Origin of the sequence: Streptomyces sp. NPDC058239, assembly GCF_042882185.1 — a bacterium.
Taxonomy (GTDB): domain Bacteria; phylum Actinomycetota; class Actinomycetes; order Streptomycetales; family Streptomycetaceae; genus Streptomyces.
Genome location: NZ_JBHVWS010000002.1, coordinates 103,412 through 161,082, shown reverse-complemented (window position 1 = coordinate 161,082; position 57,671 = coordinate 103,412). Strand labels below are relative to the sequence as shown.

The 57,671-nt window shown below is 68.7% G+C and carries 46 protein-coding genes and 1 tRNA gene (1 of these 47 cut by a window edge); 20 read left to right on the top strand and 27 right to left on the bottom strand.

The window, feature by feature from the left end; genetic code table 11:
• On the bottom strand, positions 1–406 hold the 5' end (the start) of the coding sequence (gene hemE / locus ACFVYE_RS03265; protein ID WP_383960800.1) for a uroporphyrinogen decarboxylase. 668 nt of this gene lie to the left of the window's left edge; 406 of the gene's 1,074 nt are visible here — the first part of the coding sequence; it begins with the start codon at positions 404–406; the stop codon falls past the left edge of the window.
• A 91-nt stretch (positions 407–497) separates the two neighbouring features.
• Here hemE and ACFVYE_RS03260 point away from each other — a divergent pair, with 91 nt between their 5' ends.
• The 10 genes from ACFVYE_RS03260 (at position 498) to ACFVYE_RS03215 (ending at position 15,147) form a co-directional block, all read left to right on the top strand.
• Positions 498–1,157: a DUF3000 domain-containing protein gene (locus ACFVYE_RS03260; protein ID WP_383960803.1), complete on the top strand. Its 660-nt coding sequence runs from the start codon at positions 498–500 to the stop codon at positions 1,155–1,157.
• A gap of 250 nt (positions 1,158–1,407) precedes the next feature.
• A complete protein-coding gene (locus ACFVYE_RS03255; protein ID WP_093899280.1) occupies positions 1,408–2,070 on the top strand; it encodes a response regulator transcription factor in 663 nt (220 codons plus the stop codon).
• A gap of 117 nt (positions 2,071–2,187) precedes the next feature.
• On the top strand, positions 2,188–3,462 hold the full coding sequence (locus ACFVYE_RS03250; protein WP_383960806.1) for an HRDC domain-containing protein: 1,275 nt from the start codon (positions 2,188–2,190) through the stop codon (positions 3,460–3,462).
• A 326-nt stretch (positions 3,463–3,788) separates the two neighbouring features.
• Entirely contained in the window at positions 3,789–5,018 is a 1,230-nt protein-coding gene (locus tag ACFVYE_RS03245) for a thiolase family protein (protein WP_383960809.1), read from the top strand.
• Positions 5,015–7,153 (top strand): 3-hydroxyacyl-CoA dehydrogenase NAD-binding domain-containing protein, encoded by a 2,139-nt coding sequence (locus tag ACFVYE_RS03240; RefSeq protein WP_383960812.1) that lies wholly within the window; start codon positions 5,015–5,017, stop codon positions 7,151–7,153. Before ACFVYE_RS03245 ends, ACFVYE_RS03240 begins: the two co-directional genes overlap by 4 nt.
• A 389-nt stretch (positions 7,154–7,542) precedes the next feature.
• Positions 7,543–9,282, top strand: a complete 1,740-nt coding sequence (locus ACFVYE_RS03235; RefSeq protein WP_389603821.1) for a stealth family protein — start codon at positions 7,543–7,545, stop codon at positions 9,280–9,282.
• A gap of 9 nt (positions 9,283–9,291) precedes the next feature.
• Positions 9,292–10,419: a DegT/DnrJ/EryC1/StrS family aminotransferase gene (locus ACFVYE_RS03230; protein ID WP_389603819.1), complete on the top strand. Its 1,128-nt coding sequence runs from the start codon at positions 9,292–9,294 to the stop codon at positions 10,417–10,419.
• Positions 10,416–11,438, top strand: coding sequence for a Gfo/Idh/MocA family oxidoreductase (locus tag ACFVYE_RS03225; RefSeq protein ID WP_383960819.1), 1,023 nt, complete (start codon positions 10,416–10,418; stop codon positions 11,436–11,438). Before ACFVYE_RS03230 ends, ACFVYE_RS03225 begins: the two co-directional genes overlap by 4 nt.
• A 170-nt stretch (positions 11,439–11,608) precedes the next feature.
• Positions 11,609–13,168, top strand: a complete 1,560-nt coding sequence (locus ACFVYE_RS03220) for a stealth family protein (protein WP_383960822.1) — start codon at positions 11,609–11,611, stop codon at positions 13,166–13,168.
• Positions 13,165–15,147, top strand: coding sequence for a glycosyltransferase (locus ACFVYE_RS03215; RefSeq protein WP_389603817.1), 1,983 nt, complete (start codon positions 13,165–13,167; stop codon positions 15,145–15,147). Before ACFVYE_RS03220 ends, ACFVYE_RS03215 begins: the two co-directional genes overlap by 4 nt.
• A 66-nt stretch (positions 15,148–15,213) precedes the next feature.
• Here the strand turns inward: ACFVYE_RS03215 and ACFVYE_RS03210 are convergent, their stop codons facing one another.
• Complete coding sequence (locus ACFVYE_RS03210; protein ID WP_389603815.1) at positions 15,214–16,380, bottom strand: hypothetical protein; 1,167 nt, start codon at positions 16,378–16,380, stop codon at positions 15,214–15,216.
• A gap of 305 nt (positions 16,381–16,685) precedes the next feature.
• Here ACFVYE_RS03210 and ACFVYE_RS03205 point away from each other — a divergent pair, with 305 nt between their 5' ends.
• Together ACFVYE_RS03205 and ACFVYE_RS03200 are read left to right on the top strand one after the other, a co-directional pair.
• On the top strand, positions 16,686–17,774 hold the full coding sequence (locus tag ACFVYE_RS03205; RefSeq protein WP_383960829.1) for an LCP family protein: 1,089 nt from the start codon (positions 16,686–16,688) through the stop codon (positions 17,772–17,774).
• 39 nt (positions 17,775–17,813) lie between these two features.
• Positions 17,814–18,224, top strand: coding sequence for an NTP pyrophosphohydrolase (locus tag ACFVYE_RS03200; protein WP_389603813.1), 411 nt, complete (start codon positions 17,814–17,816; stop codon positions 18,222–18,224).
• Between the two features lies 1 nt (position 18,225).
• Here ACFVYE_RS03200 and ACFVYE_RS03195 read toward each other — a convergent pair whose 3' ends face one another.
• The 5 genes from ACFVYE_RS03195 to selD all read right to left on the bottom strand — a co-directional run bounded on the left by ACFVYE_RS03195 (position 18,226) and on the right by selD (position 26,190).
• A complete protein-coding gene (locus ACFVYE_RS03195) occupies positions 18,226–19,737 on the bottom strand; it encodes an amino acid permease (RefSeq protein ID WP_383960835.1) in 1,512 nt (503 codons plus the stop codon).
• A 171-nt stretch (positions 19,738–19,908) separates the two neighbouring features.
• Positions 19,909–21,837 (bottom strand): 1-deoxy-D-xylulose-5-phosphate synthase, encoded by a 1,929-nt coding sequence (gene dxs / locus ACFVYE_RS03190; protein WP_383960837.1) that lies wholly within the window; start codon positions 21,835–21,837, stop codon positions 19,909–19,911.
• A 184-nt stretch (positions 21,838–22,021) separates the two neighbouring features.
• A complete protein-coding gene (gene selB, locus ACFVYE_RS03185) occupies positions 22,022–23,890 on the bottom strand; it encodes a selenocysteine-specific translation elongation factor (protein WP_389603811.1) in 1,869 nt (622 codons plus the stop codon).
• Positions 23,823–25,169, bottom strand: coding sequence for an L-seryl-tRNA(Sec) selenium transferase (selA, locus tag ACFVYE_RS03180; RefSeq protein WP_389603809.1), 1,347 nt, complete (start codon positions 25,167–25,169; stop codon positions 23,823–23,825). The genes selB and selA overlap by 68 nt, the downstream gene beginning before the upstream one ends.
• Positions 25,170–25,173: 4 nt before the next feature.
• A complete protein-coding gene (selD, locus tag ACFVYE_RS03175; RefSeq protein WP_383960844.1) occupies positions 25,174–26,190 on the bottom strand; it encodes a selenide, water dikinase SelD in 1,017 nt (338 codons plus the stop codon).
• A 98-nt stretch (positions 26,191–26,288) separates the two neighbouring features.
• On the opposite strand from selD, the gene ACFVYE_RS03170 reads away from it, so the two are divergent.
• Positions 26,289–26,381, top strand: a tRNA-Sec gene (locus tag ACFVYE_RS03170).
• A 60-nt stretch (positions 26,382–26,441) separates the two neighbouring features.
• Here the strand turns inward: ACFVYE_RS03170 and ACFVYE_RS03165 are convergent.
• The 6 genes from ACFVYE_RS03165 to ACFVYE_RS03140 form a co-directional block, all read right to left on the bottom strand.
• Entirely contained in the window at positions 26,442–26,726 is a 285-nt protein-coding gene (locus ACFVYE_RS03165) for a hypothetical protein (RefSeq protein ID WP_383978344.1), read from the bottom strand.
• Positions 26,723–27,157 (bottom strand): hypothetical protein, encoded by a 435-nt coding sequence (locus tag ACFVYE_RS03160; protein WP_383978347.1) that lies wholly within the window; start codon positions 27,155–27,157, stop codon positions 26,723–26,725. Before ACFVYE_RS03160 ends, ACFVYE_RS03165 begins: the two co-directional genes overlap by 4 nt.
• Entirely contained in the window at positions 27,154–27,732 is a 579-nt protein-coding gene (locus ACFVYE_RS03155; RefSeq protein WP_383978350.1) for a hypothetical protein, read from the bottom strand. The genes ACFVYE_RS03160 and ACFVYE_RS03155 overlap by 4 nt, the downstream gene beginning before the upstream one ends.
• A gap of 128 nt (positions 27,733–27,860) precedes the next feature.
• Complete coding sequence (locus ACFVYE_RS03150; protein WP_383978352.1) at positions 27,861–28,199, bottom strand: hypothetical protein; 339 nt, start codon at positions 28,197–28,199, stop codon at positions 27,861–27,863.
• A gap of 75 nt (positions 28,200–28,274) precedes the next feature.
• A complete protein-coding gene (locus ACFVYE_RS03145; RefSeq protein WP_383978355.1) occupies positions 28,275–28,820 on the bottom strand; it encodes a hypothetical protein in 546 nt (181 codons plus the stop codon).
• Positions 28,820–29,338, bottom strand: coding sequence for a MauE/DoxX family redox-associated membrane protein (locus ACFVYE_RS03140; RefSeq protein ID WP_389603805.1), 519 nt, complete (start codon positions 29,336–29,338; stop codon positions 28,820–28,822). Before ACFVYE_RS03140 ends, ACFVYE_RS03145 begins: the two co-directional genes overlap by 1 nt.
• A gap of 352 nt (positions 29,339–29,690) precedes the next feature.
• Between ACFVYE_RS03140 and ACFVYE_RS03135 the strand changes: the two genes are divergently transcribed.
• Together ACFVYE_RS03135 and ACFVYE_RS03130 are read left to right on the top strand one after the other, a co-directional pair.
• Positions 29,691–30,581 carry a cysteine desulfurase family protein gene (locus tag ACFVYE_RS03135; protein ID WP_389603803.1) on the top strand — a complete coding sequence of 297 codons (891 nt, stop codon included), beginning with the start codon at positions 29,691–29,693 and terminating at the stop codon, positions 30,579–30,581.
• The gene (locus ACFVYE_RS03130) at positions 30,470–30,880 is read left to right on the top strand and encodes a hypothetical protein (protein ID WP_389604131.1); all 411 of its coding nucleotides are present in this window, start codon (positions 30,470–30,472) and stop codon (positions 30,878–30,880) included. Before ACFVYE_RS03135 ends, ACFVYE_RS03130 begins: the two co-directional genes overlap by 112 nt.
• A gap of 102 nt (positions 30,881–30,982) precedes the next feature.
• Here the strand turns inward: ACFVYE_RS03130 and ACFVYE_RS03125 are convergent, their stop codons facing one another.
• The 7 genes from ACFVYE_RS03125 to ngcE form a co-directional block, all read right to left on the bottom strand.
• Positions 30,983–32,296, bottom strand: a complete 1,314-nt coding sequence (locus tag ACFVYE_RS03125) for a sugar ABC transporter permease (RefSeq protein ID WP_389603802.1) — start codon at positions 32,294–32,296, stop codon at positions 30,983–30,985.
• Positions 32,293–33,087 (bottom strand): ATP-binding cassette domain-containing protein, encoded by a 795-nt coding sequence (locus ACFVYE_RS03120; RefSeq protein WP_382906427.1) that lies wholly within the window; start codon positions 33,085–33,087, stop codon positions 32,293–32,295. Before ACFVYE_RS03120 ends, ACFVYE_RS03125 begins: the two co-directional genes overlap by 4 nt.
• A 282-nt stretch (positions 33,088–33,369) precedes the next feature.
• Positions 33,370–34,467 carry a substrate-binding domain-containing protein gene (locus ACFVYE_RS03115; RefSeq protein WP_383972393.1) on the bottom strand — a complete coding sequence of 366 codons (1,098 nt, stop codon included), beginning with the start codon at positions 34,465–34,467 and terminating at the stop codon, positions 33,370–33,372.
• Between the two features lie 123 nt (positions 34,468–34,590).
• Entirely contained in the window at positions 34,591–35,790 is a 1,200-nt protein-coding gene (locus ACFVYE_RS03110; protein WP_383972394.1) for an ROK family protein, read from the bottom strand.
• A 199-nt stretch (positions 35,791–35,989) separates the two neighbouring features.
• Positions 35,990–36,907 carry a carbohydrate ABC transporter permease gene (locus tag ACFVYE_RS03105; RefSeq protein ID WP_383972396.1) on the bottom strand — a complete coding sequence of 306 codons (918 nt, stop codon included), beginning with the start codon at positions 36,905–36,907 and terminating at the stop codon, positions 35,990–35,992.
• Between the two features lie 91 nt (positions 36,908–36,998).
• On the bottom strand, positions 36,999–37,922 hold the full coding sequence (locus ACFVYE_RS03100; protein ID WP_383972398.1) for a carbohydrate ABC transporter permease: 924 nt from the start codon (positions 37,920–37,922) through the stop codon (positions 36,999–37,001).
• A 50-nt stretch (positions 37,923–37,972) separates the two neighbouring features.
• Entirely contained in the window at positions 37,973–39,421 is a 1,449-nt protein-coding gene (gene ngcE, locus ACFVYE_RS03095; protein WP_383972400.1) for an N-acetylglucosamine/diacetylchitobiose ABC transporter substrate-binding protein, read from the bottom strand.
• A 501-nt stretch (positions 39,422–39,922) separates the two neighbouring features.
• On the opposite strand from ngcE, the gene ACFVYE_RS03090 reads away from it, so the two are divergent.
• Entirely contained in the window at positions 39,923–43,768 is a 3,846-nt protein-coding gene (locus tag ACFVYE_RS03090; protein ID WP_389603798.1) for a GH92 family glycosyl hydrolase, read from the top strand.
• 167 nt (positions 43,769–43,935) lie between these two features.
• On the opposite strand, the gene ACFVYE_RS03085 is transcribed toward ACFVYE_RS03090, so the two are convergent.
• The 4 genes from ACFVYE_RS03085 to ACFVYE_RS03070 form a co-directional block, all read right to left on the bottom strand.
• Positions 43,936–44,598, bottom strand: a complete 663-nt coding sequence (locus tag ACFVYE_RS03085; RefSeq protein ID WP_383972404.1) for a histidine phosphatase family protein — start codon at positions 44,596–44,598, stop codon at positions 43,936–43,938.
• Between the two features lie 194 nt (positions 44,599–44,792).
• A complete protein-coding gene (locus ACFVYE_RS03080; protein WP_383972406.1) occupies positions 44,793–45,692 on the bottom strand; it encodes an aminoglycoside phosphotransferase family protein in 900 nt (299 codons plus the stop codon).
• A 356-nt stretch (positions 45,693–46,048) separates the two neighbouring features.
• The gene (locus ACFVYE_RS03075; RefSeq protein ID WP_383972408.1) at positions 46,049–47,068 is read right to left on the bottom strand and encodes an FAD-dependent monooxygenase; all 1,020 of its coding nucleotides are present in this window, start codon (positions 47,066–47,068) and stop codon (positions 46,049–46,051) included.
• Between the two features lie 103 nt (positions 47,069–47,171).
• Complete coding sequence (locus ACFVYE_RS03070) at positions 47,172–48,746, bottom strand: MFS transporter (protein WP_389603795.1); 1,575 nt, start codon at positions 48,744–48,746, stop codon at positions 47,172–47,174.
• 143 nt (positions 48,747–48,889) lie between these two features.
• Between ACFVYE_RS03070 and ACFVYE_RS03065 the strand changes: the two genes are divergently transcribed.
• Positions 48,890–49,201, top strand: a complete 312-nt coding sequence (locus ACFVYE_RS03065) for an ArsR/SmtB family transcription factor (protein WP_383972411.1) — start codon at positions 48,890–48,892, stop codon at positions 49,199–49,201.
• Positions 49,202–49,289: 88 nt separating this feature from the next.
• On the opposite strand, the gene acnA is transcribed toward ACFVYE_RS03065, so the two are convergent.
• Both acnA and ACFVYE_RS03055 read right to left on the bottom strand, forming a co-directional pair.
• Positions 49,290–52,010, bottom strand: coding sequence for an aconitate hydratase AcnA (acnA, locus tag ACFVYE_RS03060; RefSeq protein WP_383972413.1), 2,721 nt, complete (start codon positions 52,008–52,010; stop codon positions 49,290–49,292).
• A gap of 541 nt (positions 52,011–52,551) precedes the next feature.
• A complete protein-coding gene (locus ACFVYE_RS03055; protein ID WP_389603793.1) occupies positions 52,552–54,378 on the bottom strand; it encodes a WD40 repeat domain-containing serine/threonine protein kinase in 1,827 nt (608 codons plus the stop codon).
• Positions 54,379–55,056: 678 nt separating this feature from the next.
• Between ACFVYE_RS03055 and ACFVYE_RS03050 the strand changes: the two genes are divergently transcribed.
• The gene (locus ACFVYE_RS03050; protein ID WP_383972419.1) at positions 55,057–55,224 is read left to right on the top strand and encodes a hypothetical protein; all 168 of its coding nucleotides are present in this window, start codon (positions 55,057–55,059) and stop codon (positions 55,222–55,224) included.
• Here the strand turns inward: ACFVYE_RS03050 and ACFVYE_RS03045 are convergent.
• Complete coding sequence (locus ACFVYE_RS03045) at positions 55,208–55,747, bottom strand: GNAT family N-acetyltransferase (RefSeq protein WP_389603791.1); 540 nt, start codon at positions 55,745–55,747, stop codon at positions 55,208–55,210. The two genes, ACFVYE_RS03050 and ACFVYE_RS03045, sit on opposite strands and share 17 nt — an antisense overlap.
• A 358-nt stretch (positions 55,748–56,105) precedes the next feature.
• On the opposite strand from ACFVYE_RS03045, the gene ACFVYE_RS03040 reads away from it, so the two are divergent.
• Together ACFVYE_RS03040 and ACFVYE_RS03035 are read left to right on the top strand one after the other, a co-directional pair.
• Positions 56,106–56,684: a carboxymuconolactone decarboxylase family protein gene (locus ACFVYE_RS03040; RefSeq protein ID WP_389604129.1), complete on the top strand. Its 579-nt coding sequence runs from the start codon at positions 56,106–56,108 to the stop codon at positions 56,682–56,684.
• Positions 56,684–57,550 (top strand): RNA polymerase sigma-70 factor, encoded by an 867-nt coding sequence (locus ACFVYE_RS03035; RefSeq protein WP_383972425.1) that lies wholly within the window; start codon positions 56,684–56,686, stop codon positions 57,548–57,550. Before ACFVYE_RS03040 ends, ACFVYE_RS03035 begins: the two co-directional genes overlap by 1 nt.
• The last annotated feature ends 121 nt before the right edge of the window (positions 57,551–57,671 follow it).

Below are 57,671 nucleotides of genomic sequence, written 5' to 3'. Positions count from 1 at the left end.
TGACGTAACTGACGTCCTCGGGCGTGAGGTCGCGCAGCCGGGCCAGATCGGCGCGGGTGCGGATCGGATCGGCGATGACCGGGCCGACCCCGGGCTTGATGTCGAGGTCGATCCCGATGGCCTTGAGCGGTACGACGATGTCGCTGAAGTAGACCGCGGCGTCGACCTTGTGGCGACGGACGGGCTGCATCGTGATCTCCGCGACCAGCTCCGGCATCGTGCAGGAGTCGAGCATCGGGATGCCCTCGCGCACCTTCAGGTACTCCGGCAGCGAACGTCCTGCCTGGCGCATGAACCAGACCGGCGTGTGCGGTACGGGCTCGCGGCGGCATGCCTTCAGGAACGCCGACTCATGGGTGGCGGATGTCTTCGTCTGCTGGCCCATGGGGCGGTCGTTGTCACTCACACACAGAATCTTCGCACGAAGCCGCAAGCAGCCGGGCCCGCGCGGGTGTCCCTCCCTGCGCGAGGCTCCGGTTCCGCCTACTCTTCCCCGCATGGCTCCGGCTCAGGGACAGTTCTCCGATCAAACCGATGGCGCTGACAGCAAGGACAGCGCGGAGGGTGGTTCCGTCCCGCCCGCGTTCCGGTCGGCAGTGGACGCGTTGCACTCGGCGCGACTGCGTCCCGAGCTGGAAGTGGAGCCGACGCGGCCGCCCAAGCGGCTCGCTCCGTACGCGTACGCCCTGGAGGCCGCGGTCGTGGACGGCGAGGACGATCTCGCCGACGGCCGCCTCGTACTGCTCCACGATCCGGCCGGGCACGACACCTGGCAGGGCACCTTCCGCCTGGTGACGCTGGTACGAGCCGAGCTGGAGCCGGAGATGGCCTCCGATCCGCTGTTGCCGGAGGTGTGCTGGTCATGGCTGACCGGTGCGCTGGAGGCGCGCGGTCTGTCGTACGGGGAGGCGAGCGGCACGGTGACCCGGGCAGGGTCGCACTACTTCGGTGCGCTGGCCACAAGACGCCCGGCGACGCAGATCGAGATCCGGGCGTCGTGGACACCGCGCGAGGGCCGTGGCGGGGTGCCGGACACGGCGGCGCATCTGATGGCGTGGGGCGATCTGCTGTGTCAGATCGCCGGCCTGCCACCGTCCGGCCCCGCCGATGCCGCGGTGGTGACACTCCCCCAGCGGCGCGGCCCCCAGGTTCCCTGAACCTGTCCTGAATCCGTCCCGAACCCTTCCCCTTGCCGGTAACGCTGCGTCACAACCATCGCAAAGTCACCGGCATTCTTTTCGTACAATCGATCACATGTCCGATTTGTCCGAATTGTTACTCACCAAATAGTGATCTTCCTCTAAAGGAGGACGGGTCTGCTGCCGAAGAGGTCAATGACCCTTCAAGCACGGTTCGCCCCGGCTTCATCCCCGAGCCGGCCCGTCCCGCCACTCCCCAGGAGGCCTGGTGTCCGTTCTCCTAGAGCAGCCCGCAAGCCTGGTCGCCTACCGCCCGAACAAGCCGACGGCCATGGTCGTCGTGGCCGACCCGCGCGTCCGTTCCACCGTCACCCGCCATCTGTGGGCACTCGGAGTACGTGACGTCATCGAGGCGTCGTCCATCGCGGAGGCCCGTCCCCGCGTCGGCAATCCACGCGACATCTGCGTAGCCGACGTCCACCTGCCCGACGGTTCCGGGCTGACCCTGTTGTCCGAGACCCGAGCCGCCGGCTGGCCGAACGGCCTCGCCCTCTCCGCCGCCGATGACATCGGCGCCGTACGCAACGCCCTCGCGGGCGGCGTGAAGGGCTACGTCGTCACCGGCACCCGAACCAATATCGGCCACCCCACCCGTCCCGGCGTCGCTCCCATCGGCGCCACTGCCGCCCGTATGCACCGCCGGCCCCCCGGCACCCCGAGCCACCCGGGCGGCTACCGCGAACTGTCCGGCCGCGAGGTCGAGGTCCTCCGGCTGGTCGCCGAAGGCCAGTCCAACAAGGCCATCGGCGTCTCCATGGGCCTGTCCGCCCTGACCGTCAAGAGCCACCTCGCCCGAATCGCCCGCAAGCTCGGCACCGGAGACCGCGCAGGAATGGTCGCCGTCGCCCTGCGAACGGGCATCATCCACTGACCCCCGCACCCCGGCAAGTACACACAGCCATACGCACCGGCTGGATTACATTCATCAGCGCCCGTCGACGGAACGTTCCGTCGACGGGCGCCGTACATACACAGATACCCTTGACACGTGACCGACGCCCAAGAGACCGCAGCAGACACTTCACTGCGAACCACCGGGGGCGCCCCCCCGGACGACGTCGCCCCGGCGCCGATCCCCTTGCTCGAACCTCGAGAGGGCATTCCCCCGGTGGTGGCATCCGACGACGCCCTCGCCCGGGTGATCGCCGCCTTCGCCACGGGCTCCGGCCCGGTGGCCGTCGATGCCGAGCGCGCCTCCGGCTACCGCTACGGCCAGCGCGCCTACCTCGTGCAGCTGCGCCGCGACGGCGCGGGCAGCGCACTGATCGACCCTGTCGGCTGCCCCGATCTGTCGGGGCTCGGCGACGCCCTGAGCGGCAGCGAGTGGATCCTGCACGCCGCCACTCAGGACCTGCCCTGTCTGCGTGAAATAGGGATGACTCCCACCGGGCTCTTCGACACCGAGCTGGCCGGACGGCTGGCCGGCTTCCCGCGGGTCGGCCTCGGCGCCATGGTCGAGAGCGTGCTCGGGTACTCACTGGAGAAGGGCCACTCCGCCGTCGACTGGTCGACCCGTCCGCTGCCCGACCCCTGGCTGCGTTATGCGGCGCTCGACGTCGAGCTGCTGATCGATCTGCGCAACGCCCTGGAGGACGAGCTCGACCGGCAGGGCAAGCTGGAGTGGGCGCGGGAGGAGTTCGACGCGATCGCCTCCGCGCCGCCCGCTCCCCCGCGCAAGGACCCGTGGCGCCGCACCTCCGGCATGCACAAGGTCCGCCGCCGCCGTCAGATGGCGGTGGTACGGGAGCTGTGGAACGCCCGTGATCAGGTCGCGCAGCGCCGTGACATCTCGCCCGGCAAGGTCCTCGGTGACGCCGCGATCGTCGAGGCGGCCCTCTCGCTCCCGCCGAACGTCCAGGCGCTGACCGCCCTGCCGGGCTTCGGCCACCGCATGGGCCGGCGTCAGCTGGAGCAGTGGCAGGCGGCCATCGACCGGGCCAAGGCACTGCCGGACGCCGAGCTCCCCCAGCCCGGCCAGACCCTCGCAGGTCCGCCGCCGCCCCGTGCCTGGGCGGACAAGGACCCGGCGGCAGCGGCCCGGCTCTCGGCCGCCCGTGCCGCGGTGTCGGAGCTCGCCGAGCGGCTCCACATGCCGCAGGAGAACCTGATCACCCCGGACACGGTGCGCCGGGTCTGCTGGGAGCCGCCGAAGAATCCGACCGCGGACGCGATCGAGTCCGTGCTCACCGGGTACGGCGCGCGGCACTGGCAGATCGAACAGGTGACCCCACTTCTGGTCCGAGCGCTGATGTCGGCGGCCTGAGGGCTCGCCTCTGAGGGTCGTAATCACGCCAGGTTGCGCGGCCTCCGGCCACCCCCTGTCCCCAATCGCCGGACGGGCTGCTTTCGCCGCCCCGTCCGGCGATTGCCGTTTCCGGCGCGGCCCCGACACGTCCGGCAGTCCGCCGCCGGCCCGTCCGGCGTTCGAGGCCGAAACGGCCCTCGCGACCGCCCCGACCGCATGTGACCTTCGCCGCTCCCGCCACAGGGGCTGGGCAGTCTGGTTACCCGCAAGTAGCATGAGGGGAGCGGCGCGCCTGTGGGCGTGCCCCGCAGCAGTGCCATCCCGCACCCTGGAGGAGAGCCACCGTGCCTCGTACCATCCGGGACGTCGTCTTCGTCGACGGCGTCCGCACCCCGTTCGGCAAAGCGGGCCCGAAGGGCATCTACCACGAGACCCGCGCCGACGATCTCGTCGTGAAGGCCATCCGGGAGCTGCTGCGCCGCAACCCGGACCTGGACCCCGCGAAGATCGACGAGGTCGCCATCGCCGCGACCACCCAGATCGGCGACCAGGGTCTGACGCTGGGCCGCACCGCCGGAATCCTGGCCGGTCTGCCGCAGTCCGTCCCCGGTTACTCCATCGACCGCATGTGTGCGGGCGCCCTGACCGCCGTCACCTCGACGGCCGGTTCCATCGCCTTCGGCGCGTACGACGTCGTCGTCGCCGGTGGTGTCGAGCACATGGGCCGCCACCCGATGGGCGAGGGCGTGGACCCGAACCCGCGCTTCGTATCGGAGAAGCTGGTCGACGAGTCCGCCCTGTTCATGGGCATGACCGCGGAGAACCTGCACGACCGGTACCCGCAGATCACCAAGCTCCGCGCCGACGAGTACGCGGTCCGCTCGCAGGAGAAGGCCGCCAAGGCGTACGCCAACGGCAAGATCCAGCAGGACCTGGTGCCGGTCTCCGTGCGCCGCACCAACGCCGAGGCCGGCGAGACGGGCTGGGGCCTGGTCACCGCCGACGAGCCGATGCGTCCGGGCACCACGCTGGAGTCCCTGGCCGGTCTGAAGACCCCGTTCCGCGCCCACGGCCGGGTCACCGCCGGTAACGCCGCGGGGCTCAACGACGGCGCCACCGCCTCGCTGCTCGCCGCCGAGGACGTCGCCCGCGAGCTCGGTCTCCCGGTCAAGATGCGCCTCGTCTCGTACGCCTTCGCCGGTGTCGAGCCGGAGGTCATGGGCTACGGTCCGATCCCCGCGACGGAGAAGGCTCTCGCCAAGGCCGGTCTGTCGATCGGTGACATCGGCCTGTTCGAGATCAACGAGGCGTTCGCCGTCCAGGTGCTCGCCTTCCTCGACCACTACGGCATCGCCGACGACGACGCGCGCGTCAACCAGTACGGCGGCGCCATTGCGTACGGCCACCCGCTGGCCTCGTCCGGTGTGCGTCTGATGACGCAGCTGGCCCGCCAGTTCGAGGAGCAGCCGCAGGTCCGCTACGGCCTGACCACCATGTGCGTCGGCTTCGGCATGGGCGCGACGGTCATCTGGGAGAACCCGCACTTCGACAAGGCAGACGGAGGCAACAAGTGAGCTCCACCACTGAGCTTCTGAAGGGTGCGGCCGAGCTGTTCCCGGGCGAGGTCGTCACGCAGGCGCACGTGCGCCACCTCGACCTGCCGGCGGGCGCGGGCAGGTTCGCCCTCATCACGCTGGACAACGGCCTGGACCACACCAAGCCGACCACCTTCGGACCGCAGTCGCTGGCGAACCTGAACGCCGCCATCGACCAGGTCGAGAAGGAGGCCGCCGAGGGTGCGATCACCGGTATCGGTATCACCGGCAAGCCGTTCATCTTCGCCGTCGGCGCCGACCTCAAGGGCGTCGAGCTGCTGAAGAAGCACGACGACGCGCTCGCCATCGGCAAGGGCGGCCACGACGTCTTCCGGCGTCTGTCCGGCCTCGCGGTCCCGACGTTCGCGTACTACAACGGCGCGGCGATGGGCGGCGGTGTCGAGGTCGGTCTGCACTGCTCGTACCGCACCGTCTCCAAGGCGCTGCCCGCGTTCTCGCTGCCCGAGGTCTTCCTCGGTCTGGTCCCCGGCTGGGGCGGCTGCGCCCTGCTGCCGAACCTGATCGGCGCCGACCGCGCGGTCTCCGTCATCATCGAGAACTCGCTGAACCAGAACCGTCAGCTCAAGGGCAAGCAGGTCTTCGAGCTCGGGATCGCCGATGCCCTCTTCGAGGGTGCGGACTTCCTGGAGCAGTCGCTGATCTGGACGGCGGACGTGCTGAACGGCACGGTCACGGTGGAGCGCCCCGAGGTCGACCGCGGTGACGCCTGGGACCAGGCCGTCGCCCGCGGCAAGGCGATCGCCGACTCCAAGGTGCACGGCGCCGCCCCGGCCGCGTACCGCGCGCTGGAGATCATCGCCGCGGCGAAGGACGGCGACCTGAGCGCCGGCTTCGACGCCGAGGACCAGGCCCTCGCGGACCTGATCATGGGCGGCGAGCTGCGCTCCGGGATCTACGCCTTCAACCTGGTCCAGAAGCGCGCCAAGCGCCCGGCCGGTGCCCCGGACAAGAGCCTGGCCCGCCCGGTCACCAAGGTCGGCGTCGTCGGCGCCGGTCTGATGGCCTCACAGCTGGCGCTGCTCTTCCTGCGCCGCCTGGAGGTGCCGGTCGTGCTGACCGACATCGACCAGGAGCGCGTCGACAAGGGTGTGGGCTACGTCCACGCCGAGATCGAGAAGCTACTGGGCAAGGGCCGGATCAACCAGGACAAGGCCAACCGCCTGAAGGCCCTGGTCTCCGGTGTGCTGGACAAGGCAGAGGGCTTCTCCGACGCCGACTTCATCATCGAGGCCGTCTTCGAGGAGATCGGCGTCAAGCAGCAGGTGTTCGCGGAGGTCGAGGCGGTCGCCCCGGCGCACGCGATCCTCGCCACCAACACCTCGTCCCTCTCGGTCACCGAGATGGCGTCGAAGCTGCAGCACCCGGAGCGGGTCGTCGGCTTCCACTTCTTCAACCCGGTCGCGATCCTCCCGCTGCTGGAGATCGTCCGCGGCGAGCAGACCGACGACGCCTCGCTGGCCACGGCGTTCGGTGTGGCGCGGAAGCTGAAGAAGACCGCGGTGCTGGTGAAGGACGCCCCGGCGTTCGTCGTCAACCGCATCCTCACCCGCTTCATGGGCGAGATCCAGAACGTCATCGACGAGGGCACTCCGGTCGAGGTCGCCGAGAAGGCCATCGAGCCCCTCGGCCTGCCGATGTCCCCGCTGGTCCTCCTGGAGCTCGTCGGCCCGGCCATCGGTCTGCATGTCTCCGAGACCCTGAACCGCGCCTTCCCGGAGCGTTTCACCGTCTCCGAGAACCTGGCCGCGGTGGTCAAGGCCGGCAAGCGCGGCTTCTACGTCTACTCCGCCGAGAATCCGGCCAAGCCGGAGCTGGACCCGGAGGTCGCCGCACTCCTCAAGCAGGGCGATGTCGTCCTGTCCGAGGAGCAGGTCCGCGACCGCGTCCTGGACGCGGTGGCGCAGGAGATCGGTCTGATGCTGGACGAGGGCGTCGTCGCCGAGGCCCAGGACATCGACCTCTGCCTGATCACCGGTGCGGGCTGGCCCTTCCACCTGGGCGGCATCACGCCGTACCTGGACCGTGAGGGCGTCTCGGAGCGGGTGAACGGCAAGAAGTTCCTGGCGCAGGGCGTGGCGAGCGTTCCGGCATAGTGCGGCCGAATAGCTGACACACCTTCACAAAAAACGCACAAGCGAGACCATGGCGGGCCGTACGAATCTCTCGTACGGCCCGCTTTCGCGTACTAAAAGTCCGGAACGTAGCCGGATCGGAACCTTTTCCTTGCAGACTCAACCTTAGTTTCTTGTTAATCTTCACCCCTACGACACGTTTGTTTCACTCGGCAGCAATGAACGGTGGATGTCCACCCCCACACTCCGCCGGATCGAGCAGATGAGCGTGTCGCTGTCACCGGTAGTGGTCGCTCAGCTAGAGGCAGAGCGGGGGAGCATGAGGTAGTCGAGCGATGGGCAATCCCGAGGCCTCTACACTGGTGCGCCTTTACAGGCGTCTCCTGCCGCATGCGCTGAGACGGCGACTCGTGCGAATCCTGCCGGCGGACAGCCGACTGTTTCTGCAGCAGTGTCTCGCGGGCCTGGGCGGCGCCTGGCGCGGCCTGCGCAAGCACCTGACCCTGCGACTCAGCAAGCGGCTCCGCCGGGACGCACGTCGGGTCGGCGTACGACTGGTCTGGTCCGGACGCAAGGTACGGGCCGCCGAGATCACCGAAGGTCTGACAGCCTCCGTCGCCCGGGCCACCAACCTCCTGCGCGTCTGCGAAGTCCTGGAGCGCCACGGCATCCCGCACTTCTGCGTGCGCGGCAATTCCGTCACGATGACCGCCGTCGCGGTCCCCGCGAGCGAACGAGCCCGGGCCGAACGAGCGCTGCGAGTGAGCCCGGTCGCCGAAGGTGCGCTGCTCGCGGGCGGCGCGACGGGGGGGCGCCCGCTGCACGCGGATCAGCGAGGCTCCTGGTCGCAGCTCGGCGAGGAAACGATTCTGCGTATCTGGTGGCTGCTCACCGACCCCGCAGGACATTGGACGCTGGGGCCCAACCATGCCTGCGTCATCGAGTTCTGGGCCGAGGACAAGGGACTGTTGCTCGCCCCCGTCCCCAACCTCACCGCCACGGCCGTGGTCGCCGCCGAAAGTGCCGTGCAGGTACCGGTCAGCCACTTCACCGGACCGATCAGCGGCGCTGTGGGCACCCCACCGCAGGTGGATACCCGGCCGGAGTTCACGCTCTCCCTTCCGGACGAAGTCACCTTCCCGGTGGACGCCGTCTACACCTGGGTGGACGGAGCCGACCCGGAGTGGATCCGCCGCAGGGCCACCGCCCTGGGCCGTACCGACTACCACGAGCAGGCCATCAGCGCCGCACGCTTCACCAGCCGCGACGAACTGCGCTACTCCCTGCGTTCACTGCACCAGTTCGCCCCCTGGCTGCGCACCATCTACCTGGTGACGGACGGTCAGGTGCCGGCCTGGCTGAACAGCGATCACCCCGGCGTGAAGGTCGTCCACCACCGCGACATCTTCACCGACGCCACCGCGCTGCCGACCTTCAACTCGCACGCCATCGAGAGCCAGCTGCACCACATTCCCGGCCTCTCCGACCACTTCCTGTACTTCAACGACGACGTCTTCCTCGGCCGCAGCGTCACCCCGGGCGAGTTCTTCCATGCCAATGGACTCTCGAAGTACTTTCCCTCCAACGCGCTCGTCCCGATGACCCCGCCCTCACCGCAGGATCCGCCGTCGGAGATCGCCGCGAAGAACAACCGCGTCGTCATAGCCGGGACCTTCGACCGGGTACTGACAAGGAAGATGAAGCATGTGCCGCACTCGCTGCGCCGCGACGTCCTCCAGGAGATCGAAGAACGGTATGCGGCCGAGCACCGGCTGACCCAGCACTCGCGGTTTCGCAGTTCCAGCGACCTGTCGATCACCTCCTCGCTGCACCACTACTACGGGCAGCAGACGAGCCGTTCCGTGACGGGAAAGATCCGCTACACCTACCTGGATCTAGCCGCCCCGAACACTGGACGACATCTGAACCGCCTGCTCGCCCAGCGCGATTACCACACCTTCTGCATCAACGACACGGTGGACGACCCCGACACGGCGGAGGCCCGCACGTCGATGCTGAAGACCTTCCTGGAGAGCTATTTCCCCGTAGCCAGCCCCTACGAGCGACCCGGACCGGGCTCGCCGCAGCCTGCCGCGAACCGGTTGGACACCGGCCGCATTGAGCCACACCCAGCACCCCGACCCTTGTGAAGTGGAACGATGACCAATGACCAGCGCGTGATCCGCGCAGCAGCTCCGGTGATCGGAGAGGACGAGATCGAGGCCGCCGTGCGCGTACTGCGCAGCGGCATGGTCGCCCAGGGCCCCGAGGTCGCCGCATTCGAGGAGGAGTTCTCGAAGTTCGTCGACGGTCGGCACTGCGTCGCGGTCAACTCCGGCACCAGTGCGCTGCACCTGTCGCTGATGGCGCTCGGCATCGGTCCCGGCGATGAAGTGATCGTCCCGTCCTTCACCTTCGCGGCAACCGCCAACGCCGTCCGCCTGATCGGCGCGACCCCGGTCTTCGCGGACATCGAGCGCGACAGCTTCTGTCTCTCCCCAGAGGCGGCCGAGGCCGCAATCACCCCGCGCACGGCGGCGATCATGCCCGTGCACCTCTACGGACATCCGGCCGCCATGGGCCGGTTCACCGCGCTGGCCGAGCGGCACGGTCTCGCGATCGTCGAGGACGCGGCACAGGCCCACAGCGCCTCGCTGGACGGCACGCCGGTGGGCGCATTCGGCGCGGCCGCCTGCTTCAGCTTCTACCCGACCAAGAACATGCACAGCCTCGAAGGCGGCATGGTCACCACGGGCGACGCCACGGTCGCCCGGACCCTCCGTCTGCTGCGCAACCAAGGCATGGAGCAGCGGTACGCCAACGAGATCGTCGGATTCAATGTCCGGATGACCGATGTCGCCGCCGCGATCGGCCGCGTACAGCTGCGCAGTCTCGACACCTGGACGCAGCAGCGTCGGGCCAACGCGGCCGCACTCGACGACGGCCTGCGCGGGGTCGTCACCCCACCGGTCGCGGAAGGGGCGGAGCACGTCTATCACCAGTACACGATCCGGGTAGGTACCGAGAGCAGCAAGCACCGCGACGCGGTATCCCGCGAACTGCAGGAGCGGGGCATCGGCAACGCCGTCTACTACCCCACTCCGGTGCACCGTCTGGCGCCGTTCGAGACCGGCGAGAAGGTGCTCGGATACGCTGCCGGCGATCTGCCCGAGACCGAGCGGGCCGCTGCGGAGGCGCTCTCCATACCCGTCCATCCGATGCTCACCTCGCAGGAGCTCGACCGCCTGACGGCCACCGTCAACGAGGTCGTGGGAGGCCAGGCATGAGCACGCAGAAGCCGCTGCGGGCGGGACTGGTCGGTCTCGGCTCCATGGGCCGGAACCACGCCCGAGTCATGCATGGTCTGGAGGGCGTCGAACTCGTCGCCGTGGCGGACCCGGTGGCCGCCCCGAGCAGCGCCCCCTCGGGCGTGCCCGTAGTGCGCTCGGTGGCCGAGCTCGCGGCCGAAGGGATCGACTACGCAGTCGTCGCCTGCCCCACGGCCCTGCACGAAGAGGTCGCTCTCGATCTGGCCGAACGCGGCATCCACGTTCTCATCGAGAAGCCGATCGCCCCCTCGGTGCAGTCGGCCGAGACGATCAGCCGGGCCTTCGAGGAACGCGGCCTGGTAGCCGGCGTCGGCCATATCGAGCGCTTCAACCCGGCCCTCCGCGAGCTGCGCGGCCGTCTGGATCTGGGCGAACTCGGAGACATCTACCAGGTGGTGACACGCCGTCAGGGCCCCTTCCCGGCCCGGATCGCGGATGTCGGCGTGGTGTACGACCTGGCCACGCACGATATCGACCTGACCGCTTGGCTCACCAACAGCCGGTATGAGTCGGTGAGTTCGGCAACCGTGTCGCGCAGCGGCCGGGCTCATGAGGACATGGTGGCGTTCGTCGGACACCTCTCGGGCGGCGTCGTCACCAGTCATCTCGTCAACTGGCTGTCCCCGCTCAAGGAGCGAGTCACCATCGTGACGGGTGAGCACGGCTGCTTTGTGGCCGATACTCTCACCGCGGACCTGTGGTTCTACGCGAACGGCTCGCAGCCCACCGAGTGGGAGGGACTGCGGCAGTTCCGGGGCGTCTCCGAGGGTGACGTCACGCGCTACGCGATCGTCAAGCGTGAACCCCTGCTGGTCGAGCACGAGACCTTCCGTGACGCCGTGCTCGGCAAGGAGGCCGACATCGTGACGCTGGAGCAGGCCACCGGGACCGTCGCGGTGGCCGAGGCCGTACTCTCGGCGGCCGCGAGCAGAACCGCCGTCGATCTGACGCCCAGCCAGCGGCTGGCCTCCGTCTGACTCCCCCGCGCCCGGGGTCCTGTCCAGCGGGCCCCGGGCCCGACGGAGTCGTTCCGGCGTCTTGAGGACGCACTGATGTACTGGAGTATTCGGTGATCCACCCGATCAATGCCGCGGTCGCCCGTCCGCAGCGCCCGTTGCCAACGGGGTTGCACGAGGTTCCCATAGGCATGCACCGCCGCCTGGCGCACGTGCAGCCCGGTCTCACACCGCTCGCGGTCCGCGCCCAGCACCTGTCGCTGGTGTCCACGGCGCTGACCCAGGCCGGCGTCGAGCACTTCGTGGTGCCCGGAACCGAGGACACTTCGTCCGCGATCGGCGTCCGGGACACCGATCGGGGGCGGGTCGCTCAGACGCTGCGTTCGCTCTTCAGCAGAAGCCCCGGGTACATCCAGCGCAAGGTGCCCGTCCAGCGCACCAGCGAGTTGCTGCACCTTGGATCCCGCGAGGCGTCCTGGCAGGGGCTGGAGACCGTCGACGTGCTGCGTGCCGTCTGGTTCCAGGCCGATCCGTCGGGTGAGCTGGTGTACGGCACCGAGTACGGCTGTGACATCGAGTTCTGGCGGGAGGAGGAAGGGCGGCTGCTACCGCCACGGATCAACCGGGGCGCGAGCTTTCTGCCTGTGCATGGCGAAATGACCCTCGTCTCGCCGCACCGGTTCTCCCGCCTTGCCCCACCGCAGACGGACGTGCCGCACAAGCAGCGCCGCTGGGGTCGGAAGCCGGAACGGAGCGGGCTGCCGACCCGACAGGAATTCGTCTGCACCGGCGCCGACGAGATCACCTTCCCCATCGATGTCGTCTACACCTGGGTGGACAGCGACGACCCTGCCTGGCAGCGCCGCCGCGCCGAGGCTTCCGGCGACGTCTTCCACGAGGAATCGGCGAGCGCCGGGCGCTACATCAACCGTGACGAGCTGCTCTACTCGATGCGCTCGCTCCACATGTACGCACCCTGGGTGCGGCACGTATTCCTGGTCACCGACGACCAGGTTCCACGATGGCTCAATGAGGCAGCCGAAGGTATCACTGTGGTCTCGCACCGGGAGATCTTCCGCGAGACCAGCCGACTACCGGTCTTCAACTCTCATGCCATCAGCGCCCAGTTGCACCGGGTGCCGGGGCTTTCGGAGCACTTCATCCACTTCAACGACGACGTGTTCGTCGGTCGGCCGATCACCCCGCACGAGTTCTTTCTGCCCAACGGGGCATCGAAGTACTACCCGGACAGCGTCCGTATCCCCATGGGACCGGTTCAGCCGGAAGACCTGCCGCACGAGGTGGCCCGCAAGAACGTCCGAGCCCTGTTGGAGGACCGGTTCGGCCGCACCATCATCGATGCGATGAAGCACACCCCCGTGCCGCTGCGGCGCAGTGTGCTGGAGGAGATGGAGCGAGAGTTCGCGGAGGTGTTCCGGGCAACCGCCGCCGCGCGATTCCGCAGCCGGACCGATATCGACGTCGGCACCTGCATGTATCCGTACTACTCCTACTTCACGGGGCGCGGGGTGCCCGACACCATCCCGTACGCCTATCTCCATCTCTCGATGGTCCAGCTCTCCAAGAAACTGGACCGGTTGCTCAAGCGGCGTGACGCGGCAGTCTTCTGTGTGAACGATTCCTTTACCACCGAGGACGATGTGGCCGATCAGGAAGCGCTGATCCACCCCTTCTTCGAGGCGTACTTTCCGCTTCCGAGTCCGTACGAGAAATCCGCGGCGACGCGATGAAGATCGATTTCCTGATTCAGAACGCCTACGCCGCGGACGGCTCCACCCGCGCCGTGCTCAATCTCGCGGGCGCGCTCGCCGATACGCACGAGGTCCGGGTGGTCTCGGTGTTCCGCTGGCTCGACCGTCCCGCCATCGCACCCGCCCACGGGGTACGGATCGTCTCGCTGCTCGATCTGCGTGAGGGCCGTCGTCCGGACAAACAGGATGTGCGCAGGCTCACTCCGTCCCGGGTCATTCCGCGTACGCAGGAGATGTCCTGGCGCTACAGCCAGTTGACGGACGACAAGGTCGAGGAGCACCTGCGGGCGAGCCAGGCGCAGGTGATCGTCGGCACCAGCCTGGAACTGGCCGCCTATGTCGCGCGCTGGGGCCGGCCGCGGGCGCTGCGCCTGGGCCAGTTGCACAAGTTGAGCACCGTGTTGTCCGCGCAGGAGCAGAGCCGTGCGTGGGCCGGGCTGGGAAGGCTCGACGCGGTTGTGGTGCCGAGCACCGACGAGGCGATGGCGATCACCCGGGCGGGGCTGGCGGGCGATATCGCGGTCTACGCCCATCCGGACTGTGTTCCCGATCCTCGGGTGCGCCCCGCCGACGGACGGTCCCGGGTGGTGATGGCTGCCGGGCGGCTGGTTCCGGAGAAGCGCTTCGACCTGCTCATCCAGGCGTTCGCGCGGGTCGTGGGGCACCATCCGGACTGGCAGTTGCGGATCTTCGGGACCGGTCCGGAGTACGGTCAGCTCAGGGCCCTGGTGGCCGAACTGGACCTGTACAACCATGTGTTCCTCATGATGGAGGAGCCTCGGCTGGAGGCTCAGTGGGCCGCAGCCGCCATCGCCGCCGTGACGTCGGACCGGGAGTCCTTCGGTCTGGCGCTTGCCGAGGCCATGCGGTGCGGAGTCCCTGTCGTCTCCACCGCCTGCCCGGGCGGGCCACAGGAGATCGTTCGCCATGAGATCAACGGCCTGCTCACACCGGTGGACGACGTCGATGCGTTCGCCGCCGCGCTGCTGCGCCTGATCGATGACGACCCGGCACGCGTCGCGCTGGGCCGCCAGGCGCGGGAGGATGCCCGTGCCTACGGTCCGGAGGTCTCGGCGGGGCGGTTCGAGAATGTCATCAGAATGGCCCGCCGGACCCGCCGGGAGACCCGTCCCGCCGCCGAGGTCACCGTCTCCTGCGCGTTGACGGAGAGCGGACTGATCAATCTGCGCCTGGAAGGTGTGCGGGACGGCCGCAGCGACCTCCAATTGGTGCTGCGCAAGCGGAAGGCGGCGCGCAACGAACCGCCCGTCACGCTGCCGCTGCTGCCTGCCGAGGGGCCCGCTCCTCATCAGTACGAGGCCATCGTCCCACCGGGCCCCGATGTCCTCACGGAGGGCCGCTGGGACGTCCATCTGGACAGCGGGGAGGGCAAGCCGGCGAAGGTGCGGCCCGGAACCCTGGATCTGCGTGGCTTCGGTCCGGTGGCCACCGGACCCGAGTACACCGTGGTGCAGCTTCCCTACGCCTCCGAGAGTGGCCATCTCGCGCTGCGTACCTGGACCCGGGACCGTCACGCCGAGGCGACCGAGGTCTGGGTCGACCAAGGAGTCATGCATCTGCGGGGATCGCTCTACGGCTGCGACTTCGGCACTGCGGAGCCCCTGTTGCTGATGCGCAGACGCGGTGTCGAAGAATCGGGTTTCTGGCTGCCCGGTGTCTCCTCCGGCGGCGCCGACTTCTCCTTCTCGCTGCCCGCATCCGATCTGTCCGAGCATCTGGTGTCCCGGCACGAACTGTGGGACCTGTGGGTCGGCCGGCGCCACGACCCGGTCGTGGCGCGACTGGGCCGCTTCCTGACGGACGTGGTGGACGTGAAGAGTGTGTTCGCTTATCCCACCATGGTCGTACCCACCGATGAGGGTCAGCCGGTCATGGTGAAGCCGTACTACACGGCTGGTACGGAACTGTCCGTCCGGGTCTCCGAGAAGGCCGGGTGACGGCGGAACGTGGGCATGACCGGAACAGCGGGCCAAAGGCGCCGAACACGGATCACCAGCAGCGGCTCACAGCCGGAGCCAGCCCTCCAACGCCATTCCCTGCTGGTCGGTGCGCTGCCTGGTGACGTTCATCCGGCCGTCCCGGCCGATGACCGCGACGACCAGCCGCCCATTCCGATCCAGGGTGAGCGCCGGTGTGCCCTCGCAGGGTTCGCGGGTGTCCGCCCACCAGGCTCCGGCGGATTCCAGCTCCGTCGGGTAGGCGGTGAGGGCAAGAGTGCCCGTCTCCTCCCTCTGGGCCAGCACGGTGCAGTCGTAGCCGTCGACGAGGCACCGGGTGAGGGCGAGGGGACCGCGGCCCGAGTGCCCGCCCAGCGGGGCGGGCGGGGCATCCGGGGCGCCCGCTGCCGGCAGGCGGTAGGCGACTACTTCGCCGGACTCCTCATCACGCCAGTAGTGAGTGATCCTGCCCTCGTAGGACTCGGTGCCGCCGGCCGTGTCGGCCCGGGCGATGAAGACCAGGTTCGGGGCGCGGTCCAACGGACCCCCCGGGGCTTCCTGACGCCAGACGTACACACCCTTGTCCGCGGGCATGAAGAGTTCGATGCGACCGGAGCGTGTGACGACGGCGGACAGACCCTCCCGTACCCGCTTGCACGGCATGGCAGTCCACTTGCCCCACACACCTGCGGGGTCACGCCTGCGGGTGGACACGCCCCCGAAGGCATTGCGGACGAAGACATGGAGTGCGTCGCTGCCGTCGACAACGGCGACGGGCGCGCCGATGGCCGCAGCCTGCTCGGCGTCCTTGGCATGCGGATTGCCGATCGTGTGCCAGCCCGTCATCGGACGGCCGGTCTGGTACTGGGAGGCGTACACGATCTCGACGGGCGCCTGGGGGCTGTCGCCCTTGCGCCGCAGGCCGAACAGGTCGACGAAGCCCGTCGAGCCGTGCGCCACGGAGAGGTACGGAAGCATACGGTCGTCGGGAAGCAGGAATTCGGCTGCTGTCCAGCCGTCACGGCCCTCGGGCGTCTCGGTCCAGCGGATGACACCTCCGGTCCGGGCCGGGGCGTACGCGGTGAGACGGCCGTCCGGCGCGGATATCAGCCAGCCGGCCCTCGGCGGTGCTGCCGCCAGTGCCTCCGGTGCCGCCGCGGCCCGCTGGGCCGGGTCGGCAGGGCCCCTCCCGGAACGAACTGCGGCACGCCTACGCCCAGTACGCAAACTCATCGTTCCCCGACCGTTCTCCACTGAATGCTTTCTCCGGTGCCGAACGGCGTTGGTCGGAGTCCCAAGTGTCTCTGTCGAGCGTCCAGTTTCGCCATAGCAGCAACAACTGATGTCACAATACTACTCGACAGGGGGCGATTTCTGGGGGATTCCTGTCGCACAATGCGACTTTGAGGCACGAATCATGCCCGGGCAGAAGCGCGGTACCCCACGGAGCGACTTCGGCACATATGGCCCGCCCGTTATCCATTCCTCTCCTCCCGCACGCATTCAGGCGTGTCCCGACGGAAGAATCAGACAAATCCATGACAGATCAGACCACTGGCACCGGATCGCACATATCCCATGACCGCCAGTCAAGACGGGCCCCCCGAAAGCGCCGCCGCGGCCTCAAGATCACCCTTGGTGTCCTGCTCGTCCTGCTGCTCGCCGGCGGCGGCACCGTCTACTGGCTCTACAGCAGCCTCGACGGGAACATCAAGGGCGTCGACATCGACAAGGCGCTCGGCGACGACCGCCCCGAGAAGCTGCCGACCACCGGTCAGAACCTGCTGGTACTCGGCTCCGACTCGCGGGCCGGTGCCGAGAACAAGGAGCTGGGCGGCGGCGGAAACGTCAGCGGTGCCCGGTCCGACACCGCGATGGTGGTGCACATTCCCGAGGGCCGCACCAAGGCCGTCGCCGTGTCCATACCCCGTGACACCCTGGTGACCCGGCCCGAGTGCACCAAGGCCGACGGTTCGGCCGTTCCGTCGGCGAACCGCGTGATGTTCAACTCCGTCTATTCGCAGGTCGGTCCTGCCTGTGTGGTCAAGACCGTCGAGAAGATGTCCAAGGTCCGGATCGACCACTACCTGGAGATCAACTTCGCCGGGTTCAAGGATCTGGTCGACGCGATAGGCGGCGTCACGGTCGATGTTCCGCAGGACATCCACGACAAGTCGTCCGGCCTCGACCTCACCGCGGGGCCGCACAAGCTCGACGGCACCCAGTCACTCGCCTACGTACGCACCCGGCACGGCATCGGGGACGGCAGCGACCTCGGCCGGATCGGGCTGCAGCAGCAGTTCCTGCTGGCGCTGCTGAGCGAGGTCAAGTCGCAGGATCTGCTGAGCAGCCCGACTGACACGTACAAGATCGCCAACTCGGCGACCAAGTCACTGACGACCGACGACGGTCTCGCCTCGCTGACGTCGCTCTCGAAGTTCGCCCGCTCCATGCAGGGCGTCGATCCCGCCTCGATGGAGACGATCATGCTCCCGGTGGCGTACGACAAGGCCGATCCGAACCGGGTCGTGGCGGCGCAGCCGCAGGCCGACACGTTGTGGAAGGCGATCCGCGAGGACGCCACGATCCCGGAGTCCGCGAAGAAGTCCCCGGCCACCGGCGGCTGACGGTCTCCGGCCGCGGTCGGCACATGGCACCCTTCGGGGATGCTGAGCGAACCGGCCCTGGTGATCGTCGACGCGGCCAATGTGGTCGGGTCGGTACCGGACGGATGGTGGCGGGACCGGCGTGGGGCGGCCGTACGGCTGCGGGATTCGCTGGTCCCGTTCGCCGTGGACGGTCTGGACTCCTTTCCCGGTCCCGCCGAGTTGATCCTGGTCGTCGAGGGCGCGGCCCGGGGCGTCGAATCGCTTCCCGGGGTACGGGTGGAATCGGCGCCCGGGAGCGGTGACGACCGGATCGCCGAGCTGGTCGCCGATGCCATGTCCCGTCCGACGGCCCGTATCTGTGTGGTCGTCACCGCCGACCGGGGGCTGCGGCAGCGGGTGGAAGCGTACGGAGCGCAGTGCGTGGGCCCCCGTGCTGTACGGCCGCTGCCTCCATCGCGCAGCGACTGATCTACGGCCGGCCGACGGGATCGTTGATCCGGCTGTGCCTGCGCCCGTACGCGAAGTAGATGACCACGCCGATGGCCATCCAGATGGCGAACCGCAGCCAGGTCTCGGCCGGCAGATTGAGCATCAGCCAGACCGAGGCGGCCACCGAGAGGATCGGGATCAGCGGCACCCACGGGGTGCGGAACGCGCGGTGCAGATCGGGGCGGGTGCGACGCAGCACCATGACGCCCAGGGCCACGACGACGAACGCGAAGAGCGTGCCGATGTTCACCAGCGTCGCCAGTTCGTTGATGCTCGTGAAGCCCGCGACGATCGCGATGATCACGCCGAGCAGGATGGTCGGGCGGTACGGGGTGCCGAAGCGGGGGTGCGTCACGGAGAAGAACCTCGGGAGCAGACCGTCGCGGCTCATCGCGAAGAACACCCGGGTCTGCCCGAGCAGCAGGATCAGACAGACCGTGGTGAGGCCGATCGCTGCGCCGAAGCTGATGAATCCCGCGTAGACGGGATGGCCGACGGCCTTGAACGCATCGGCCAGCGGGGCCTCGACCGACAGCTCGCTGTAGTGCTGCATGCCCGTGACCACCAGTGACACGGCGACATAGAGCACGGTGCAGATGAAGAGCGAAGCGAGGATGCCACGTGGCATGTCACGTTGCGGAACCCTCGTCTCCTCGGCGGCGGTGGCGACCACGTCGAAGCCGATGAAGGCGAAGAAGACGACGGAGGCGGCGGTGAAGATGCCGAGGACACCGAAGTTTGTGGGCGCATATCCGAAGATCAGCTGGATCAGCGGCGCGGTCAGTCCGGAACCGGAGGGCTGTGGCTGTGCCTCGGGGATGAAGGGCGAGTAGTTGGCGGCCTTGATGAAGAACAGTCCCGCGATGATCACGATCAGGACCACGGCGATCTTGATGGCGACCACAATTGTGGTGATCCGGGCGGAGAGCTTCATGCCGAGCACCAGCACGACGGTCAGCACGAGTACCAGGGCGAAGGCCAGGATGTCGAAGCCGAATCCTTTCGCCACATCGGGTCCGGAGAGCCCTTCGGGCATGCTCCAGCCGAAGTTGTCCATCAGCGAGCGGACATAACCGGACCAGCCGACCGCCACCACCGCCGTGCCGAGCGCGAACTCCAGCACCAGGTCCCAGCCGATGATCCAGGCGACCAGTTCGCCGAGAGAAGCGTACGAGAAGGTGTACGCGGAGCCGGCGACCGGGACGGTGGAGGCGAACTCGGCGTAGCAGAGCGCGGCCAGGGCGCAGACGATGGCCGCGACCACGAAGGCGAGGGCGGTGGCGGGGCCCGCGGTCTCCTTGGCCACCTTGCCGGTGAGCACGAAGATGCCGGTGCCGATGATGACGCCCACTCCGAAGACTGTGAGGTCCAGCGCGGAGAGGGACTTCTTGAGCGCGTGCTCCGGCTCCTCGGTATCGCGGATGGACTGTTCGACCGTCTTGGTCCGGAACAGTCCGCCACTGCTGGGTGGTGTGTCCTGCTGGGCAGTCACCGGCGTACCTCCACGCACTCGTCGTGTACGCCATGATTGGGACCGCATCTGCGGCGCAGGGCTCCGCACCGGACGATTTCACGCGAATGGGCCGGTCGGACCACTCGTACAGGGTGGCCGACCGGCCCATTGGCCGTATCGCGTACCGGCCGCGAGGCCGGGTCGTACGGGTCAGTCGCGGACGGGCTCGATCATGGAGCTGCTGTCCGTGTCCGTCTCGTAGCGGCCGTCCAGCTTGGCGACCAGGCCGGTGACCTGACGGGCGATGTCCGGCGCGGTCAGTCCGATCTCGGCCATGACCTCCTTGCGGGAGGCGTGGTCGAGGAAGCGCGGCGGGATGCCGAAGTCGCGCAGCGGTACGTCCACGCCGGCGTCGCGCAAAGCCTGGGCGATCGCGGAGCCGACGCCGCCGGCCCGGCTGTTGTCCTCGACGGTGACGACGACCCGGTGCTGCTCGGCGAGCGGGGCCATGGCCTCGTCGACCGGCTTGACCCAGCGCGGGTCGACGACGGTCGTCGAGATGCCCTGGGCGTCCAGCAGATCGGCGATCTCCAGGCACATCGGGGCGAGCGCGCCGACGGAGACCAGGAGGACGTCCGGCCGGATGGTGCCGGGCTCGCGCAGGACGTCCATACCGCCGACCCTGCCGACGGCCTTGACCGCCGGGCCGACCGCGCCCTTGGAGAAGCGGACCACGGTCGGTGCGTCGTCGACCTCGACGGCCTCGCGCAGCTGGGCGCGGACCTGATCGGCATCGCGCGGGGCAGCGATCCGGAGGGTGGGCACGCACTGCAGGATCGACATGTCCCACATGCCGTTGTGCGAGGCGCCGTCCGTGCCGGTGACACCGGCACGGTCCAGGACGAACGTCACACCGCACTTGTGCAGGGCAACATCCATGAGGACCTGGTCGAAGGCACGGTTGAGGAAGGTGGCATACACCGCGAAGACGGGGTGCAGTCCGCCGGTGGCGAGGCCGGCCGCGGAGACCGCGCCGTGCTGCTCGGCGATGCCGACGTCGTAGATCCGGTCCGGGAACGCCTCCTCGAACTTGCTGAGGCCGACCGGCTGGAGCATGGCCGCGGTGATCGCGACGATGTCCTTGCGCTCCCTGCCGAGCTTGACCATCTCCTCGCCGAAGACGGAGGTCCAGTCGAGGCCGGAGGTGGAGACGGGCAGGCCGGTGTCGGGGTGGATCTTGCCGACGGCGTGGAAGCGGTCGGCCTCGTCGAGCAGGGCGGGGGTGTAGCCGCGGCCCTTCTCGGTGAGGCAGTGCACGATGACGGGCCCGCCGAAGCGCTTGGCGCGCTGGAGCGCGGACTCCAGGGCCTCGATGTCGTGGCCGTCGATCGGACCGACATACTTCAGACCGAGGTCCTCGAACATGCCCTGCGGGGCGATGAAGTCCTTCAGCCCCTTCTTGGCGCCGTGCAGCGTCTCGTACAGCGGCTTCCCGACGACGGGGGTGCGCTCCAGGATGTCCTTGCCGCGGGCCAGGAAGCGCTCGTAACCGTCGGTCGTGCGCAGGGTGGCCAGATGGTTGGCAAGGCCGCCGATGGTCGGGGCGTAGGAGCGCTCGTTGTCGTTGACGACGATGACGAGGGGGCGGTCCTTGGCGGCGGCGATGTTGTTCAGCGCCTCCCAGGCCATACCGCCGGTGAGTGCGCCGTCACCGATGACCGCGACGACATGGTCGTCCTTGCCCAGCACCTCGTTGGCCTTGGCGAGGCCGTCGGCCCAGCCGAGCACGGTGGAGGCGTGCGAGTTCTCGATGATGTCGTGCTCGGACTCGGCTCGCGAGGGGTAGCCGGAGAGGCCGCCCTTGCTCTTGAGCTTCGAGAAGTCCTGGCGGCCCGTGAGGAGCTTGTGCACGTACGACTGGTGGCCCGTATCGAAGAGGACCCGGTCCTTCGGGGATTCGAAGACGCGGTGCAGCGCGATGGTGAGTTCGACGACACCGAGGTTGGGTCCCAGGTGGCCGCCGGTCTTGGACACGGCGTCGACGAGGAAGGTCCTGATCTCGTCCGCCAGCTGGCCGAGCTGCTCCGGGCCGAGCCGGTCCAGGTCGCGCGGTCCCCTGATGTGGGTCAGCAACGGCACCCGTGCCTCCTTGCGTATGAGCCGGTCGAACTTCTTGCCGATCCGCAGAGTCTAATGTTCCGCACAGGACGGCGTTCGTCAGGGGGACATTCGTGTGTCACACCTTCGGCGGGAAACGCCCCTTATCTCTTGATCTCTCTTGCGTTTCGTGTGTTCCGGTGAACACGTACGAGGTCACATGGCGTCAGGGAGTCGCGTCGCCGCTCGCGACCAGGTGTCTGAGTCCGTCGGGAGCGGAGCGGGTGTGTCCGAGCCGGTCGAGGAGCTCGAACAGGGGTACGGCGACCCGGCGGGAGGTGCCCAGCGTCCGGCGGCCGGCGCTGAGGGTGAACGGCTGGGGCAGCGCCGCGAGCCGGGCCAGTGCGAGGCGCAGCGCGTCGGGGTGCACGTACACGCCCTGCTCGACGCGGAACAGCAGGCCTCGGTCGACGGCCGCGCGCAGGTGCGGGGTGGTGAGGCCGAGCTCTGCCAGCTCCGGCTGCCCGGGGGCGCCGAACGGATCGCCGTTCAGCCGCGCGCAGAGGGTGTCGAGTGCGCCCTGCGCCCGGTCGGACAGGAGGGGACGCACGTTCGCCTCCCGGAACCCGGATCCGTCCCTCACCATGCCGAGCCCGTCCGCCGCCGCGTCCAGCAGTGCGGTGTCGGGCAGGCCCGTCAGGCGCAGCGCGGTCTCCCGCGGCAGGGCTGGGGTGAGCGGATGGCCGGCAGCCCGCTCCCGCACGGCCGCCGCCAGCAGTTCCCGGCGGTGTCGCCACCACGCCACGTCGACGAGCCAGCCGGCGACCTCGTCGGTGCCCGGCGGCGCCTCCCGGTCGGGGGCCAGGTGGCCGGACGAGGTCAGCGCCGCGCGGCGTACGGCGCCGCGCCGGGCGATCTCCGCGGCCGGGTCGGGGCGGTCGGGACGGCGGGCAAGGTCGGCGTGGCGCCGGGCGGCGGCGCCCCTGCGGGCGAGCGGCGGCGGATCCGTGTCCAGGACGACGAGTCCGGCAGCGATCCGGCGCTGCCCCGGGTCGCGCAGCAGCGCCCGTTCCCCGACGTCGATGGGCAGGTCGTGCTCCGCCCGGATCCGCGCCGTGCCGTCGCCGAGGCGGCGCACCCGTACGGGCAGGGCGGCGGACCCCGCGTGCAGGATCAGCTCACCGGACCGGCAGTCGGCGAGCCAGTTCACCCGCGCGTCGAATTCCCGCGCGCCCGCCCACCAGCCGGGCGCGACCAGGGCGTCTCCCCTGCGGACGTGGTCGCGGTCGAGGCCGCGGAGGTTCACGGCGACGCGGGCGACGGCCTCGGCGCGGTCCACGCTCTCGCCGAGGCTCTGCAGCTGCCTGACCCTGACCGGCCGACGACTCGACCACAGCAGCAGCTCGTCACCGCGTGCGAGGGTGCCGGTGCCCAGCGTGCCCGTCACGACCGTGCCGGCGCCCCGCACCGTGAAGACGCGGTCGATCCACAGCCGTGCGCGCGGGGTGGGGGCGGGTTTCGGCAGCCTTGCGGCCAGTCTGCCGAGCGCCTGGCGGAGTTCGGGGATGCCCGCTCCGGTGGGCGCGCTGGTGACGACGGCCTCCAGGCCGGACAGCGGGGTGCCGGACAGCCGGTCCCTGGCCTCCTCGACCGCGAGTGCTCCGTCGCCGAGATCGGCCCGGGTGACGACGAGGACACCGTCGCGGACGCCGAAGGCGCGCAGGGCGTCCACGTGCTCCTGCGTCTGCCTGCTCCAGCCCTCGTCGGCGGCGACCACCAGCAGCACGGCCGGTACCGGACCGACGCCCGCCAGCATGTTGGGGACGAACCGCTGGTGGCCCGGCACGTCCACGAGGGCGAGGGTTTCGCCGGTGGGCAGGGTGGTCCAGGCGTACCCGAGGTCGATGGTCATGCCTCGCCGCTTCTCCTCGGCCCAGCGGTCGGGCTCCATGCCGGTCAGCGCCCGTACGAGGGTGGACTTCCCGTGGTCGACGTGTCCCGCGGTGGCCACGACGTGCACGACGGCGTCACCCGCCCGCGCGGTCGTCGAGCAGCCCCGTGCTCCGGGCGGCGGCGACGGTCGCCGTGAGGACATCGCCGTCCCGCTCCTCGGGGACGCAGCGCAGATCGAGCAGCAGCGCGCCGTGGGCGGTGCGGCCCACGACGGCGGGCCGGCCCCGGCGCAGCGGGGCGGCGAGGGCCTCGGAGACCTGTACGGCGAAACCCGGCAGGGCGAGCCCGGGGGCTCCGCCGCCTCCGACGGCGCCCGGGTGCGGCGTGACGGTGGCGACGAGCCCCCGGGCGGTGAGCGCGGCGGCGAGCGTCGCACTGCGCTCCCGCAACCGCTCGGGGTCGATGTGCACGGCCCGGCGCACGGGCGGCTCCGGGCCGCGCAGAGTCGCCTCCAGGGCCGCGAGGGTGAGCTTGTCGACACGCAGGGCGCGGGCGAGCGGATGGCGGCGGAGCCGGTCGATCAGCTGCGTGGTGCCGAGGAGGAGCCCTGCCTGGGGTCCGCCGAGGAGTTTGTCGGCGCTGGCGGTGACCAGAGCGGCGCCCTGGCGGAGCCAGGTGGCGGCATCCGGTTCCGCGGGCAGCAGCGGGTCGGGGCGGAGCAGGCCCGAGCCGATGTCGGCCACCACGGGCGCGTCGAGCGTGGCCAGTTCGGCGACGGACACGGCGGAAGTGAAGCCTTCGACACGGAAGTTGGAAGGATGGATCTTGAGCACGAAGGCGGTGTCGGGGCCGACGGCGGCCCGGTAGTCGCCGAGGTGGGTCCGGTTGGTCGTGCCCACCTCGCGAAGTCTCGCGCCGGTGCTGACCAGGAGGTCGGGCAGCCGGAAACCGTCGCCTATCTCGATGAGTTCACCCCGGCCGACCACGATCTCCCGGCCCTGCGCCAGCGCCGTGGCCGCCAGGACGAGCGCGGCCGCGCCGTTGTTCACGAGATGGGCGTCCTCGGCGTCGGGCACGACCGCACGAAGGGCGTCCAGTGCCGCCCGGCCGCGCCGGTCGCGGCGGCCGGTGGCCGTGTCGTACTCCACGTCCACATGACCGGCGGCGATGTCCACCGCCGCGCGTGCCTGAGCGGAGAGCGGGGCCCGGCCGAGGTTGGTGTGGATGACGACCCCGGTCGCGTTCAGCACGGGGCGCAGGGTGGTCGCGTGGTCCGGCAGGAGGCCAACGGCCAGATCGCCGATCCGGTCCGGCGTCACCTCGCCGGCCCTGACCTTGTCCTGAGCCCGATGCACGGCCTGTTTGACGAGGGCGGGGCCGAGCCGTGCCGCGGCTTCGGACAGGCGCGGGTCGGCCAGGACGGTGTCGGTGCGCGGCACCCGTCGCCGGGGTGCGACAGGGGCGGGAGATTCGGGCGCCATGGATTCAGCCTACGGTCACGAAGTGGTCGCCGAGCGGCGCGAGATGGCCGATGACGGGGGCGCCGGGGATCTCGCCCGCGATCAGGAGGCCGCCGGAGGTCTGGGCGTCGGCCAGCAGCAGTTGCTCGTCCTCGGACACCCCGGCGCCGAAACGGGTGTGCGGCCCGGCCCAGGCGAGGTTGCGGCGGGTGCCGCCGCTGACGAAGCCGTCCCGTACCGCCTGACGGGCACCGTCGAGGTAGGGGACGGCCGCCGGGTCGAGGACGGCCGTGACACCGCTCGCCCTGGCGAGCTTGTAGAGGTGGCCGAGGAGGCCGAAGCCGGTGACGTCGGTGGCGCAGACGGCGCCGTGGTCGAGGGCGGCGCGTGACGCGGCGGCATTGAGGGTGGTCATGGCCGCCACGGCCGCGGGAAAGTGCTCACCCGTCGCCTTGTGGCGGGTGTTGAGCACACCGACTCCGAGCGGCTTCGTCAGTGACAGCGGCATACCGGGGCGGCCCGCGTCGTTGCGCAGCAGCCGTTCGGGGTCCGCCTGCCCGGTGACGGCGAGGCCGTACTTCGGTTCGGCGTCGTCGATGCTGTGCCCGCCCGCGAGGTGGCAGCCGGCCTCCGCGGCGATCCGGGCGCCGCCGCGCAGGACTTCCGCGGCCAGCTCCATCGGCAGGCTCTCGCGCGGCCAGGCCAGCAGGTTGACGGCGACGACGGGGGTCCCGCCCATCGCGTACACATCGGACAGCGCGTTGGCCGCGGCTATGCGGCCCCAGTCGTACGCGTCGTCGACGACGGGGCCGAAGAAGTCCGTGGTCATGACGAGAGTGGTGCCGCCTGGTGTGGTCACCACGGCGGCGTCGTCGCCGTTCTCGGTCCCCACCACCAGGTCGCCCACGGGCAGCCGTCCTGGCGCAGGGGTGTCCACGGCGGCCATGACGGCCTCCAGTTCGCCCGGCGGGATCTTGCAGGCGCAGCCGCCGCCGCGTGCGTACCGGGTGAGTCGGACCGTTGCCGTGGAAGTGGCGTCCAAAGCGGTTTCCCTGCCCTTGAGTTCTTCGTGTCCGTGCCAGGACCGGGCGGCGGGGCCAAGTGCCCGGCGGCGCGGAGAAGTTGGCTTATTGTGTACATGGAGGCGTCAGGGTTCCTGGTGGGCCTCCCCGCCTTCAAAGCGGGTGGGGCGGAGTATCTCCGTCCGGCGGGTTCGATTCCCGTCCGTCTCCGCCGAGAGCCGCCGCGGGGTCCGTGACACCGTGGTGTCGCGGACCCCGCGGCGGCTGACTGTTAGGTCAGGAGCACGCCCATGTCATTGGCCGTGGGCATGAGCTGGACGGTGTCGCCCTCGCCGAAGACGCGGACGGGTTCGCTGGTGCGGCGCAGTCCGCCTGCGGGGATCATGCGCACGGCCGGGTCGATCGCCAGGCTGACGCCTGCCGTCGTGCGGTGGACGGCGAAGACCTCCTGCGGGCTTCCGTCCGACGCGACGCCGAGCGCCACGTATACGAGATGGGTGCCGTCCGCCTGGTCCTTGACGAACGCCACCCCCCTGTCGGTGGGAGTACGGGTCATGGTGTGTGCCCCTTCCGGGCCGATGTGGGTGCGTCGGTCGCCGGGTCGCGCTCCCGCTCGTGGAGCGGGTCGACATCGGTGACCGTCGCTTCGAACAGCAGGTTCTTCCAGTCGCCCCCGTACGGGAAGAGGCCACTGGTGGTGCGGATCCCCAGCTTGTGCGGCACGCGGGAGGCGAGGATGTGGCTCTGCACCTCGCCCATCGCGTACATGCTCTCCAGCGTCCGCCAGAGGGTGACACTGAGGATCGTGCGGTGTTTCCACAGCACGACCGGTGCGGCGCCCACGAAGCCGGGGGCGACGCGCCGGACCTCTTTCTTGATGCGCATGTGCATGAGCAGCACGACGACCATGTTCAGCGCCGTGCGGCACTCGAACCGGGTGAGGGCGATGTGTCCCCGGGGGTCCCGGGCCTTCGTGTAACTGTTCATCGCCAGGCCGTCCAGACGGTGTAGGCACCCATGAGCACGAGGCCGAGTCCGGCCGCGCGCCGCATCCACGGGAACCACGGCCGTACGCGGTCCCCGAACCGGGTGGTCGGAAGGAAGAACCAGGTGACACTGCGCACCGTCACGGCCGCCACCCCCACCAGCGCCATGCCGACCAGCAGCAGCGGCGACGACGCGGGGTGAAGCAGCAGCGCTGCCGTGAGCACACCCCAGGTCAGGGAAGTGGACTTCTGTGTGGTGAACAGCAGCCCCAGATCAAAGCCCCAGGTCAGGCCGAGCATGCCGGGAGGCATGGTCCGTATGTGTTCCTGAGGCACTTGGCGCCAGATGTGCGGCGTACGGTTCGCCAGATCGGCGACGCCGAACACCACGAGGGCGACTGCGGTCAGGGACTCACGCCACGGCGCGCCGAGGATCAGGGCCAGGCCCTCCCCCAGCACGTACACGGCCAGCGACATCAGACCGGCGGCGGCGGCCTCTCCGGCCAGCAGGCCGACGAGGAACCGGGTACCACGAGGTCTGCTCCGCTTCAGCATCGGGCCGGCGACCCCGGCCATCGACTGGCCTCAAGGGCTGAAGACTTGCAGGATCGCCGCGATGCCGGCGATCACGAGCCACGTCACCATCCGGTGTCGACTCCTTCGTGTCCGGGCCGGGAGCGTGGGCCGCCCTCAGGCCACCTCGGTCAGTTGTACTTGCACTCGAAGGACGACTTGGCGTTGCCGGCCGTCTCGCAGCAGCTGCAGTGCAGGGTGCCGCTCATCGAACAGCCCCACAGGTAGGACATGTGCGCACGGCAGTACGTCATGGTCGTGTAGCCCGCGCTGCCGGGCTTGTTGGCGAGGTTGCAGCAGTTGTCGCTGTCGGCCGCTGCGGGTGCCGCGCCGGCGAAGATCCCGGCGGCGGCCATCAGGCCGCTCGCCCCGACGCCACCGAGCACTTTGCGACGGCCGAGCCGGAGTTGCGGACCGTCCGTGTCCGGGCCGGCCGCTCTGGCTGATTTCGAGAGAAGCGGAAAACGCATGCCGGTACTCCTTCTGTTCATCGGTTCGGATCCGTGACGGGTGCCGCGGACCACAGCAGGGAGTGTCGTCGCGCGTCAGACGACGGCGCGGGCGCCGCCGGTCAGGCCGACCTCGCGCAGCAGTTCGTCCACGGAGGTGAAGAGGTAGCCGGCGCTCAGGACACCGTTGTCGAAGACGAGCGCGGTGGGGCTCTGGGCGACGGAGAAGCTGCCGGCGACCCAGGCACCGCGCACGTCGACGAGGTGCGGAAGGTCCGCGAGGCCGTGCCGGAGGACGAAGTCGTCCCCGTCGGCCTGCTCGGCGCAGGAGATCGCGACACCGACGGAGCCCGTCACGCCGGTCAGTGCGCCCCCGGAGAGCTGCGCCGCGACCTTGGCGCAGCTCGCGCAGATGGTGCTGAGGACCAGCACGACGCTGCGGGGCCCGGCGCCGAGCGCCGCGAGGGGCTCCGGCCACTCGTCGACCACCGCACCGAGTCGGTACTCCTCCAGCGGGGAGACAGTGGTCGAGGCGGCCGCGGGCGCGGCGGCCGTCCGCGACGCGAGCTCGCCCATCATCGCGAACAGGACGACGACGGCCGCCGTCAGGAGGAGCAGTGCGCATGCCAGAACGATCGTCATCAGGCCGATCCCCATCGCCGAAGGAACGTGCGGTAGGCCGTCCGCGCGGCGGTCCGGTGCGTGACCAGGAGCCAGCCGCTGGAGACGGCGGAGGTGAGCACGGCCGTCATGGCGGCCGTACCGCCGCCGGCGGCCGGTCCGAGCAGGCCGGCGACCGCCACAGCGACGAAGACCAGGCCGCTCACGATGTTGGCCGTTCCGAGGGGCTTGCTGTCGGCGATGCCGAAGCAGCCGCACGGGCGGTCGCTGCCCCGCAGCTTGCCAGTCATGCCCATGACAGCAAACAACACCCCGAGCACCCCGGTGGTCGCATAGCCGACGGCACGGCCGGATGGAATGACCAACAGCGCCACCGTCGCCAGCTCCAGGATCGCGACCAGTCGGACAGCGTTGTCAGAGGGGCGCAGTCGTCCGCCCAGGAGTTCCTGCACCGCGGAGGCGGCTACGCCCGGACCGACGGTCTTCGCTGCGGCCGCCCGGAGGAAAACGGCGGCCACCCCGGCATTCACCAAGGTCATGGCCACATCAACCATCGACAAAACAACCCCCCTGCTTCACACCGCATGGTTCCGACGGTGCCGAATTCCGGAAATACCGCTGCCACGCCGACAGGAAACGGATGCCTCCGGGGCCCACCGCGGATTATCATGCCCACGGCCAACTGGAGCGTCAAGAGGTCACAACAGCCCCACAGTTCAAGGAAGTTGAGCCACCGTTCGCGCTCTTGCGGAAGCGAAACCGCCGCTTCCACAAGGGCGTTTCCCATTCCGCCTTCGCTGCAGACCTTGAAATACGCCCCATGAGGACCAACGATCAGGGATGTCGCCCGGAGACCGCAGATCGCAGACCGGAAAAGGAAGAAATTTGACGGTGGAACAGGTACCGGTCGGTATTACGGACGGACTGCCCCGGCCCGTCTATCTGGACCACCAGGCGACGACACCGGTCGACCCGCGCGTCGTCGACGCCATGCTGCCCTACCTCACCAGCGAATTCGGCAATCCGTCGAGCTCCCACGTCTACGGCAGAGCGGCGGCCGAGGCGGTGGGCAGGGCGCGTGCTCAGGTGGCCGCGCTGATCGGGGCGCGGCCCGAGGAGGTCGTGTTCACCTCGTCCGGCACCGAGAGCAACCAACTGGCGCTGGCCGGCACCGCCTACGCGAGGCGGGCGGCCGGGAGCGGAGACCATGTCGTCACCTCGGCCATCGACCACCCCGCGACCCTGGCGGCCTGCGCACAGCTAGAACAGGACGGCTTCCGCGTCACCCGGCTGCCGGTCGGCACGGACGGGCTCGTGGACCCGGACGACGTGGCGCGCGCCGCAGTGCCCGGCACGGTCCTGGTGTCGGTGATGCACGCCAGCAACGAGATCGGGACCGTCCAGCCGCTGTCCGACATCGCGCGGGCCGTCCGGGGCCGCGGCATCGCGCTGCACACCGATGCGGCACAGAGCCTGGCCACGGTCGTCACCGACGTGACCACGCTCGGTGTGGATCTGCTGAGCGTCGTGGGACACAAGATGTACGCGCCGAAGGGGGTCGGTGCCCTGTACGTGCGGGCGGGAACCCCCGGGCCCGCCCCGCGGTTGGTGGGGGCGGCCAGGAACGCGGGCTGCGCGCCGGGACGGAGAACGTGCCGGGCATCGTCGCGCTGGGCGCCGCCGCCGAACTGGCGCTCAAGGAGCGGGAGAGCGACGCGGCCCGTATCCGGGGCCTGCGCGATCTCCTGCTCGACCTGCTCGTCGAGGGGATCCCCGGGCTGAGGCTGAACGGGTCGCGGGAGCACCGCCTCGCGGGGAATCTCAGTCTCACCCTGCCCGCCACCGGCGCCGCCGCACTCGCGGCCGCGGTCCCCGAGGTCGCGTTCTCGGCGGGCGCGGCCTGTCACACCGGTGCGAGCGCGCCGTCACCCGTACTGACGGCGATCGGGCTGTCGGCGGCGCAGGCGAGCCGTACCGTACGGCTGGGCCTGGGCAGGTACACCGGCGAGGATGACATGCGGACGGCCGCGCGGGCCCTCGTACGGGGCGCACGCGGCGCCGCCGCCGTCACACCGGGGTGACCACTTCCAGCTGCGGACACGGCCGTGCCTCATCCGTCCCCGGACACACCTGTGCCCGGCGCCTGTATCGGGCGCCGGGCACTGGATCGGGCGGGCGTGATGTTACGCGCGGCCCGCCGTCTTCTGGGTACGGCGGGAGACCGAGTCGATGACCACGGCGGCCAGCAGAACAGCGCCGGTGATCATGTACTGAATGGCGTTGGCCATACCGATCATGTTCAGGCCCTGCTGGATCGACTGGATCACGATCATGCCGAGCAGCGCGGACCAGACCTTGCCCCGGCCTCCGAAGAGGCTGGTGCCGCCGATGACGGCGGCGGCGATGACCAGCATCAGCGTGTTGCCGCCGCCGACGCTCTTGGTGGCGCCGCCGGAGAGGCTGGCGATGAAGAGGCCGCCGAAGGCGCCCAGCGTGCCGGACAGGGCGAAGACGGTGATCCGGACCCGGTCGACGTTGATACCGGCACGGCGCGCGGCCTCCGGGTTGCCGCCGACCGCGAAGACCTGACGGCCGAAGCTCGTGCGACGGGCGACGAAGTCCGCGATGACCAGGACGGCGAGGAAGAGCACCAGGGCGAGCGGCAGGCCACGGGCGCCCTCGGGTTCGTTCAGGACATACGCGACGACGAAGCACAGGACCGCGACGACGGCGGTGCGCAGCACGACCTCGCTGGTCGGCCGGGCGGGCAGGCCTGCGGCCTTGCGGCGCCTGCTGTCCACCAGGAGCGAGGCGGCGTACGCGAGGACGGCGACCAGGGCGAGTCCGTAGCCGGCGGCCTTGTCCTCGAAGAAGTAGTTGGTCAGGTTCTCGACGGCGCTGCCGGACGGCGTGTTGATCGAGCCTTCCCCGCCCATCATCCAGTCCTGAAGACCGCTCCAGCCGAGGAAGCCCGCCAGGGTGACGACGAACGCCGGTACACCGATCTTGGCGAAGAAGAAGCCGTGCAGCGCACCGAGAGCCATTCCGGAGAGCACGGCGACGATGATCGCGAGCCACTCGTTCCAGCCGTTGTTGACGTTGAGCACGGCCCAGACGGCCGCGCCGACGCCTGCGACGGAGCCGACCGAGAGGTCGATCTCGCCGAGCAGCAGGACGAACACGATGCCGACCGCCATGATGCCGAGGCCGGAGCTGTAGACCGCGATGTTGGCGACGGAGCTGGCGGAGAGGAAGTTGCTGTTCTGGAACTGGAAGACGATCGCGATGACGATCAGGCCGACGAAGACCGGCAGGGAGCCCAGCTCACCACCACGTACCTTGCGGGTGAACTCCGACCAGTAGCCCTTGAAGCCCTCTTCGCGTATGAGGAGCCGCGGGTCCACGGCGGGGATCGGGGCTGCCGACTGCTCGGCGGCCGGTGCCGTGGCGGCGGGCTTCTCGGTGGAAGTCCCGGGGGTCTTGGCGAGGTCGCTCACTTCGCGTCCTCCTTCGTGGCTGTGCGTGCCTGGCGGCGCGTGACGGCATTGTCCGTGGCGCCGGTGATCGCGGCGATGATCTCTTCGTGGGAGGTGCTCGCGACGTCGAAGACACCGTTGTTGCGGCCCAGGCGGAGCACCGCGACCTTGTCCGCGACGGCGCGCACATCGGCCATGTTGTGGCTGATGAGGATGACGCCGTGGCCACGCTCGCGCAGCCGCTCGACCAGGTCGAGGACCTGGGCGGTCTGCTCGACGCCGAGGGCCGCGGTCGGCTCGTCCAGGATGACGACCTTGGGGTCGCCGATCAGGGCGCGGGCGATGGCCACGACCTGGCGCTGACCACCGGAGAGCGAGGCGACCGGGATACGGACACTGGGGATCCGGATGGACAGTGTGTCCAGCAGTTCCTTGGCGCGCTTCTCCATCGCGATCTCGTCGAGGACGGAGACCTTGCGCAGTTCGCTGCCGAGGAAGAGGTTGGCGACGACATCGAGGTTGTCGCAGAGGGCCAAGTCCTGGTAGACGGTGGCGACTCCGAGCTCCTGGGCGTCGTTCGGCCGGTTGATCCGGACCGTCTCGCCCTCCCACTCGATGGCGCCTTCGTCGATCGGGTGGACACCCGAAATGGTCTTGACGAGGGTCGACTTGCCGGCGCCGTTGTCGCCGACCAGGGCAACCACTTCGCCGGGGTGAATCTCCAGGTCCACGTCGGTGAGCGCCTGGACGGCGCCGAACCGCTTGGAGATTCCGCGCAACGCCAGCACGGGCGTAGCGGACACGTGAATCATCTCCTTCGCCGCCTGACCGGCGGGGATGGTGCTGCTGAGCACAGGGGGGCAGGGCCGTCGTCGGACCTAGCTGTCGTGACCCGAAGGGCCGTCGCTCGACAATCGGCGGTATGACGACGGGCCCCCAGGTCCAGTCGTCGGGCCGCCGTCGTCGCCCGAGGGGGCGGCGGCGGTCAGACGACCGGACCTGGGAAGGAGTCCGGCGCCCGCCCCCGCTTGCGGGGCGTTGACGGGGCGGGTGCCGGACTGGCTGGAGGGCCCTGAGGGGCTTGTCCGCCGGTGTTACTTGATGCCGGCGGCGTCGCAGGCCGCCTTGTACTCGGCGGTGCAGATCTCCGAGGCCTTGTAGACCTTGTCCGCGATGATCGTGGAGGCGATGTTCTCCTTGGTCACGACCGACGCGTCGTACAGCCGCGACGGGATGCCCTTGAACTCGCCCGAGAGGCTGTCGACCTTGGTCGTGGTCAGCGCGTCGAACTTCTCGCCCTTGAGGAGCTTGACGGCGATCTCGGCGGTGGTCTCGGCCTCCGGCTTGATCTGCTTGTAGATCGAGAAGGACTGGCTGCCCTGCAGGATGCGCTGCAGACCGGCGAGCTCGGAGTCCTGGCCACCGACCGGGACCTTCACGCCCTGCTTGTCGAGGGCGGTGATGATGCCGCCGGCCATGCCGTCGTTGGCGGAGTAGACGCCCTGGAAGCCGTCCTTGCCCAGGGAGTCGATGGCCGCACCCATCTTCTTGTTGGCCTCGTCCGGCGACCAGTCCGGGATGTCCTGCTCGTAGACGACCTTCTTGACCTGCTTGTCCAGGACGCTGTGGGCGCCCTTCTTGAAGAACGGGGCGTTCGGGTCGGTCGGCGAGCCGTTGATCATGACGACATTGCTGTCCTTGGCCTTGTCGCCGAGCGCCTTGACCAGTGCCTCGCCCTGGAGGCGGCCGATCTTCTCGTTGTCGTACGACACGTAGGCGGAGATGGGGCCCTCGGCGAGACGGTCGTACGCGACGACCTTGACGCCCTTCTTCTCCGCCTGCTGGACCCAGGACTTGGTTGCCTTGTAGTCGACGGAGTCCAGGATGATGACCTTCACACCCTGAGTGACCAGCGCGTCGAACTGCTTCTTCTGGGTCTCGGTGTCCTGCGCGGCGTTGTTGTACTTGACCTCGCAGTCGGCGCAGAGCGCCTTGATCTTCGCCTCCATGATGGGGCGGTCGAACGTCTCGTAACGCGTGGTCTTGTTCTCCGGCAGCAGCAGACCGATGGTCTTGCTGTCGCCACCGCTGCCGCTGTCGTTGTCGCCGCCCGCCTTGCCGCAGGCTGCGAGGGAGACGGCCATCGAAACTGCGGCCGTGCCTATGACGATGCGTCGCGTCATTGCGTTCATTGCGGGTTTGCCTCCCTGACGAGGCCGCAACGTTGCGGCCGAGGTGGCTGGAAGTCAACTCGGCCGCGACGTCAGCGTCAAGGAGTAAATCCTTAACGAGATGACAACGGTGCCATTCGTTATCTAAGTGAAGGCAGGGGTGGCCGTCGACAGGGTGCTTTCCAAAAGGGTCGAATCTCCCATCTCGCTCAGCACCAGGGCCAGCGCACCCAGCACCTCGGCCCGGCCGCCGAGCGCCCCGGGCAGCACCGAGAGCTGCCTGGCGGCGCTGGGAATGGCATAGCGGGAGACCGAGTCGCGGATCGGCATGAGCACCAGCTCGCCCGCCTCCGCGAGCGAACCGCCGAGCACCACCCGGCTGGGATTGAGCAGATTGCAGAGATTGGCCACCCCGCTGCCGATGTGCCGCCCGACGTCCCCGATCACCCGACGGCAGCCCGGATCGCCCCCGCGGGCCAGCTGGACCACCCGTTCCATGGTGAGATCGGACCCGTGACTGGGCTGGAGCAGCGGCAGGACGTATCGCGCGGCCGTGAACGTCTCCAGGCACCCCCGGTTGCCGCAGCGGCACACCGGGCCCGATTCGTCGAGCGTGATGTGCCCGATCTCGCCGGCCGTGCCGCCCGGCCCCCGGTAGATGTGCCCGTCGATCACCAGACCGGCGCCGACACCGCTGGCGACCTTGATGTAGGCGAGGTCCTTGACCCCGCGGCCACTCCCCCAGACCAGCTCGCCGAGCGCCCCGAGGTTGGCGTCGTTGTCGACGTACACCGGCACACCGAGACGGCCGGCGAGCTCCTCGCTGGGGTTGATGCCCGTCCAGCCCGGCAGGATCGACGTGGAGCCCAGTGTGCCGGACTCGACATCGATCGGGCCGGGAACACCGAGGCCCACCCCGATCACCTTGTCCGGGCTGATCCCGGTCGTCTCGATCAGCCGTTTCACCAGCCGCTCCGCCCGTCCGAACCCCTCCGCCGCGGAGGCGTCGACATCCATCGGCTCGGACTCCTCGGCGAGCACCTGGTGGGCGAGATTACCGACCGCCACCCTCAGATGCGTATGCCCGAAGTCGACGCCGATCACAATGCCCGCGTCCCCGCTGAGCGAGACGCTGCGGGCCCGGCGGCCGCCCGCCGAGGTGGGGGTCACCTCGACCGTGCCGCCGTCCTTCAGCTCGCGAACGATGTTGGAGACGGTGGCCGCTGACAGGCCGGTGCTCCGTGCAATCTCCGCCTGGGTGAGCGAGCCGGCCATACGTACCGCGCGCACGACCCGCTCAAGGTTGGCGCGATGCAGAGATGTCTGCGACCCCGGAGTCTCCATCGACTCTCTCACTCCTACCGTTTTCTCTAACATGTGAACTCTAAGCTGAGCGTTTTGGGGTACTCCCCGTCAAGACCTTGAGCGTGCGAAGCCTCGGATGAGCACAGTGCCCGCACCTGGGACAGCCTCCCGCACACGCGAACCGCCCGCCGGCACATGGCCGACGGGCGGTTCATCTGTGTACGAAGGGTTACATGTGCTACTTCACCGCACCCGCGGTGAGCCCTGCGACGACCTGCCGCTGGAAGATGATGTAGGCCGCGAGAACCGGCAGCATCGCCATCACCAGACCGGCGAAGAGACCGGACCAGTCACCCTTGTACCCCTGACTGGTGGCCAGTTCGACCAGGCCCTGGGAGAGCACCCGGTGGTTCGGATCGGTGTTGAGCACCGTCGGCAGCATGTACTGGTTCCACTGCCCGAGGAAGTTGAAGATACCGACGCTGATCAGGCCGGGCTTCGCCATCGGCAGCATCACCTGGAAGAACGTCCGGGTGTGCGAGGCCCCGTCGAGCATCGCCGCTTCCGCCACCGAGGTCGGCAGCGTCCGGAAGAACGAGGTGAGGAAGAAGACGGTGAACGGCAGCGAGTACGCGATGTAGACCATGATCAGTCCGTGCCGCGTGTTCAGCAGGCCCATGTTGTTCATGACGAAGAACAGCGGGACCAGCGCCAGGATGATCGGGAAGCTCATCCCACCGATGAACAGGTAGTAGAGGAAACGGTTGCCGGGGAAGTCGAACCGCGCCAGTACGTACGCCGCCATCGACCCGAGCAGCAGCGTGCCGACGAGCGAGCAGCCCACCACCACAACGGTGTTGAAGAAGTAATCGCTCATGTGCGCCTGGCTCCAGGCGCGCGACCAGTTGTCGAAGTGCAGCTTGTCCGGCAGCGCCCACGGCGTCGACAGGATGGAGTCGTCCGTCTTGAAGGACGCCATCACCGCCCACAGCAGCGGCAGAACGACCAGGATCGCCCAGATGATCAGCACACCGTGCGAGAAGACATTGAGGACCTGGCCCTCGCTGCTCTTCGACTTGCCGGCGGGGGCGGGCGCCTTGGCCACGGGGACCGGGTCCGCCGCCGGGGCCGCGGGAGGGGTGTCAGTCGTCTTCACGTGTACTCACCTCGTACTGTCGAGCCGGACACGGAGACCGACCTGTGGTGCCTGCCGGTGATCCGGGGGCCGGCCCCCGTCAATCGCAGCATCAGAACTCCAGCCGATCGCGCCGGCCCAGCCGCATCACGATGGCGGCGAAGGCCATGGTGACGATGAGCAGTCCGACACCGATCGTCGTTGCGTATCCGGCCTGCCCGTCGCGGAAGGCCGTCTGGTACACGTACAGCGGAAGGACCGTGGTCGAGTAGTCGGGACCACCGGGGCCCACGGTCATGACCTGTACGGCGGTGAACGCCTCCACGCCCAGGGCCAGGATCCCCATGTAGACCCAGCCCGACTGCACCGTGTCCCAGAGCAGCGGAAGCGTGATCCGGAAGAACGTCGTGAAGCGGTTGGCACCGTCGAGGAGCGCCGCCTCGTAGAAGTCCTTCGGGATGGACGCCATTCCGGCCGAGAAGAGGACGACGAAGAATCCGACCGTCGACCAGACCAGCACCGACATGACACAGACGAGCGCGAGACTCGGATCCCCCAGCCAGTCCGGCTGGATGGATCCCAGACCGATCGCCTTCAGTGTCGAATTCAGCATCCCGCTGGTGGGGTTGAAAGCGAACTGGAAGAGCAGGGCGACAATGACGATCGAGAGCACCTGCGGGAAGAAATAGGCGATCTTGTAGAAGCCCGAGCCGCGCACGCCGGAGACCGCGGCGTTCTTGCGCCGCCGGCCTCCGACATTGAGCATGAAGGCGAAGAACAGCGCCAGGCCCAACGTCACCAGCGGCAGCAGCAGCACAAGCAACACACTGTGCTGCAACGACTTCCAGAAAATGTCGTCCTTCAGCATCCTCGTGTAGTTGTCGAACCCGACCATCTTGAAGTCCGGGCTCAGACCGGTCCAGTCCGTGAACGAGTAATAGATGGACTGGACGAACGGCCAAATGACGAAGACCGCGTACAACGCCAGTGGGACTATCAAGAACCCCACGATGAAACGGTACTTGCCATGCTGCATCGTTTACCGACCCCGATCTTTCCGCGGGTGCCGCCGCTGGTGACGGTTGCTCACTGGTGCTTGTAGTGCTTGATGGACTGGTCCTTGGCCGCCGCGTCGGCGAAGGCCTGGATCTTCTTGATGGCTTCCGCCGGGGTCGCGCGGCCGGCCATCATCTCGCCGATACCGGCGACGCCGATCTGCTCCTTCTGGAGCTTCACGTACCAGTCCTGCAGACGCGGGTTCACCACGTTGTCGCCGGCCTTCTTCAGCGAGTCGACACCGGACTGCATGGCGGTCGACAGGGTCAGGCCGTCGGTGCCGCCGTTGAAGGCGCTGAGCGACTTGACCTGCTTGGTGAAGTTCTTCGAGGACTCCTCGGAGAGCATGATGCGCAGCTGCTCCATGCCGCCCTCGGGGTTCTTCGCCTTGGCCGGGACGACGAAGGGCTCGCCACCGGAGGCCCAGATGGTGCCGAACGGCATCTTGTCGGACGAGTCCAGGCCGGACGGCGGCGCGACCATCATCTTGAAGTCCTTGGGCGTGGTCGGCGCCGCCTCGTTCTCCACCCACGAACCGTTCGGGATGAAGAGAGCCTTGCCCTTGGTCCACTCGGTCTGCGACTGGATGTGGGTCAGGCCAGGGGTGCCCTTGAGGATGTACCCCTTCTTGTACAGCTCGTAGTACGCCTCGAACGCCGCCTTGACCGCGGGGTCCTTCCAGGCGTTCGGCTCCAGGTTGTCGATCTTGTCGAGAACCTCCCGGCCGCCGATCTTGGCGATGAACGGGTAGAGCGAGAACGGCAGGTAGTACGGGTACTTACCGGCGTACGTCCAGCCGGCGATGCCCTTCTTCTTCGCCTTCGCGCAGAGGGCGAGCATGTCGTCCCAGTTCTCGGGGTACTGCGCGTCGAGGTTGTCGAGCGCGGTCTGCGAGTACCAGACGCCGTACACGGTGTACGCGTAGTACATGATCCAGACCGGGTCGCCGTCGAACTGACCCATCTCCAGGACACCCGGACGCAGCGTGTCGCGGACCTTCTTGGTCGGGTCGTCGATGGACGGGGCGTCCATCAGCGGCGTCAGGTCCAGCAGCTGCTTCTTGCCGACCAGGACACCCATGTCCATCTGCTCGGCGCCGGAGTTGTCGATCAGGTCCGGCGGGGTGCCACCGTTGAAGCGCGGCTGCAGCTGCGACTGGATCTTCTGGGTCGCGACGTGCTTGACCTTCGGGGCCTTCGGGAACGCCGCGTTGTACTTCTTCTCCGCGTCGATCGCGTACTGCTGGCCGAAGCCGCCGTCGAAGATGACCACCTCGAGGGGAGCCGTCTCGTTGACGCCGAGCGGGTTCGTCTTGCTGGTCTTGCCCTTCTCGACCTTCTTGTCGCTGCTGCTGTCGCTGCTCGCACACGCCGACAGGAAGCTCATCGTCGGAACGGTGATCAGACCGAGTGCGGCAGATCGCTTGATCACATCGCGACGGCCAAGGCCCTCATTCTTGTGGGCGGAGGTGGATCCCATGCTCAAGTCCTCGCCTTCTCCAGGACTCAGGCGGTGTGTACCGGTCGCCCGTCGAAACTCGCCTCAGGCGAAGGGCCCCGCCACCGCGGTCAGTTGCGCTTGGGTAGTGCTGATCTCAGGCTAGCCATGTGCAGTGGGGGGCTTCGGGAGATCGGGCATCGGATGCACTTGTTGTGCACTCCTTGGCCGTTCCCCCGTGTCCCCCTTGTCCGCGTCGCCGGAAAAAGCTGTGCGGACGCCGACAGGTATAGTCCACTCACGGCCGCCTGAGCAAGATCGAATGCAAGGTTGAGCAGCAGTCTTTCCCGAGTTGAGACCTCGCGGATACCTGGGCCCCGTGCGTCCCGGTCCGGGTGTAACGATTTCCGCATTACGGTCGATTCGACTGGCGATTCACGCCCAACACCCTTGACACATCCTGGCACTTGGCTCCCTACTGGACCTTGCGCATCTCTATGACAACGTTGTCCAAGTGCACTTCCTCGGGAGGAATGGCTCGGCATGCAGCCCCGACATGGTTCTCACAAGAGACAAAGCCGTACGGCCGCGCTGATCGCGGCTTCACTGGTTCTGGTCGTGACAGCCCCCACCGCGGCCGCCGCTCAGTCGGCCGGGGCAGGCGAAAAGGGCCAAAGCCCCTTGGGGGAACGGACATTCAGTTCGTCCTTCGAATCGGACGAAAAGCAGCCGGACTGGCGTAACACCGTCGAAGAAGGTCCTGACGGAAAGAAGCGGTCATCGGGTGTCGATGGCGGCTTCTCCGCAGGAATTCCGGGCAATGTCACAGACAAGGTGACAGATGTCCGCGCCAGTGACGAGAACACCGGCGGCGGGGAGGTGAAGGAGAACCTGATCGACGGGGAGTCCGGCACCAAGTGGCTGTCCTTCGAGCCCACCGCCTGGGTCGAGTTCGATCTCACCGAACCGGTGAAGGTCGTGACTTACGCGCTGACGTCGGCCAATGATCACGGCGAGCGCGATCCGAAGGACTGGACCCTGCAGGGCTCCGCCGACGGCCAGGACTGGAAGGACCTCGACTCCCGGACCGGCCAGACATTCACCGAGCGGTTCCAGACGAAGTCGTACGATTTCACATCTGACACGGCATACCAGCACTACCGTCTGCAGATCACGAAGAACAACGGCGCCTCCGACGCGACCCAGCTCGCCGACGTCCAGTTCTCCGACGGCAACACCTCGGTCCCGGCGCCCGACTCGATGCGCAGCCAGATCGACCGCGGCCCGTCCGGCTCCCCCACCGCCAAGGCAGGCGCCGGTTTCACGGGCAAGAAGGCCCTGCGGTACGCCGGTACGCACAAGGCGGACGGCCGGGCCTACTCGTACAACAAGATCTTCGATGTGAACACGGCTGTCACCCGTGACACCTCACTCTCCTATCTGATCTACCCCCAGATGGGCGAAACGGACCTCTCCTACCCGGCGACGCATGTCTCGGTGGACCTGGCGTTCACGGACGGCACGTATCTGAGCGATCTGCGGGCCACCGACAGCAACGGCGGCCTGCTGACCCCGCAGGGCCAGGCCGATGCCAAGCGGCTGTACGTCAACCAGTGGAACAAGGTCGACTCGACGATCGGCACGGTCTCGGCGGGCAAGACCGTCGACCGGATTCTGGTGGCGTACGACTCCCCCAAGGGCCCGGCGAAGTTCCAGGGCTGGATCGACGACATCGAGATCGCCCCGAAGGCACCCGAGAAGCGCCGCTCGCACCTCTCCGACTACGCGTCGACGGTCCGTGGCACCAACTCCAGCGGTGGTTTCTCGCGCGGCAACAACTTCCCCGCCACCGCGGTCCCGAACGGCTTCAACTTCTGGACGCCGGTCACCAACGCCGGATCGACCAGCTGGCTGTACGACTACGCGCGCGGTAACAACGACGACAACCTGCCCACCCTGCAGGCCTTCAGCGCCAGCCATGAGCCGAGTCCCTGGATGGGCGACCGGCAGACCTTCCAGCTGATGCCGTCGGCGGTCTCCGGTACCCCGGACGCCTCCCGTACGGCGCGTGCGCTGCCGTTCCACCACGAGAACGAGACGGCGAAGCCGCACTACTACGGTGTGACATTCGACAACGGCCTCAAGGCCGAGATGACACCGTCCGACCACGCCGCCCGGATGCGGTTCACCTACCCCGGTGACGACGCGAGCATCGTCTTCGACAACGTCTCCAACGACGGCGGGCTCACCCTCGACCCGAAGAGCAGCTCTTTCACCGGCTTCTCCGATGTGAAGAGCGGCGGCTCGACCGGCGCCACCCGCCTCTTCGTCTACGGCGTCTTCGACGCGCCGGTCACCGCGAGCGGCAAGCTGTCCGGCGGCGGTGGCGACGATGTCACGGGCTACCTCCGCTTCGACGCGGGCAAGGACCGCACGGTCGACCTGCGACTGGCGACCTCACTGATCAGCATCGACCAGGCGAAGCAGAACCTCGCCACCGAGATCCCCGCCTCCCGTTCCTTCGGCAGGGTGGAGGACCGGGCGCAGCAGGCCTGGGACGACATCCTGGGCAAGGTGGAGGTCGAGGGCGCCACGGCCGACCAGCTGACCACGCTGTACTCCAGCCTGTACCGGCTGTATCTGTACCCGAACTCGGGCTTCGAGAAGGTCGGCGGCAAGGACAAGTACGCCAGCCCCTTCTCCCCGCAGGTCGGCTCCGACACCCCGACCCACACGGGCGCGAAGATCGTCGACGGCAAGGTGTACGTCAACAACGGCTTCTGGGACACCTACCGGACGACGTGGCCCGCGTACTCCCTCCTCACGCCGGACAAGGCCGGCGAGATGGTGGACGGCTTCGTCCAGCAGTACAAGGACGGCGGCTGGATCTCCCGCTGGTCGTCCCCCGGCTACTCCGATCTGATGACCGGCACCTCCTCGGATGTGGCGTTCGCGGACGCCTACGTCAAGGGCGTGAAGTTCGACGCCGAGGCGGCGTACGACGCGGCCCTGAAGAACGCCACCGTGGTCCCGCCGTCCTCGGGCGTCGGCCGCAAGGGCATGGAGACGTCCCCGTTCGTCGGCTACGCGGACACCTCCACGCACGAGGGACTGTCCTGGTCGCTGGAGGGCTACCTCAACGACTACGGCATCGCGCAGATGGGCCGGGCGCTCTACAAGAAGACGAAGAAGGAGCGGTACAAGGAGGAGTCCGAGTACTTCCTGAACCGCGCCCGCAACTACGTCGACCTCTTCGACAGCAAGGCCGGCTTCTTCCAGGGCAAGGACGCCAAGGGCGACTGGCGGCTCCCGTCGGACCAGTACGACCCGCGGGTCTGGGGATACGACTACACGGAGACGAACGGCTGGGGCTACGCCTTCACGGCCCCGCAGGACAGCCGGGGCCTGGCGAACCTGTACGGCGGCCGCGACGGCCTGGCCAAGAAGCTCGACACGTACTTCTCCACTCCCGAGACAGCGGGCCCGGAGTTCGTCGGCTCGTACGGCGGTGTCATCCACGAGATGACGGAGGCGCGTGACGTACGGATGGGCATGTACGGCCACAGCAACCAGGTCGCGCACCATGTCACATACATGTACGACGCGGCCTCGCAGCCCTGGAAGACGCAGGAAAAGGTCCGCGAGGTCCTGAGCCGCCTCTACACGGGCAGCGAGATCGGCCAGGGTTACCACGGCGACGAGGACAACGGCGAGCAGTCTGCCTGGTACCTCTTCTCCTCGCTCGGCTTCTACCCGCTCGTCATGGGCAGTGGCGAGTATGCGATCGGCTCCCCGCTCTTCACGAAGACCACGGTCCATCTGGAGAACGGCCACGATCTGGTCGTCAGGGCGCCGAAGAACAGCGCGAAGAACATCTACGTGCAGGGCCTGAAGGTCAACGGCAAGAAGTGGAACTCGACTTCGCTGCCGCACGACCTGCTGGCCAAGGGCGGTGTGCTGGACTTCGACATGGGCGCCAAGCCGTCGTCGTGGGGCACCGGCAAGGACGCGGCGCCGACCTCGATCACCACGGACGACAAGGTGGCATCGCCGAAGGCGGACGTGCTGAAGGGCGAGGGAGCCCTGTTCGACAACACATCGGCCACCTCGGCGTCGGTCACCTCGGTGGACCTGCCGGTGCCCTCGGCCACGAACGCGGTCCAGTACACGCTGACATCGAGCGCGGCGGACAAGGCCCCGGCCGGGTGGGTCCTGCAGGGCTCGTCGGACGGCACGACGTGGAAGGACCTCGACAAGCGGTCGGCCCAGTCGTTCGCCTGGGACAAGCAGACGAGGGTGTTCTCGGTGAGCACGCCGGGCTCGTACGCGCACTACCGACTGGTGTTCGCCGGTGAAGGGACGCTCGCGGAGCTGGAGTTGCTCTCCTGATCCGACGCTCCCCTCGCTTGTAGCACTACTCGCGTTTCACACAGATGGCCGGTACCTCCCCTGTGAGGTACCGGCCGTCCTGCGTTGCTCCGAGGGTGGGACGGGGACACATCACGGCTCCGGACGGCCACGGCGCTCAGGACGACGAGGCAGCAGCCGGTGCCCCCTCAGTTGGGCACAACACCCTCGCTCCCGCTCGGGGAATCCGGAACTGCCCGGGGGAACAGGCCTTCGGGCAATGTCACATTCCACGCCGTCATGACCGGCTGACCGTGCTCGGTGCCGAGCCGGGAGACGGCCCCCGTGGCGAGCTGGAACAGCGTGCCCTCGGCCGGGGTCAGGCCGAGATAGCGGGCGGTCAGCACGCGCAGGAAGTGGGAGTGGGCGACGAGCGCGATGTCCTCGTCCGCGTCGCGGCTCGCCGCCTCCGCGACCTCGGCCAGCACCCGGTCGGCGCGGGCTCCTACCTCGGCGGGGGTTTCCCCGGGGTGCGCCTCGGGGCCGGGGGCGACTCCGTCGGTCCAGAGGTTCCACTCGGGACGGGTGCGGTGGATCTCCTCGGTCGTCACCCCTTCGTAGCCGCCGTAGTCCCATTCGCGCAGCTCGGGTGTGATGCGGGGCGCGACGAGTCCGGCGAGCTCCGCGGTGCGCCGGGCGCGTACCGCGGGACTGACCAGGGTGAGTGCGATCTGCCGGTCGGCGAGCAGGGGCGCCAGCGCGCGTGCCTGACGTTCGCCGAGGGGGGTCAGGGGCAGGTCGGTGTGGCTCGTGTGCTGCCCGGACCGCGACCACTCGGTCTCGCCGTGCCGGATCAGGATCAACTCGCCCATGGGTGTCATCCGCTCTCTGTGCTGTTCGTGCTGCGTAGCCGGCAACCCCCCGGTCCACGATCGTATTCCGCGCGCCCGGGACGGGGCGGCCGATGCCTCGTTTCCGGGTACGGCAGCCCTCGTCGCCCGGATCCGCACTCTTCTGGCCGCCGGGCTCCCGATGAAGGTCAGCCGTGACCTCATGCAGGCGGGTGTCAGGCGGCCCGCTCGTCGTCCGTGAGCACTTCGTGGATGACGTGTCGTGCGATGGCCGCCATGGGAGGGTTCATGTCCCGGTAGTGGCGCAGCTCGCCGAGCGCGGTCGACAGCGCCCACCCGCGGCCCCGGGCCCAGGCCGCGTCGTCTGCGTTCAGTGCGGTGCGGAAGATGCCGCGCGCGTCGGCAGGCAACAGGTACCACGCCGCGATCAGGTCGACGGCGGGATCGCCCAGGCCCAGGCAGCCGAAGTCGATGACGGCGCTGAGCCGCCCGTCCGTGATCAGTAGATTCCCCGGTTGCAGATCCGCGTGGATCCAGACGGCGGGGCCGGTCCGCTCGGGGGCTCGCAGGGCCGCTTCCCATGCCGCGACCGCCGCTTCGGCATCGACGACTCTGCGCAGTTCCCTGATCGCGGCGCGCGTCGCGACGTCGCGTGCGCCCAAGGGCTCACTGCGGTAGGAGGGCGGCCCGTCGGTGGGGTCGATCCGGTGCAACGCGGTGATGAACTCCGCCAGATCCGCTGCGAGCGAGCCGGGGTCGGCGATATGCCCGACGGCCGGATTCCCGCCCTCCAGCCACCGGTAGACCGACCAGTGCCAGGGATAGCCGGCGGCGGGCATTCCCCTGCCCAGCGGTACGGGAATCGGAGCGGGGAGCAAAGGGGCGAGCCGCGGCAGCCACCGGTGCTCCTTCTCCACATCACGTGCGGCCCCCGCGATGCGAGGGAGCCGCACGACCATGTCCTCGCCGAGCCGGTACATGGCATTGGAGGTGCCCGCGGAGGCCACCGGCTCGACCGCCGGACCGGCCCACTGCGGGAACTGACCGGCGATCAGCCGATGCACCAGGGCTACGTCGATGTCCGGCTCGTCGGCATGCATCTTGCCTGCGGGCATGTGCACCATCCAGGAAGTGGGTGAGGGCCCACGCGACGCGCGTCGCACGACGTCGTGGCGGGACCGGAGTGCCGACGGTTGTCGGCCGAGGGCCATACGAACGGTCCGGGATCTCGCCCGTCAACTCGTTTCCGGTGGTATCCCGTTGGGCCCGGTCGCGCGGGCCGCTCCTCGGCTCGGACCGCCGCGCGAGGCGTCCGCCGGTCGGCCCCGCGCCCCTCGCGATTTCGCGTCATCAGAACTTAACGAGCTGCTCACGACGAGAGTGTCCTGCGCCACGGGCATTCCCCACCCGAGAAGGTACGGTTCTTGACGTACCTCGCCGGGAGGTGCGAACGCAACGAGGGGGAACTTTGTCATGTCCAACACACTGAGTGCCGAACTGTCCTGCACCCGGGCCGTGGCCCGGTCCCTGGTGCACCGGGCCGCACGGCGTCCTGAAGACCGAGGTTGAGACCCTGGCCGCCGACGGGGAAGTGCACGTGCGCGGCGTCACCGGCCAGGAGGACACGGCCTTCGCGGTAGTCGTCGACGAGCCGGGCGTAGTCACTGAACCGGGAAAAGAACAGCGGGTCGGCCATCGGGACATCGTGCCCGAGGATGCGGGAGCCCTCGCGGCGCAGTTCGTCGAGGGTGAGCGCGGTATTCCGGTCGGGGTGCGGTCCGCGGAAGTCGATGGTGATGAACCGGCTGTGTCCGTACGGATTGACGCCCGCGACGGTCCAGCCGCGCGGTGTGCGGTTCCAGCCCGGCGGGACGACGGCCGGTTCGGTGAGGCGTATGAGACCTAGCAGGGCGGAGACGGTCGCGGGGTGCGTCGTGGCACGGAAGCCGGCCCGTTGGCGTACGGTGCTGCGCGCACCGTCGGCCCCGACGAGATAGCGGGCGGTGAACTCCCGTGCCCCGTCCGCCCCTTCGGCGGTGACCTCGACACCGTCGGGGCCCTGGCGGACATCGATGACGCGGTGGCCGCGCAGGACGGTGGCGCCGTGCGTGCGGGCGCGCGCTTCGAAGTCCCGCTCCAGGTCGGCCTGGGAGCGGCCGACGATGGGTCCGGCCTCGGTGCCGGGCGCGGAGATGGTCAGTCCGGACATGCCGGCGAAGTGGAAGTGGTCCGCGACGGGCCGTGCCAGCTGATCGGGGTGCGCGGTGCGGATGCCCAAGTGGCCACGGCGGGCGAGCTGTTGGACGGTACGGGCGTGCAGTGTGCCGCCCTTGGGCCGGTCGACGGTGGCGTGGTTCACCTCCAGGACGGTCACCGGTACGCCGTAGTGGGCGAGTTCGGCGGCAAGGAGCATGCCGACCGGACCTCCTCCGGCGATCAGGACCGGGATGTCGTGGTCGGTGCGGTCCTCGGGGCGATGCTGCTCGGCCATGGGACGCGGTCCTCGGATGCGGTTGCGAAACGTACGGGCGAAGCCCGGCACCCGCGCGGGGGATCGCGGGCACCGGGCCGTTCAGTTCAGGGGGTGCGGCCGGTCACGCGGCGTGCCGCTCCGGGCGGCTGCCGCCGCGCAGCAGGGCGAAGACGACGGCGCACAGGACGAGGCAGGCCACCGCGAGACCCCAGAGCACGGTGTGGAAGGCGGAGTCGTATGCCTGGGTCAGGAAGTCGAGGAACCCTGGCCGGTCGGTGGCGCCGGACACCTCGGCGGCGCGGGCGAGATCGCCGCCCGCCGCCTGGCTTGCCACCTGGGCGGCGTGACCGGCTCCGGCGTGCGTGCCGATGCCGTCCGTGATGTTCGAGCCGAGGACGGTGGCGAGCGACGAGCCGTACACCGCGACGGCAATGGCCTCGCTGCCGAGCCGCAGGGTGTTGAGGAAGCCCGCGGCCATACCGGCCTTGGCCGGGTCGACCTGTTCGAGAGCCTGGCCGTCGACGAGCCCGGCGGCCAGCCCCATGCCGGCGCCGGTGACGATCATCGGCAGGGCCACGACGGCGACGGCTACGTCCGGGGAGAAGAGGGTCAGGGCGATGTCGCCGACGATCAGGCAGGCGAGGCTGACGTAGATCAGGGTGAGGGCGGAGACGCCGCGGGTGACGAGCCTCGCGGCAAGCATCGGGCAGACCAGTACGGGCGTGGTGAGCAGCACCATGATCAGGCCTGCGGCCCCGGTGTCGCGTCCGGTGACGGCGGTGAGGTAGCTGGGCAGGTAGGTCAGCATGGTGACGAAGCCGATGGAACCGGCGACAGGGACCAGGCAGAGGCCCACGAAGCGGCGGTTGCGCAGCACACTGAGGTCGAGCATGGGATGCTCGCGCCGGTTCTCGACGTACGCGAAGACGGCGAGGACGACGAGCGCCCCGGCGAACAGGGCGACGACACCGACGCTGCCCCAGCCCCACTGGGAGCCCTGCACGATGGCGGTGGTCAGCAGCACCATGGCGACGACGAAGAGGGCGCTGCCCGCGAAGTCGATACGGGCTCCGGTGGAACCGGTGGCGGGCATCGTCCTGGAGATGGCGGGCACGGCGATCAGGACGACCACGAGGGCGATGGCGTGCACGGCGAACACCCAGCGCCAGCCGAGGGTCTGGACGAGCGCGCCGGACAGGGACGGGCCGAGGGCCACGCCGATGCCCGCGACGGTGCCGAAGTAGGCGAACGCCTTGGCCCTGGCCGGCCCTTCGAAGATGGTGGAGACGATCGCGGCGCCGCAGGAGAAGATGGCCGCGCCACCGATTCCGGCGAGGGCGCGGGCGGCGTCCAGCCACAGCACGTCGGTGGCGAACGCACTGGCGAGCGAGGCGGCGGCGTAGATCGCGGCGCCCGCGGCGAAGGCCTTGACGCGGCCGATGATGTCGGCGACCGAGCCCCAGACGAGCGTGAAGCAGGCGAAGGCCACGTTGAAGGCGTTGACCACCCACTGGAGCGGAGCGAGTCCGGCGTGTGTGGAGGCGCCGATGTCGGGCAGCGCGACGGCGGTGCCGGAGATCGACATGGGGACGACGAAGACGGCGAGGAGTACGGCGATCAGGGTCAGGGTGCGGCCGGGCTTCTCCTCCGCCACGGGTGCCGGTCGTGCGGCGGACGACGCGGTCTGCGAACTCATAGAAAAACTCCAGGCTCGGCCCGGCCGCCAGCGACCAGGTACGATTTTCGTCGTACCTTAAGTTCGCACATCCGTGAGGTTGGAAGCAACCCGTACCTACGATGGGAACAACCCACAGGCGAGTTCAGGAGAGGAGAACAGCGATGCCGGACGAGGAAGGCCATCCGGAACCGGAGGAAATGGACCTGCGCACGGTCCTGAACGCGATCTCCGATCCCCTGCGGTGGGGGGTCGTCGTGGCCCTGCTCCACGAGCCGGAGGGCACGGCCCGCACCTGCGCGTCCTTCAACCTGCCGGTCTCGAAGTCGACGACCACGCACCACTTCAGGACCCTGCGCGAAGCGGGTCTGGTGCGGCAGGTGAACCGGGGCAACAGCCGCGCGGCGACCCTGCGCAAGGACGACCTGGACAAACGCTTTCCGGGGCTGCTGGACCTGATCCGCGCCAACTCCTGAGCCCGGTCCCGAGCCGCCGGTCACCCCCGCCACGCCGAAGGGCCGCACCCCCGGCGGGGGTGCGGCCCTTCGCGACGTACCGGACTGCCTACTTGCGGATCAGGCTGCGGAGCACGTACTGCATGATGCCGCCGTTGCGGTAGTAGTCCGCCTCACCGGGGGTGTCGATGCGGACAACCGCGTCGAACTCCACACCGGTGTCGGTGGAGACCTTCACCGTGCGCGGCGTCGTGCCGTTGTTCAGCTCGGTCACGCCGGTGAAGGAGAAGGTCTCCTCGCCGGTGAGGCCGAGGGCCTCGGCGGTCGCGCCCTCCGGGAACTGGAGCGGGAGGACGCCCATGCCGATGAGGTTCGAGCGGTGGATGCGCTCGTACGACTCGGCGATGACGGCCTTGACGCCGAGGAGCGCGGTGCCCTTGGCGGCCCAGTCGCGGGAGGAGCCGGAGCCGTACTCCTTGCCCGCCAGGATGACCAGCGGGGTGCCGGCGGCCTGGTAGTTCTGCGAGGCGTCGTAGATGAACGACACCGGCGCACCTTCATCGGACCGGGTGAAGTCGCGGGTGAAGCCACCCTCGGTGCCCGGGGCGATCTGGTTGCGCAGGCGGATGTTCGCGAAGGTGCCGCGAATCATGACCTCGTGGTTGCCGCGGCGCGAGCCGTAGGAGTTGAAGTCGCGGCGCTCGACGCCGTGCTCCGTCAGGTACTTGCCGGCCGGGGTGTCGGCCTTGATCGCACCGGCCGGGGAGATGTGGTCGGTGGTGACCGAGTCGCCCAGCTTGGCGAGCACGCGGGCGCCGGTGATGTCGGCGACCGGGGTCGTCTCCATCGTCATGCCCTCAAAGTACGGGGGCTTCCGTACGTAGGTGGACTGCGGGTCCCACTCGAAGGTGTTGCCGGTCGGGATCGACAGCGCCTGCCACTGGGCGTCGCCCGCGAAGACGTCCTGGTAGGACTTGTTGAACATGTCCTCGCCGATGGAGTTGGCGACGACGTCGTTGACCTCGGCCTCGGAGGGCCAGATGTCCGCGAGGTGGACCGGCTTGCCGTCCTGGTCGATGCCCAGGGCGTCCTTGGTGATGTCGACCTTCATCGAACCGGCGATGGCGTACGCGACGACCAGCGGCGGGGACGCCAGGTAGTTCATCTTGACGTCGGGGTTGATCCGGCCCTCGAAGTTACGGTTGCCGGAGAGCACCGAGGTCACGGCCAGGTCGTGCTCGTTGACCGCCTTGGAGACCTCCTCCGGCAGCGGGCCGGAGTTGCCGATGCAGGTGGTGCAGCCGTAGCCGACGAGGTTGAAGCCGACCTTGTCGAGGTAGGGGGTCAGGCCCGCCTTGTCGAAGTAGTCGGTGACGACCTTGGAGCCCGGGGCGAGGGTGGTCTTGACCCACGGCTTGCGGGTCAGGCCCTTCTCGACGGCCTTCTTGGCCACGAGCGCCGCGGCGACCATGACGTACGGGTTCGAGGTGTTGGTGCAGGAGGTGATCGCGGCGACGGTGACGGCGCCGTGGTCGATCTCGTACGTCGTTCCGTCGGGGGCCGTGACCGTGGTGGGACGGCTCGGCACGCCGTTGTGGCCGGACGGGGAGTCGGAGGCCGGGAAGGACTCCTTGCCCGACTCCTCGTCCTCGGAGACGTAGTTGCGCACGTCCTGCGCGAACTGCTCCTTGGCGTTGGCCAGGATGATGCGGTCCTGCGGGCGCTTCGGGCCGGCGATGGAGGGGACGACCGTGGAGAGGTCGAGCTCCAGCTTCTCGGAGAAGTCCGGCTCGGCGGCCGGGTCCAGCCAGAGGCCCTGCTCCTTGGCGTACGCCTCGACGAGCGCGACCTGCTGCTCGTCACGGCCGGTCAGACGCAGGTACTTCAGCGTCTCGTCGTCGATCGGGAAGATCGCGGCGGTGGAGCCGAACTCCGGCGACATGTTGCCGATGGTGGCGCGGTTAGCGAGAGAGGTGGCGGCGACGCCCTCACCGTAGAACTCGACGAACTTGCCGACGACACCGTGCTTGCGGAGCATCTCGGTGATGGTCAGCACGAGGTCGGTCGCGGTGGTGCCGGCCGGGAGCTCGCCGGTCAGCTTGAAGCCGACGACGCGCGGGATGAGCATGGAGACCGGCTGGCCGAGCATCGCGGCCTCGGCCTCGATGCCGCCGACGCCCCAGCCCAGCACGCCGAGGCCGTTGACCATGGTGGTGTGCGAGTCGGTGCCGACGAGGGTGTCGGGGTACGCCTGGCCACCCCGGACCATGACCGTACGGGCCAGGTGCTCGATGTTGACCTGGTGGACGATGCCGGTGCCCGGGGGGACGACCTTGAACTCGTCGAAGGCGGTCTGGCCCCAGCGCAGGAACTGGTAGCGCTCCTTGTTGCGGCCGTACTCCAGCTCGACGTTCTGCGCGAACGCGTCGTTGGTGCCGAACTTGTCGGCGATGACGGAGTGGTCGATGACCAGCTCGGCCGGGGCGAGGGGGTTGATCTTGGCCGGGTCACCGCCCAGCTCCTTGACGGCCTCACGCATGGTGGCGAGGTCCACGACACACGGCACACCGGTGAAGTCCTGCATGATCACGCGGGCCGGCGTGAACTGGATCTCCTGGCTGGGCTGCGCCTGGGAGTCCCAGCCGCCGAGCGCCCGGATGTGGTCGGCGGTGATGTTCGCGCCGTCCTCGGTGCGGAGCAGGTTCTCCAGCAGCACCTTCAGGCTGTAGGGGAGGCGCGCGGAGCCCTCGACCTTGTCCAGCTTGAAGATCTCGTACGACTCGTCGCCCACGCGCAGCGTGCTGCGGGCGTCGAAGCTGTTCGCCGACACGACAGTCTCCTTCATCAATGTGCGCGTACTCCGCGCCGCGCCTCATTACGGCGGGCGCCGCGTGGTGCCGCCTACGGCCCCTCGACCATCCGCTAAGGTAAGGCTTAGTTAGGTAACCCTTACCGACTGGCGGACTGCGGTGCGCCTTCGGCATATATCTCGATGTCGAGATAACTCTAGTACATCACCGCCGCACGGTCATGCGCGGGCGGCGCTGTCCGCTGTCATTCAATTGAGGCGTTTGCCAGCGAACCCAGCCGTTTCGGCTTCTATGACAGCGAACCTAGTCGCACGGGGTGAGCGCGCTGGGGGTGTTGCATGGCTGTACCGACTGGGGCGGACGGGGCCGTGCCGTATGTCGAGGTGTCGTGCGTGGATGCCGATGCTGCTGGCCCACTTCCGCCAGCCTCCGCACGATCCCTGGAGCCGGACGCTCGGCCCGGGGTCAGCGCGGCCGCACAGCATGACGCCCCTCGCACCCCGGCCGCCCGCCACAAACACTGAAGATCAACTTCCGGCAGTTTTCAGGCTTGCCTCGGCGCTACCTCGTACGGATCGCCCAGATGTGGACGCTCCCGTCAAGGCAGCCTACGGCGAGGTTGTAGCCGTCTACGGCGAGGATGCCGCCGTCTGGGCTGAATACCACCGCTTGGACTTTCTCGGATTGCTTGGTCAGGATCAGCAGCTGTTCACCAGCGTGGGTGTCCCAGACGATGACCGTGCCGCTGTTATCGCCGGACGCGAGCACGCGGCCGTCGGGGCTGAACGCCAGCGCGCTGATGTTGTCGGTGTGCCCGGTGAGCCGATGGTGCCGCTTGCCGGTGTGCGTGTCCCAGACGTGGACCAACACCTTGCCATCTTCGGCGAAGGTGTTGCCAGCTGCGGCAACGGTGCGGCCGTCGGAGGTGATCGCCAGCGCGCTGATATGCGAAGGCTTCCCGGTTTTTAGCCGATGACGGGGTCGTCGGCCGGTGGGTGGGTCCCAGATGAGGACGCGCCCTTCGGCGTCGCCTGTGGCGAGGGTGTTCCCGTCCGGGCTGAACGCCACCGGGCCCGTGGCGCCGGGCAGGCCGGTCAATCCCTTGCCCGTGCGGGCGTCCGAGAGGCGAGCCTCAGCGTAGGTGCCGATGGCGAGGGTGCCGCCGTCAGGGTTGAACACCACGGAGTCGATGGTCCCGGTGTGTCCGGTGAACTGACGGCGTAGCGTGCCCGCGTGCGGATCCCACAGGCGGATCACTTTGCCGTCGCCACCTGTGGCGAGGGTGCAGCCGTCGGGGTTGAACGCAACGGAGTGGATGCGGTCGGGGCCGTCGGTGCGGTCGGACAGGAGGCGGAGCTGCGCGCCTGTGCGTGGGTCCCAGATGCGGACGCCCGATCTGCTGTAGCTCGCCGCGAGGATGTGGCCGCTCGGGCTGAACCCCATCGCGGTCACACGCCCCCCACCACGTTTCGCTTTCAACGTGCGGAGCAGCGTGTAGGCAGGCCCCGAGGGGACGGTGGGCGCCGGGGGCGTCGGTCTGGGGTCGTGATCGGGATTGCCTGGCGGCGCTGGCGGAGGGGTCGGCGAGTCTGGCTTATGACCGGGCTCCTTCGGCAACGGCCCCGCCAGGAGGTCTAGGAGTAAGGAGGGGGCCGGGCGTGCCATCGGATCCTTCGCCAAGCAGGACGCCGCCACCTCGCGCAACCCCGGTGGGAGCGCCGTAAGGTTCGGTGGTTCATGGGCCGCCTGGAGCATCAGGGACATCGCTGGACCCTCACCCCAGGCAGCGCCGCCCGCCGCCGCAACCAGGACCACGCCGAGTGCGAACACATCTGCGGCGCCGGTGACTTCACGGTTCAGAGCCTGTTCGGGCGCGAGATAGCCGGGTGTGCCGAATACCGCTCCGGTCGCTGTCAGGTGCGTGGACCCGATGGCCCGGGCGATGCCGAAGTCGATGACCCGGAGGCCGCCCTCAGCCATGATGATATTGCCGGGCTTGAGGTCCCGGTGTACCAGGCCGCAGGCATGGATAGCCGCCAGCGCCTCCGCCAGGGCGGCGCCCAGTTGCCGAAGGTGAGGTTCGTCCATCGGGCCATCGGCGGCCAGCAGTTCAGAGAGAGTGGGCCCGCGCACGTAAGCAGTAGCCAGCCACGGCGGTTCGCCGTCGGGGTCCGCATCGTCAACCGGTGCGGTGTGGACACCGCCCACAGCGCGGGCCGCCTCCACCTCGACGCGGAAACGGGCACGGAAGGCCGGATCGGCCGCGAGCTCGGGCTTGACCACCTTCACGGCGACCGCACGGCCGCCGCGCGAATATGCCAGGTAGACGGTTCCCATCCCGCCCTCGCCGAGCTTGGCTTCAATGGTGTATCCGCCTATGTGCTCCACGCGCACAGTATGACCGAACCCACCCCGCCTGACCGGCTCATGCCACCGATTCGGCAGGGACCGGAGGTGGGGACGCTTCCCAGCCATGCGGCAACACGATCTCGGCCTTCAGCGTCGGCACACCAGCGTCGCTGCAGTCCTCACGGTGATCGCTCATACCCGTGACTCTCCCGACCTCTGACGGCCCGTGCCAGGACCTGTGAAGACAATCACCGATGGGCGTAACTCCTGGCTCCACCCAGCGGCGTTGACATCCAACCCAGTCGTTCCAGGTCAGCACGCTGCACACGACTAACTTCACTGTCGAAGGACAGGCGCTGTCCACTGTCATCCAATCGAGGCGTTTGACAGCGAACCAGTCGTTCCGGCTTCCTTGCCGGCGAACCCAGTCGTACGAGGTGACGCGCTGGGGGCGCTGAGACACCGGCTCACCACGTGGACGCTCCAAGCCGAACCCTCGTTACCCCAGCAGACACCCCTTCCGCGACCGCCTCGACCTCCCAGTCCTCATCGCCGACGATGCCCGCAGAGGCATGACGATCCGCTCACTGGCCGAGCACTACAAAGTCCCGCCATGGACAGTCCGTCCTCGCGCTGGACACCTCACCCCCCGTTGAAAGGGAAGTCTCCCGGGGAAGGGCCCCGCCCAGAGGCAGACTCGTCGGTCCGATCGACAGCATGATCACCGACAACCTCGACGTCAGGGGCATCTGGACCAAGCTCATGGACGACCACGACTACTCGGTCTCCTACGCATCCATCCGCTACCACCTCAAGCACCAACAGGACCGGAAACCCCGCCCTGGAGACGAAGCCACCCAGTCCAAGTTCAACCGGACGGCGTGACCGGGGACCGCATGCCGAGCCACTGCTCGGCGCCCCAGGCCTCGAACCGCTCCACCTCGGTGAACCCCAGCTTCGCCGCGAGGCGCATCGAGCCGACGTTGGCGGTCTGGGTGGTGAGCACCACCGGCTCGCCGGGCAGCGCGTCGGCGAGCCAGCCGAGTGCCGCCGCGCATGCCTCGGCGGCGTACCCGAATCCCCACGCCCGCGGCAGGAACAGGTAGCCGAGATCGGCCTTCCCCGTGGCAGCCGGGCGACGGTGCCCAGTTGCTCTCCTGAGCAGGATCTGGCCGATCATCGACCCGTCGAGATCAACGACGAAGCTCCCGGGCCACCGCTCGGGCGCCCCGGGCATCTCGCGTTCGAGCTCGTCACGCGGTCGGGGGCCGCCGAGGTAGGTGTGCACCTCTGGCGAGGCGAGCAGCTCAATGAACGCCGCACGGTCTCGGGTCTCGGGCTCACGGAGCACGAGCCTTTCGGTCCGCATCGGGGCAGGTGGCCAGGCGACGGGTCCGAGTTCAGTCATGGCGGGCAACCTATCGCACGCCCGTGAGAGTGATCCGAAAGAGAAGGCCCAGGCCACAGATCTGTTCGAGGCTCTCATTCAACATGGTCGCCGCAGACCAGCACACCACCCACCGACCGACTTCGCTGTCGAAGGACACTCGCTCCATACCTCGTAGTCGATGTCCTCTGTCATCCAACCGAGGCGTTTGACAGCGAACCCAGTCGTTTCGGCTTCTACGACAGTGAACCTCGTCGTGCGGGATGACCAGGCACTGGAGCGCTGACGATCCATGCGTGGCGGTGGTTGTCACATTCGCGGGCCCGGCGGTGTCTCCATGCCGAACAGCCAGACAGGTAAATCTACTGAGGAGAACACCATGGCGCTCCGCGTTCCGAAGGCCGAGCTCAGCACCGAGATGAGCGAAAACATGATCAAGCAGCTCGGCGCCGTGGCCGAGCCCGTCGAGGTGGTGTGGCACAACCCCAAGGTCGCCACGTCCAACTTGGAGTTCTCGGCCAAGCTGGGCGAGTGGGACGCGGCCGACGCCAGCCTCAAGTCGTTCGCGCACATGGCCGTCGCGTCCCAGGTCGGCTGCGGCTGGTGCCTCGACGTCGGCTACTTCCAGGCGCAGAACCAGAACCTGGACCTGGCCAAGGCGAGCCAGGTGCCCCGCTGGCGGGATTCGGAGGTGTTCACGCCGCTGGAGCGGGACGTCCTCGAGTACGCCGAGGCCATGACGAACACGCCGCCGACCGTCACCGACGAGCTGCACGCGAGCCTGCTCGACCGGCTCGGCGCCGCGGCGATGGTCGAGCTCACCGCGTACATCGCCTTCGTCAACATGGCGACCAGGAACAACAATGCGAACGGGATTTCGTCGCAGGGCTTCTCCGATGCCTGCGAGATTCCACTGGCCGCGCGCCCTCAGAACTCCGGCGTAGCGTCGACGTCATGATGACCGAGGATCCGTTCGTCTCCCATCGCAGCCTGCTGTTCACCGTTGCCTACGAGATGCTCGGGTCGGCGGCCGACGCGGAGGACGTGCTGCAGGAGTCGTGGCTGCGGTGGGCCGACGTCGACCAGTCGCAGGTGCGCGAGCCGCGGGCGTACCTCGTCAGGACTGTCACGCGGCAGGCGCTCAACCGTCTGCGAACGCTGTCGCGCAGCCGCGAGGACTACGTGGGCGAGTGGCTGCCGGAACCGCTGCTGACCAGCCCCGATGTTGCCGAGGACATCGAACTCGCGGAGAGCGTCTCGATCGCGATGCTGACCGTCCTCGAAACGCTCGGGCCGACCGAGCGGGCGGTGTTCGTGCTCCGCGAGGTCTTCGAGATGCCGTACGGCGAGATCGCCGAGGCCATCGGGAAGTCCGCGGCCACGGTGCGGCAGATCGCGCGGCGTGCCCGCGAGCATGTGGCGGCCCGGCGGCCGCGGGTGCAAGTGAGCCGGACGGAGCAGCAGGCCGTGGTGGAGCGGTTCCTGGCCTCGTTGCGAACCGGACAGTTGCAGGAGCTGCTGGAGGTTATGGCGCCGGACGTGGTCCTGATCGCCGATGGCGGCGGGCTCGCGGCCGCCGCTCTGGCTCCGATCCACGGCGCCGAGCTGGTGGCGACGGTGCTCGCGCGCGCGAACCAGGTGGTGACCGCGTTCGAGACGATGACCGTGTGGCTCAACGGCGCGCCTGCGGGCCGGTTCGAGATCGACGGCGAGCCGACCGCGGTGAGCCTCGTGGTGGAGAACGGGCGGGTCACCCGGATCTACCTGATGAGAAATCCGCAGAAGCTGACGCGGCTCGATGAACTGGCCGAAATCACCAGGTAAGCCCGCTGATGCTCTGGCAGCGTGAGTGTTGCGGGGGGGGGGAACCCCCCCGGACACACACCACCCCCCCGGGGTGCGAGGGGGGCGTAAAGGGGGATCGAACAAAAGGGGGTAAGCGGGC

What these genes read in the sequence shown, in the direction of transcription:
- ACFVYE_RS03260 (WP_383960803.1), top strand. Translation starts at nt 498, where the DNA reads ATGGCTCCGGCTCAGGGACAGTTCTCCGATCAAACCGATGGCGCTGAC.
- ACFVYE_RS03230 (WP_389603819.1), top strand. Translation starts at nt 9,292, where the DNA reads ATGACCAATGACCAGCGCGTGATCCGCGCAGCAGCTCCGGTGATCGGA.
- ACFVYE_RS03225 (WP_383960819.1), top strand. Translation starts at nt 10,416, where the DNA reads ATGAGCACGCAGAAGCCGCTGCGGGCGGGACTGGTCGGTCTCGGCTCC.
- ACFVYE_RS03220 (WP_383960822.1), top strand. Translation starts at nt 11,609, where the DNA reads ATGCACCGCCGCCTGGCGCACGTGCAGCCCGGTCTCACACCGCTCGCG.
- ACFVYE_RS03215 (WP_389603817.1), top strand. Translation starts at nt 13,165, where the DNA reads ATGAAGATCGATTTCCTGATTCAGAACGCCTACGCCGCGGACGGCTCC.
- ACFVYE_RS03210 (WP_389603815.1), bottom strand. Translation starts at nt 16,380, where the DNA reads ATGAGTTTGCGTACTGGGCGTAGGCGTGCCGCAGTTCGTTCCGGGAGG.
- ACFVYE_RS03205 (WP_383960829.1), top strand. Translation starts at nt 16,686, where the DNA reads ATGACAGATCAGACCACTGGCACCGGATCGCACATATCCCATGACCGC.
- ACFVYE_RS03200 (WP_389603813.1), top strand. Translation starts at nt 17,814, where the DNA reads ATGCTGAGCGAACCGGCCCTGGTGATCGTCGACGCGGCCAATGTGGTC.
- selB (WP_389603811.1), bottom strand. Translation starts at nt 23,890, where the DNA reads ATGTCCTCACGGCGACCGTCGCCGCCGCCCGGAGCACGGGGCTGCTCG.
- selA (WP_389603809.1), bottom strand. Translation starts at nt 25,169, where the DNA reads ATGGCGCCCGAATCTCCCGCCCCTGTCGCACCCCGGCGACGGGTGCCG.
- ACFVYE_RS03165 (WP_383978344.1), bottom strand. Translation starts at nt 26,726, where the DNA reads ATGACCCGTACTCCCACCGACAGGGGGGTGGCGTTCGTCAAGGACCAG.
- ACFVYE_RS03160 (WP_383978347.1), bottom strand. Translation starts at nt 27,157, where the DNA reads ATGAACAGTTACACGAAGGCCCGGGACCCCCGGGGACACATCGCCCTC.
- ACFVYE_RS03155 (WP_383978350.1), bottom strand. Translation starts at nt 27,732, where the DNA reads ATGGCCGGGGTCGCCGGCCCGATGCTGAAGCGGAGCAGACCTCGTGGT.
- ACFVYE_RS03150 (WP_383978352.1), bottom strand. Translation starts at nt 28,199, where the DNA reads ATGCGTTTTCCGCTTCTCTCGAAATCAGCCAGAGCGGCCGGCCCGGAC.
- ACFVYE_RS03145 (WP_383978355.1), bottom strand. Translation starts at nt 28,820, where the DNA reads ATGACGATCGTTCTGGCATGCGCACTGCTCCTCCTGACGGCGGCCGTC.
- ACFVYE_RS03140 (WP_389603805.1), bottom strand. Translation starts at nt 29,338, where the DNA reads ATGACCTTGGTGAATGCCGGGGTGGCCGCCGTTTTCCTCCGGGCGGCC.
- ACFVYE_RS03120 (WP_382906427.1), bottom strand. Translation starts at nt 33,087, where the DNA reads ATGATTCACGTGTCCGCTACGCCCGTGCTGGCGTTGCGCGGAATCTCC.
- ACFVYE_RS03115 (WP_383972393.1), bottom strand. Translation starts at nt 34,467, where the DNA reads ATGAACGCAATGACGCGACGCATCGTCATAGGCACGGCCGCAGTTTCG.
- ACFVYE_RS03110 (WP_383972394.1), bottom strand. Translation starts at nt 35,790, where the DNA reads ATGGAGACTCCGGGGTCGCAGACATCTCTGCATCGCGCCAACCTTGAG.
- ACFVYE_RS03100 (WP_383972398.1), bottom strand. Translation starts at nt 37,922, where the DNA reads ATGCAGCATGGCAAGTACCGTTTCATCGTGGGGTTCTTGATAGTCCCA.
- ngcE (WP_383972400.1), bottom strand. Translation starts at nt 39,421, where the DNA reads ATGGGATCCACCTCCGCCCACAAGAATGAGGGCCTTGGCCGTCGCGAT.
- ACFVYE_RS03090 (WP_389603798.1), top strand. Translation starts at nt 39,923, where the DNA reads ATGCAGCCCCGACATGGTTCTCACAAGAGACAAAGCCGTACGGCCGCG.
- ACFVYE_RS03085 (WP_383972404.1), bottom strand. Translation starts at nt 44,598, where the DNA reads ATGGGCGAGTTGATCCTGATCCGGCACGGCGAGACCGAGTGGTCGCGG.
- ACFVYE_RS03080 (WP_383972406.1), bottom strand. Translation starts at nt 45,692, where the DNA reads ATGCCCGCAGGCAAGATGCATGCCGACGAGCCGGACATCGACGTAGCC.
- ACFVYE_RS03075 (WP_383972408.1), bottom strand. Translation starts at nt 47,068, where the DNA reads ATGGCCGAGCAGCATCGCCCCGAGGACCGCACCGACCACGACATCCCG.
- ACFVYE_RS03070 (WP_389603795.1), bottom strand. Translation starts at nt 48,746, where the DNA reads ATGAGTTCGCAGACCGCGTCGTCCGCCGCACGACCGGCACCCGTGGCG.
- ACFVYE_RS03065 (WP_383972411.1), top strand. Translation starts at nt 48,890, where the DNA reads ATGCCGGACGAGGAAGGCCATCCGGAACCGGAGGAAATGGACCTGCGC.
- ACFVYE_RS03050 (WP_383972419.1), top strand. Translation starts at nt 55,057, where the DNA reads ATGATCACCGACAACCTCGACGTCAGGGGCATCTGGACCAAGCTCATG.
- ACFVYE_RS03045 (WP_389603791.1), bottom strand. Translation starts at nt 55,747, where the DNA reads ATGACTGAACTCGGACCCGTCGCCTGGCCACCTGCCCCGATGCGGACC.
- ACFVYE_RS03040 (WP_389604129.1), top strand. Translation starts at nt 56,106, where the DNA reads ATGGCGCTCCGCGTTCCGAAGGCCGAGCTCAGCACCGAGATGAGCGAA.
- ACFVYE_RS03035 (WP_383972425.1), top strand. Translation starts at nt 56,684, where the DNA reads ATGACCGAGGATCCGTTCGTCTCCCATCGCAGCCTGCTGTTCACCGTT.